The organism is Pelatocladus sp., assembly GCF_059505505.1.
In genome coordinates, this window is sequence record NZ_JCACKS010000155.1 from 1 (window position 1) to 57,671 (window position 57,671).

Below are 57,671 nucleotides of genomic sequence, written 5' to 3' on the forward strand. Positions count from 1 at the left end.
TACGTTGGCGCTTTCGCGTCTTTGTAAAGTTGCTGTCATTGTTCTTATGATTGCTTAATGTTCGTTAATAATTTGGTAGGTCGAAGTACCTACATTCATAAGATTAGAGTAAAGATTGAGATTTGTAAACAATATTTAATTAACTTTTGTTTATTAATGTAAACAGTATATATAAACATTTCTGATTTTAGATTATTTGCAGGTTTTTGGATGTGAGCGATCGCTCATTACATATTTATTTAGTAGAGACGGGAAATTTCACGTCTCTACATGCCATATCAGCCAGGAGGCCATGCCATAGGTCTTCCTCCCAGGATATGCAGATGCAGATGGTAAACAGTTTGACCACCGTCGTCACCAGTATTGATCACGACGCGATAGCCATTTGTTAATCCAGCTTGTTCGGCGACTTTTTGAGCAGTTAACAAAAGATGCCCTAAAAGCGCTTGGTCTCCTGGTTCGGCTTCAGTTAATTTCGGGATGGGTTTTTTAGGAATAACCAGGATATGAACAGGTGCTTGGGGATTAACATCTGTGAAGGCTAACGCTAAATCATCCTCATAGACAATATTGGCTGGGATTTCCCGACGAATGATTTTGCCAAAAATTGTGTCTTGGTTTGTCATGTGTAATTTGTTATTTGTCATTTGCCAATTGTCAATGATAAGACAAAGGACAAAGCACTAGTAACAAAGGAAATTAAAGACTATGCTTGCTAGAGTCTGGAGTGGAGCCATTGTAGGCATAGATGCCGTTAAAGTCGGCGTAGAAGTTGATGTTTCTGGTGGTTTACCAGGAATAGTTGTATTGGGATTACCAGATGCAGCAGTACAAGAAAGTAAGGAAAGGGTAAAGGCTACTCTCAAAAATTCCGGCTTCGCCTTTCCAATGCGAAAAATAGTGATTAATCTCACACCTGCGGATTTACGTAAAGAAGGCCCTTGTTTTGATTTACCGATTAGTGTGGGAATTTTGGCTGCTTCTGAACAAATTAAGACTGAGTTATTAGAGAATTATCTTTTCTTAGGTGAAGTTTCACTTGATGGCAGTTTACGCCCAGTAGTTGGAGTCTTGCCTATTGCTGCTGCTGCCAACAAGATGGGAATTACAGGTTTAGTTATACCTGCGGATAATGCTCAAGAAGCTGCTGTGGTCAAGGGATTGGCTGTTTATGCTTTTCAAAATCTGGCAGATGTAGCTGATTTTTTAACTAATCCAGGGCGTTACCAACCTGTAAAGTTAGATGAAAATGTAGAGACGCGCCATGGCGCGTCTCTACAAGCTGATTTAAAAGATGTCAAAGCTCAGGCTCACGCCCGTCGAGCCTTGGAAATTGCTGCGGCTGGTGGTCACAATTTAATTTTTGTGGGGCCACCAGGAAGTGGTAAAACGATGCTAGCAAGACGCTTATCGGGGATTTTGCCGCCATTGAGTTTTGCAGAAGCTTTGGAGGTGACACGCATTCACTCGGTGGCTGGTTTATTAAAAAATAGAGGTTCTTTAGTACGCGATCGCCCTTTTCGTAGTCCCCACCACTCCGCATCTGGCCCATCTCTCGTCGGTGGCGGTACGTTTCCCCGTCCTGGAGAAATTTCTTTATCACATCTAGGCGTACTTTTCCTAGATGAGTTAACAGAATTTAAACGTGATGTCTTGGAATTCCTGCGTCAGCCTTTGGAAGATGGCTTTGTGACAATTTCGCGAACGAAACAATCTGTAATGTTTCCGGCTCAGTTTACTTTAGTGGCAAGTACCAATCCCTGCCCCTGTGGCTATTACGGTGATACTATTCAACAGTGTACCTGTTCGCCACGCCAAAGAGAACAATACTGGGCAAAGCTTTCTGGCCCGTTGATGGATCGGATTGATTTACAAGTGGCGGTGAATCGTTTGAAGCCAGAGGAAATTACCCAACAACCGACGGGAGAATCTTCAACAATAGTTAGAGAACGAGTACAACAAGCACGCGATCGCGCATCTGCAAGATTTAAAGATGAATCTCATCTACGTTGTAACGCCCAGATGCAAAGTGGCCATTTACCGAAATGGTGCAAACTAGATGATGCTAGCCGTAACTTATTAGAAAGCGCAATCAAAAAATTAGGTTTATCAGCCAGAGCAAGCGATCGCATTCTCAAAGTAGCACGTACAATTGCTGATTTAGCAGGAGATGAGAACTTACAAGCTCATCATGTCGCAGAAGCAATACAGTACCGCACGATAGATAGAATGCAGTAAGTAAATTTAGACATCAGAGTCATCGTAAATCCACATGGGTTCTACACTACACGCCTTTTGAAAGCCGCATTCTTGATAGAAATCCACAGCATCTTGAACCGCAAGCAGAACCTGCTGATGATAACCTACGTAGTGACTCTGGAGTGCTTTTATGATACGTCGTCCTATACCCCTGCGCTGAAAAGCTGGTCGCACCAATAAGTGTGGATAGTATACAACTAACGCTCTATCTGAAATAGCATTGCCCAATCCTACAAGAGTTTCGCTATACCATGCAGAAATCACCGTATGTGAGTTGGCAAGTGCAGTGAGAAGTTGATCAGGTTTTGCAGCTGAAGACCAGCCACACTCTTGATATAGTTCGAGTACCTGGTTGCGAGGAAGGATTGCATGATCACGAAATTCTACTTCTGCATCACCCATGCTTCACCTAGCAAATCAGAAGATCAGCTTTATTGTATTGCAAAGCGATCGCATGATTATGCTTTAATTGACACTCCCTTCGGGAAGCAAGCTACAGCAAGCATCGTAATAATCACCGAACCGCCTTGCTTTTTCAAATAAGGCACAGCATATTTAACTGTTAAAAATGTTCTTGTCAGATTGACGTTGATAGTTTTACTTTGGAAGGAGAGTTAGGGGGGGATCAAAAATTGCCCAAAGTCATAGTCATATTACTTTTAAAACAACCTCTAATCAAGTTTTTTTCAAGCTTTTAACTACTTAACATGAAAGTCCCGGATTTCTCACAACATCTCTCAAACCCTTATAAGAACTAGATTTATAAATTTCACACTGTGCTAAAAATCTTAACCTCTAAAAAAGCTCAAAACGCTCTGTCGGTAAAGATTCTAAGATAGGCGATCGCAACCCTTGTGAGAAATGGACCAAAGTTATAGTATTATTCCTACCTCTACTAGCATGAATAAATTTATTACTTTTGGTAGAAACTGAATTTATTTTCTCTTGATTATGATTTTATTAAAACAATCTCAAAGTAGAATTTATATAGCAATCACTCAGTCATTCGTGAACGAAAAGATCCCCGACTTCTCGGAGAAGTCGGGGATCTGACCTCTCAATTTTCCGATAAATTTCCATATAAAAATATATTTATTTTTCATTTTTAATATCATAAGGAAAAACACACATGAAACGCAAAATACTGACAATCAGTTTACTTGCCTGTACTCTAAGTATGCTTACAGCTACTACTGTCAAAGCTGAAACTAAAAACCAGGCTAATACAACTGGAACTGCTAGTACATATAAAGCCGGACCTTGGCAACCTGTAGCAAGATTTGATAATCCTCAAGGCTTTGTCAAAGTCCAAATATTAAATAAAACAAAAACACCCTTGCAATATAGTTTGTCAACTGGCGATGCATTGAATGCACAAATTCCTGTGGGAGGGATTGCTACGCTGACAACTAATTCTCTTCCTAGTTATGTTTTAATTTATAACCAAAACCAAGCTCCGTTAAAGTATAACGTCACAGCCCAAGGTAATTCAGCGATTGTTACAGTTGAGCAAGCTAGCACAACGACTGGTGCAGGAGATACCACACTTAATTTACAGCAAAGTGGAGGAATTTACGTTTATTAGAGTTAATTGGTGATTAATTGATCACTCAATTAGTATTCATCCAAACTTCAGATATATTATTTGTGTTTATCTTTTGTTTCTCGCCTTCACTGGTGTTTTTAAACAGTACTGTAAAAGCACCTGCTCCCAAACCAACTTGAGGAAACATTCGATAACAAGGTATTGTAGCCAAATGCGACTGATATTCTTTTAAATGACTAACTTCTACTGCTTGAAACTGAGGAAATTTTCTTAATAACCATTCACAAACTTCTTCATTTTCTTCTGGTGAATAAGTACAAGTCATATAAGCAAGATAGCCTTGTGGTGCGACAATCTGAGCAGAGTTAGCAATAATGCGTTTTTGTCGATTCGCGCTTTTATTAATAGCACTAGGATGAAAACATCCTGGTGCTTTTTCACCTTTTGCTAACAAAGATTGTCCAGTACAGGGTGCATCGACTATCACCAAATCACTAGATAAAGGTATGCTTTCTGCAAAAATACTAGAATCTCTATTGACAACTATAGATGAATTAATGTGACAACGCTTTAAATTAGAAATTAACATTCCCAAGCGTTTACCAATTACTTCATTACTAATAAGTAACTTTGGTTGCAACAGTTTCCAAGCAAAAATACTTTTACCACCTGGTGCAGCACACATATCAAAAATAACCTGAATTGGTTGAGTAATTTCTAATAAAATTGAAGCTGCAAATACAGAAGAAAAATCTAAACAGTAGAAATATCCCTGTTCATGTAGTGAATTTTGACCGGGTTTGGTTCCTAAAGATAAACGATCTATAAAAGATGGTTGCCAATTTATAGATGTTTCTACTACAAAAGGTAAAATCTCTGGTTTTTCTTGACACCAGAGTATGCAGGGTAAAAAAGGTTTGGGATTAATTAAAGCTTCGACAAACTTTTCTTGATTTTCTAAGTTTTCAAATAAACGCTTACTAACTTTTAGTAATAAGTTTGACGGTATTTTCATAAAGTTATGCTAGTAAATTTATAGCTGCAAAATTATAGAGAAAATTGTCTGATAGGAACAATTTATGATTAGCAGATAATTTAAAAATAAAAATATATTGAGATGACGATCGCCAGATTATTACTCAACATAGAGGCATTGTCATGGTATTTGATAATTTTCGCCGCAAGTTACGTCAAGAAGCATTATTGTGGTGGGATGAAGGCGTGATCGATGCTTTACAGTACAAACACCTCGCCGAACGCTATCAATTTCATCAGCAGGAAATAGCCCAAAGCGATCGCTTTGTTTTTATCCTGATTGCAGTGGGATGCATTTTGTCTGGTTTAGGTATAATCACCTTCGTTGCAGCCAACTGGCAAATATGGTCAAAAACAATAAAATTCACGTTACTACTGATTTTGTTTTTAGCAATTAATATTACTGGTTTTTCTCTTTGGAAGCAACCAAATCAACTTAGCATAGTAGGGAAGCAACCACGACATAAAAATCAATCACTAGGAAATGGGTTGCTGATGTTAGGCGCTTTGATTTTAGGTGCAAATATTGCGTTGTCAGCACAAATATTTCACATGAGTATTTCCGATTGTGAAATATTTCTCTGTTGGGGGTTTACGGTTTTATTCATGGCTTATAGTCTACGTCTAGCTTCCTTGGGAACACTAGGAATTATTTTAATCCAAATAGGATATTGGACAGGATTATCCGCAGGTGAGTTACAAAATCATTTTATTTGGGCGCATTTAGTAGTAAAACATATGCCCTTACTATCAGCAATAATTTTTATCCCCCTAGCCTACAGATGTAAATCTCAGTGGATTTTTACTTTAGGTGCGATCGCATTAGTTACTTCCTTGCAATTCAATCTTAAATCTTGGGAATTTATCCAATATTCTGATTCTTTAGCTTGGATTCCAGCTATTGCATTTACTTTACCACCAGCACTGTTGTGGAGTTATGATGATTTGCTATTTCCCAGAATCAATATTAGAGATTTTCAACCTATATCTAGGATGCTAGCTCTAATATTTTTCAGCATCCTATTTTATTTTCTCTCTTTTCATTGGTGGTGGAAATTTTCTCCCCAAAAAGCATCTTTGATAAATTCTTATTCCATCTTAGATGTGATATTTCTTTGTAGTTTAGCAGCTTGGCAATGGTATTATTTACTGACGCGAAAAAGTAAGCATCGCCGCACTATAGAACCAAGCACAATTGTATTTGCTGGTTGTATTTGCATCACTGGTTTCATCACCTTTTGGCATCAAAATATTAGTCCCATTCCAAATATCGCTGTTTTTGTCTTCAATTTACTGTTAGCAATTTTTGCCTTGGGAATAATTAGATTAGCACTGACAGCAGGTGAGAAAAGCGCTTTTTGGGGTGGGATAGTTCTATTAGCACTGCAAATTACAAGTAGATTGCTGGAATACAACACAGATTTATTATTGAAATCTTCTGTATTTCTAGGATGCGGTATTGGTGTTATTATTGCTGGAGTTTGGTTTGAACAACAATTTTTTCGAGACACGTAAATAGGTGGAGCATCCCAATTTTTTCAATATTCCGCAAAGGGTTTAAACCCTTTGCTCATAGCACTCAAATAGATTAAGCAGTATGCTTCAGCATACTTTAGGTATGAGCCTGCGATTTCAATTGCAGGCGGTTTTTTTGAACTCTCAAATCCTAAACTGTTCCCTGTTCCCAATCCCCAATCCCCATTCCCTGTTCCTTTTAAATTCATTTAACTTTTTCTAACAAAACACAGCTAACAGAAATATTTCTGAAAAGCCACAAAGCATATCGAAGAGAATCGAACCATCTTAAGGGTTGGTAAATAGGTAAAATCAGTCGAATGAACATTGCAAGTGCATATAGTGTAGGTGGAGTAGTAGTTGATTTGACTAAATAACCTCCTTCAACGATTTCTCCAGTGACAATTTTGAAATCAGGAAAAAGATTGCTCAATTCTTCAATGTTCGGTCGAAACATTGTATCTATAGGATCGCGATGGTAAGGATATTTATAGGGAACTGTAACAAAGATATAGCCACCGTTAGGAATAATAGAACTGATAATTTTACAAATTTCCTCTCGATTTGTGAGATGTTCTAGTAAGTTAGAACACAATACAGATTTAATATTCATTTCTGAAAGTTTTTGTAAAAAAACAGGGTCACATAAATTCCCTACCAAATCAACGCCTACATCATTTTTCATGTCAGTATGAATTACAGAGTACTCCTTTTCTCTGACTGGTTTGAACAACAGTTCATCAATCCAAGGTTGTTCTTGTTCTCTAAATTTCTTGTTTGAACTACCAATATTTAGCATAGGGAATACACTGTTTGGCTCTAGAGAATAAATAATATTTGATAACCATTTAGCTTCTTCTCTGAACATAGTGATTTTATGGACTGTAATTGAGAGCATCCTAACTCGGATTTCTCACAAGTGGGTGGGGAGTGTGGGGAGTGTGAGAAATCCGGGCTAAATATTTAAAAATAACTGTAGGTTGAGTTGAGACTTTGCGTTCCCTTACCGCAGGGTAGAGGGTTCCGAAGGTAGAGTTACCCAACTTTTCAAGATAGTGCTAGTTTGGACTGAGCTAAAAGCTTAAACCTTTTTCAACCCATCGAACTCACGTTAAATATGAGTCAAGAATTAACACAGCAGTGGTTAACTGAAGTCCAAGCGCTGAAACAGCAGATAGCACATTTGCAACAAGAACGGGATGCTGCTTGGGAAAGTTCTGAAAAATGGCGAAAACTCTATAACACTGAAGCAGAACAACGCCGTACAGATGCTCAACTCTCCAAACAGACGATCGCATCATTGCAAGCCCAAATTCAACGCTTACAAGGTATAGAAGCAGTACAACTCAATGATGGTGCAGCTACAGCAGCTATTCAGCAAGCAGTAGCCCCAATTCAATCAATAGAGGAATTAAAAGCTAAATTAGTTGCTGCGATCAAAGAACGCGATCGCATACAACAGGCGTTGAAAAATGAACAAGACGAACACGCCCAAACTCGTAAAAGCCTGACTACCGCTTTAGGTGATGCGATTGATAGCTTAACGCGTCAGCGTGCAGCAACAGGAGAACAATCAGAGAAGGAAAAATAGAATATTTCTGACAGTTCTGCGATTTTTGCATAATATATATACGAAAACTACATATAGAGGTTTTATATTCTTCACCTATGGCAGGAGAATATTAAGCAGTGAATCTTAGCTTTGATGAATATAAAGCTTTGGAAACGTCTATTTTCAACTTTGTTCAACAAGCTACTAGAACTCAAATGCAAAACTCTTTGGCATTACCGATAGAAAACCAAATTCTGTGTTTCTACAAAAACACAACTGGTCAGATTCAAATTATTCGCATCTCAAATATTGCTCACTCTTACTTCGAGCAAGTTGTTTTTCCTGGGGAACAAATGCTGTTTGAAGCTTTTCCCCAAGCAGAGTTAGAAATTCATATGGATAGTACAACAGGTGCAACCTTAACCAATAAAATTCTTTGTTCCAATTTACAAGTTTATGGCTGATTTTACATGCCTTTGTCAGGAGTTATACAAACGGTGCGATCATATAGTGCGCCCAAACATACGAAACACCTGTCAGCACAAGAGTTTATCTAGCGATCGCGGTTCTGGCAGAACTACTAAATTGATGCAATATTAAATCAAATCTGCGTAAATCCTGGGCGCGACAAAAACCAATTTACGGCATTTTGGAGAGCTACCCTCAGAGAAGACTGAGGTAAACCCAATTCTTGCACAGCCTTGGAAGCGTCATAGAACATAGTTTGCGTGGCCATACGCACACCATCTAGGGGAACAGATGGTGTTTTTCCTAAAGAAGCCAGAATTTTTTCATCAAACCAGGCTACACTCAGGGGTATGTAAGCAGGTATAGCTTTTTGCGGGGATTGTAAACCTGTAATCTCAGCAAGTTGATCGAGTAGTTGTTTGAGCGTCAGGTTTTGGTGTCCTAAAATATAGCGATCGCCTGATTTACCTTTTTGTAAAGCGAGCAAATGTCCCTTCGCCACATCTTGCACATCAATAAAATTTAGCCCTGTGTGCATATAAAAAGGCATTTGTCGTCGCAAAAACCGTACAATAATATCTCCTGTGGGCGTTGGCTTGATATCCCAAGCCCCGATTGGGCTACTAGGATTGACTATAACTACATCCTGACCACTTTGAGCTGCTTGCATTGCTTCTTGTTCAGCCCAAAACTTAGACTTTTTGTAGTGACCAACCAGTTTTTCTACAGGACTTTGATAAGTTTCATCTACAACTTTACCACGAGGCCCCGCTCCAATAGCCGCTACGGAACTAGTGTAAACCGTTCTAGCAATATCAGCTTTCTTGGCAGCTGCTAGAACGTTGCGCGTACCCAGAACATTATGATCATAAAGTGCTTCTCGGTCTTTGTGCCAAAGAGAATAGTGAGCAGCAACATGAAAAAGATACTGACAACCCCGCATTTGCTGCCATAATTCTGGGTAATTTAAATCACCCTTAACCAGTTCCACATCGAGATTTTGAAGATTGTCAAGTTGGCTACTAGGACGCACTAACGCCCTGACAGTATATCCTTCTGCTAAAAGTAACCGCACCAAATTTGCACCGACAAAACCAGTACCACCTGTAACAAATACACGCATTAATTTATCTCTCTCTTACGGTAGCGAGGAAACCAATCATCGAGCAAAGCATACACGACCGGTACAACAATTAAACTCAGAATGGTAGAACTCACCAACCCACCAGCGATCGCCACAGCCATAGGCGATCGCAATTCCGAACCTGCTCCCAAACCCAAGGCGATGGGTAGCATACCTAAAATTGTCGATGCAGTGGTCATCATAATTGGGCGCAGGCGCACTGGTCCAGCTTGGAGAATCGCCTCTGTACGGTTTAAGCCGGAGTCTCGTAACTGGTTAATGTAGTCTACAATCAGAATGGCATTTTTGTTAGCTAGACCCAGTAAAAAGACAAAGCCAATCAGTGAGATCATGCCAAAGTCACTTTTAGTGACCACTAGCGCCACCATAGCCCCTACTAATGCTAAAGGTAGAGAAATGCCAATGACCACCGGATCAACCCAACTCCGGAATAGAGCAATCAGTACAACGATAATACACAATGCTGACAACGCCAGAGTAGTGCCAAAACTGCGGAAAACTTCGCCACTGCGCTCAGAGTCACCCGCTAAATCCAAAGTTACACCAGCAGGTATAATAGTTTTGGCCTCAGCTACGAACTGATCAGTAGCATCACCTAAAGATAAATCTTTGCCAAGATTAGCGCTAATATAAGCAACTCGTTGATTATTCAAACGTTCGATGTGGGAAACTTTTTCCTGAGCATTTGTTGTACCTGTAACTGTGACATCAGCAAATCCTGGTAATTTTTGCATCCGTTGTTGGATGGTTTGGGCAGTTTTACTTAGGCTGTTGAGATCGTTACCCTTTAATGCTACTTCTAAAGGTTTTTGAGTACCAGAGTCCACAAATTGGATATCTTCAACGCTAATATTCACACCTTCTAGTTTGGGTAAATCGGAACGAAATTGATCTTGTAATTCTGAAGTTTTGATCGTGTGGTCATTTTTGAGTTTGACGTAAAGCCTACCTTTATTTGGTTCCCCCTCGCGCGTACCAACGACAGTAAATACTGTCTCGACTTCTGGTGATTTTCTCACTACTTCCTCTAGTTTCTTACCTACCTCAAGAGAGTTATTCAAGATGGTTGTGATCGGGGATTGGGAGGGGAGAAGAGATGAGACTGATTCGGAGACAGGAATACGAGGTGAGGTGGAAAGTTCGGAAACAAAATTCCCCGTATCTTCTGCTCCTTGTCCCAGTTCTGAGAAATTCGGTAAGGTTGTGGTATAAACTATATTGAATTCACCTCGATCTAGTTTGGGAATAAACCCTTTGGGAACTAGGGGAATCAAGGCTATACCTGCAACAAAACTCAGCACGGCTAAACCTATGACTATGGCACGATGGTTAAGTGACCAATGCAGCAACTTTCGGTAAGCTTGGGCAAAATTCGCCCATTTTCTTCCTTCGCGATGTCTAGAATCTGAAGGCTTGGGTTTGAGCCAATAACTAGCTAAAACTGGTGATAAAGTCCGAGCAATTAACAAAGAAGCTAGCATGGCTGCGGAAACAGTGATCCCAAAGGGCTTGAAAAATTGCCCAATGACTCCACCCATTAAACCTATAGGTAGAAACACGGCAACTGCTGTAAAAGTTGCTGCTGTCACTGTCAAGCCAATCTCATTCGTAGCTAAAGAAGCAGCTTGTCGGGGATGTTCCCCGTCCTCGATGTGCCGCATAATGTTTTCGACATCAACGATCGCATCATCAACAATACTGCCAATTACCAAAGCTAGAGCCAATAGTGTAATTGTCTCTAGGTTGAAGCCAAACATGGCCATGACAATAAAAGTTGCTAACAAAGATATGGGAATCGCCAATGCAGAAATTAAAGTTGCTCGCCAATTCCACAAAAACGGAAAAATTACGATTATTGCCAAGACTATGGCTTCATATAAAGCGTCTATAGTAGCATCGGTGGCTTTGCGGATATACTTTGCTTGCGTAGCAGCCAGGGTAAGTTTAACATCGCTGAACCTAGAACGTAGCTTTTGCACCTCGTTCTCCACTTGGGAAACCACTTCCAAGGTGTTAGCATTACCACGTTTGATCACCTGCATCGCCAGAGCATCTTTAGCGTTGAATCTGACTAATGTTGCTCCTTGTTGAGTAACATCAGTGGTGTTTGGGTCAGATGTTGCTGAGGAAGATGTCGCAGGAGCGCCCAAAAGCGCTACTTTTAATACTCCTGGTTGTTTGGCGATCGCTGGGATAATTTGCTCGTTAGTCAACTTAGTCAGTTCTGTTAAACTTCGCGATGGACTTTCAATGGCGTAACTAACAGCAGCCGACTCATTCAGTCTAATGGGAATAATATTAAAAGATGAACTCTGTGGTAAAGATGCTTGTTTAAGTTCTGTTTCTACTCTTTCACTAGACTTTTCCAGATCAGTACCAACAGCAAAAGACAAACTTACAACTGTTTGACCAGGATATGTGGAGGAACGAATTTCATCAAGTCCTTCTAAATAATTGAGGCGCTGTTCTATGGGTTGAGTGAGCTTTGCTTCTGTATCCAAAGCAGTCGAGAGCACAGTTGTAGCATTTACCACGACTACGGGAAAGGTAATATCTGGAAACAAAGCATACTTGAGGGAACTAAAAGCTAGTATTCCCGCGATCATCACAGCTAACCAAAAACTCACCGTCAGTCGGGGATGTTGAATCGCTAATTTAGAGATATTGAAGCGCTCACGCAGAGAATGAGAGCGATTAGGCTTTACCATGATGACTGAGATTATTGAGACTATTGCTTGTTTTTGATTTTAGTTGTAATGACATATATTTAGCCTAGCACCACACAAACGAAGCAACTTGACGCAGGATGGCTTCGCTACGGTGTAGGAGTTCAAAAATTACGCCTTTTACGCCAAAATGTAATCCGTGTAATTTCCATAATGCCTGTTACTAAATTTCAATCACCGTCGGAGCTTGAGTGAAAAGTATCAATGAATCAAATATCCATCCAAGCAGTCCTAGTTTGTCAAGGCGCAGAGTACCAAGCTGTGTGCCGAGGTTTCAGACGTGTCAGTGGTTATAAACCCCTGGTGATTCCTGTACCTGTAGGTGTTAAGCCTGGATACACATACTTGCAAAAAAGTCAAGAAATAAAAGAAATTCTGAATAATCCACAATCCAAAGTGTTAGTCATGGGTTTGTGTGGCAGTCTCCAACCCCGCTATCAAGTAGGGGATATTGTACTCTACGCAGATTGTATTCATCAGAAAAACACTGGTGAGATTTTGGTGTCTGAGTGTGATTCAACTTTGACGGCATCTTTACAGCATAAGTTGCAAGAAAAAGCTGGTGTTGTCAAAGCATTAACAAGCGATCGCATGATTTGGTTGAGTAGTGAAAAACGCCATCTCGGTCAAATGTTAGCAGCCGATGTTGTGGACATGGAAGGATATGCTGTTTTGGAATTTTTCAAATCAACTGGACTAGGGGTGGGAATGGTGCGGGTAGTAAGTGACGGATGCGATCGCAATTTACCTAACCTAAATTCAACACTGAATTCTGATGGTTCCCTTCAGCCTTTATCTTTAGCTATAGCTATGCTGAAACAACCCATTGCTGCAACTAGATTGATTCGAGGTGCTTTGCAGGGATTGCAAGTATTAGAGGAAGTAACAACTTGTTTATTTCATAAAACCGAATAATTGTTTCGGGAGTCGCTTGACTTTTAAGACAGTTGTTTGTCCTTGATTCTCAATCAAAACCTTAAACCGACACCACCTTGCAAAGAGAAAGTTGTACCCCCACCCCGCAAAGCGTCAAAGCCAATAATGGCATTACCAAAAAGCACAGTATTGCTATTAGGTACAACATAATCAATACCTGGCTGCAAGGCAAAGCTAATTTTATTACCAACAGGTGAAGGTGTATCACCACCAGCAAAAATTAACCCAGCTCCTAAATAAACGTCAGTTTGCCAATTTAGCGGAAAATCATAAGAAACTGTTGGTACGATCGCTATATTATTAGCCAAAAAAGCTTGAGCACGAAAGGAAACTGGTGTTTCCAAAAGTTTGTAACGGAAGGCTACAACCCCACCAATTTGAGTACCATCTGCAAAACCAACCGCAGGTCCAATACCCACGTAACTACCATAGGCTGCTTGAGCATGTGCTGGTTGGGTAAATTGGCTCAAACTCAAAATTGAACTAGCCACAGCCACAAACACAGATATTAAATACTTAAGACGCTCCATTTACCGACTTTCCTCACACTGATTTTTGTTGGTGTTGTAACAAGTCAAAATTCAAAATAAAGAATCTTTTGACTTTTGACTTGTTTTGTCCTCAATCCTACGGACACCGGGGATGAATACCACCTTGAGTACAAATGTAAGCTAATTGTTTGGGATCTAAATTTCTTACTTGGCTAAAATCCACTCCTTTAACTACAGCAGATTGTGAACCTGTGGACGGAGTTTGGACAAATTGATCGGCTGGATCTTGTTTTGGAGGTAAGAAAATAGCGCCTTGGAAATCAGCTTCTGTGAGATTTGCTCCCCGTAAATCAGCAAGACTCAAATCGGCGTTCCGGAAGTTGACGCCTGTTAGATTAGCAGAACGCAAATTAGCATTGGTTAAGCGAGTTGCACTGAGGTTGGCGTTGCTGAGATCTGCACGTTGCAAATTTGCTCCTGATAAGTCTGCTGCTTGCCAATCAGTTTTGCTCAAGTTGGCAAAGGGTAATTGTGTACCAATAGCAATGACACGACCCAAGCGAGCAGCATATAAATCAGCATCATTAAATACAGCTTCGCTCAAATCTGCACCGGTAAGGCTGGCATTTTCTAAAACTGCACCACTGACATCGGCTCCCATTAACTGAGCGCTACTCAAATTGGCGCCAACTAGACGTGCATGAGATAATTTCGCTCCTTTTAAGTTAGCGCGGCTAAAATCTGTACCTACCATCAAGACACGGCTGAGATTAGCTTCGCTGAGATTGGCTTGTTTAAGTTGAGCGCCATTTAAATTTGCAATCCAATCATCGAAGGTATCCCAGCGTCCATCGTCACCTACTCCCCGGAAGCTACTACCTTTGAGACTAGCAAAGGAAAGATTTGCTCCTTTGAAATTGACTCCTGAGAGATCAGCTTTATCTAGTGCCAAGTTAAATATAGGACGATCTGCGGCACCGTATTGAAATAATTGAATGCGGCTGAGGTCGAGATCGTTAACTTTAGCGCTATTAACTGCAATAATTTTGTTAATTGCCTGCTGATTATTCTGCAAGCGTTTCTGTCGCAATTCCCGTTCGGGAGATGGATTGGTGGTTGATTCTAAATCTTCAGCCAAAGACTGATTCATGCGTTTTAAATCAGGAATGGCTGAGAGACCGATATTTGTCAAAGCCCGCTCTATTGTCTCGATTTGGCTAGGGTCAGTTTCTTTAGCCAAAAGTTCTACAAGGTATTTGGTAGCTTGGGGGTCATTGAGAGTACCCATTGCCAAAATAGCATTACGGCGATCTGCATTGCCCAGGCCAGAGTTAGGACTCAATTGCTTAATCAGAGCAAGAAACTGTTGGCTATTACGCTGTTCGGATAGTCGTTTATTCTGCTGAGTCTGGATGTATACTTGAGTACCTACTAGAGTTGTCAATACACCAGCCATACTCAACAGTGCGATCGCCAGCAGGGTCATACTTGGATTACGTTGCAACCATTGCCAAGGATTAGCAGGTGGTTGCGTCCTGTCTGTGATCACAACTGAAGCGATCGCAGCTTCTTCATCTCCTGTTTCTGTCCACTGAGTCTGCTTTTGCTCCTCTAACTGCGCCGTGAGCGGTTGATTTGCGTCTATGGCGTAAGTACCTGCAATCACGTCATGGAGTGCGCGCCTTTTTCGCAATGGTAAGCCTCTGGCTTCTAAGAGCATCATTAAACCAGACAAAACAGTGAAAACACCTAAGTTGGGAAAAGTTGGGCTGTTGCGCCAAAGCATATAAGCTACAGATAAACTCAGAGTCCACCGCCCAATAACTTCTCGCATTAAAACAGCCCCCACACCAGGAGGCTTACCCTGAGAATTGACAACTCGCACACCAAACCAGCGCTTGGGAAGGTTGCTACCTGTTTTTGCTAGTAGAAGCAATTGCCAAGCAGAAAGTGTCAGGGGCGCTAGTATTGCTACTGTCCACAAAAAATTTGTCGGCCATGCAACATTACGAGTGCCGTAGCTTACAGGCAGAGCTAGGGGACGAGAAACTTCTCTTTCTGTTACAATCAATACAGGATTCAGTGGCACTCGGTTGAGGTCGGTTCTAGTGTTAAGATATGCACCAAGGCTAAAAGGAACCAACCCACTGATCACTACTAGCGTCATTTCCGTTGCCCAAGCAGCTACACGCCTAGTAGCTAAAGGCAGTATTTTTGGTTTACCTGGTTCATTTGACTTACTGGAACTAGATTGATCATTACTTCTCCTCACAATTGGGGTTGCCATCGCAATATTTCCCTTGAACTTTTATATATATGCCGCTTTAGGCGTGTCAAAATATACTATTTGTTGCGTTGTGAACTACTAGACACAATAAATTTGTATCCAAAATAAACTAGTCCTGCCAACAGTGCCAAACTAATTGCAGCAGCAACAAATTTAAACAATGCTTGCACCACAGCCAAGCCTAATAAAACACCGACACTACCAATAACTATTTTTCCTGTTCCAGATAGGGTATTAAACCAATTCGACAATTGCCGTAATTGTGAATTTACACTGGAAAAACTCGGCACAGACGACTGATCAACTTGTTGTGACTTGGTTTTTTTCTCAGAAGACGAATCAATTTCCGCCTCCAGTTTGCTCAGACGTTTTTGTAAGTCTTCTTCAGGTTGAGGATTCATATTTTTTGACCTCAGCTAGTAAACTAATTCAACTAAACCCCAAATATATCTGATCATTAACTGTTGTCTTAGTGATTTTAGCGAATGTTATTGCTCGATCAGAAGGCGATCGCCAATGACAGTAGGCAAAAGTTAAAAAGCTTATACTATTTAACCTTTGTACTTAATCGTTAATTATTTAATTAGGGCTTGCTGTAACGTCATAGTATATCTTTTTCAGCTACTTGGATTTAAGTAATTAATGAAAAATTATACCAATATTCTTTCGGAACAAAAGTGAATTTGCGGTCGTCTATAAATTCAGAATATTATGTATGAATATCGCTCTTGATTAGTCATGAGCAAATAACATCATCAATTATGAACACGTATAAATTATTGAATATTTTGTCATCTGTTCTAGCATTAACAGCAAGTTTGCTACTCAGTAATGCTAAATCTGTAATGGCAGATATGGTGACTATTAATCCTGATTTCCAACCAGATCCAATGGTTCTAAATGGTAAGTCTGGCGGTTCAAAACCCAGTGATTGCGGTAACATTGCTGCTACACCCAATCAAGTTATTGAAGTTACAAAACCAATACCTTACTTAAAACTTGCAGTCACAAGCGACGGTAAACCAACTTTGTTAGTCGAAGGGCCTGGTGGACGTTTTTGTGTTTTACCAGATAATTATTCTGGAGACAAACCAGAAATTTCCGGTTTTTGGCAAGCTGGTAAATACGTTTTGTACGTTGGGGAACTAGTCGATGGAGAACATACATATACCCTTTCAATTTCCCAACAGAAAAATTAGTAATTGTCAATGGTCATTTGTCATTTGTTGTTCTCCCCATCTCCCTTGTCTAGTTTGTCTCTCCTACCGTTCTTCTCAATTTTTAATTTTTAATTGTTTTGTCTCCCCCTCACTTTTTGGGTGTGATATCGCCAAATTTTATTAGCAGTGCGATCGCAATACTTACAGCCAAAATTAACACCATACTCAAAGCTGAACCAAATCCCCAATTTTGGGTAGCGCCAAGGAACTGGTTGTAAACTAGTCGTGCTGCTGTGCTACTGGAAGCACCACCTAGTAATTCTGGGTTGATAAAATCTCCTAAAGCAGTAATGAATACTAAAAAAGAAGCTGCTGCTATACCAGTGAGAGTTTGGGGTACGGTAACTTTCCAAAAAGTTTCTACAGGATTTGCACCCAAGTCAGCTGCTGCTTCTAAAAAACGTTTGTCTAATTTTTCTAGAGATGCGTATAAAATTAACACCATGTAGGGTAATAAACTGTAAGTCATACCAATTAAGACAGCAGGACTGCGGTTAAGCAAATCTACAGTCGGTAAGCCTACACTATTTAATACTGTGTTTAATAAACCTGTGGGACGTAAAATCGCAATCCAAGCGTAAGTACGAAGTAAAGAAGAAGTCCATAAGGGTAAAATAAAACCGATTAAAAGCAAATTTCGCCAGCGCTTTGGTACGATCTGCGCGATCCAATAAGCGACAGGAAAACCCAAGATCAAACATATAACTGTAGTTCCAATTGCAAAAGATAGCGATCGCCTAATCACTCGCAGATACAAAGGATCAAACAGTCGAATATAGTTATCAAAACCACTAGGAATAACTAAATCACCTGGTCGAATTCCAGGTACTAAACTTAATTCTAAAATCAACAACGTTGGCAATACTAGCAGGAGCAATAACCAAATTCCAGAGGGTGCGAGTAATGCAAAAGGTTGCAACCAGTTTAAATTTGGACGCCATTTCGGAACTGGGGTAAGTTCATCACCTGTGGAATCAATTTGAGAAGAAGGAATTTGAGTAGACACGGTTATAAATTTATAAATTTATAAATTATAAATTCTGAATTTACGCACTAGTTAATGCAGTCCAATAGCGATCATATACTTCTTCAAGTTTTCCCAGAGGTGTAATGCGTTCACACTTTTCTAGTATTGACTCTGGAGGAAATATATTAGGATCATTTTTGATTTTTTTTGGTAATAACTCAAAAGCTGCTTGACTCGATGTCGTCACCCAAAGACGTTGGCTAATTCGTGCTGCTACTTCGGGTTGAAAAATAAAATTTATCCAAGCATAAGCTGCATCAATATTGGGAGCTGTAGTTGGAATTACTATTGTATCTGTCCAGAGTGAAGAACCACTTTTGGGAACCACATATTTAAATTTAGGATTTTCTTGAGTAATTTTCACCGCATCTGATGAATAACACATTGATAATAATAAATCTCCCGCCAAGATTTGATTGCGCCAAGCATCTGTATCAAAGGCTGCGATCGCAGGTTTGAGAATTTGCAATTTTTCATAAGCTTGTTTAATTTCACTTTCATTTTTAGAATTATAAGAATACCCCAGCATCTTCAACACACCCCCCATCACTTCCCTAACGTCGTTTAACAAAGTGATTTTTTTGTTGAGTTGCTGTTGATTTTGCCAAAGATAGTCCCAATCTTCAGGTGGATTTTTGAGAATTTCTGAATTATAAATTAAACCTGTTGTTCCCCAATTGAATGCTATGCTGTAGCGATTGTTGGGGTCATAGCTAGGATTTTTAAAGCGGGTAAATAAATTATCTAAGCCAATCAAGCGTTGATGATTTAGTTCGATTAATAAACCCTTATCTGCCATTTTTTGCACCATGTAATCAGAAGGGTAAATTACACTATAAGTTCCGCCACCAGCTGCTTGTAATTTATTGAGCATGACTTCGTTAGAATCATACACATCTGTAAATACTTTGATACCAGTTTCAGAATTGAAAGTTTTAAATAATTCTTGATCTACATATTGTGTCCAAGTATAGATATCCAATTGATCGCGGAAACCTTTATTATTAGAGTTAGCTCGCACCTCAGCGAGTCTCCAACCACAACTAGTTAAACATAAGCTAGAAAGGAATGCTAAATGTTTTAAAAATAGCCGTCTTTTAGTCATTAACTATTGACCAATCACTAAACAATCATTTTCTGTCCACCACGCATAGATGGGGATATCAGGATTTGGTAAGCTGCCAAAGGTGTTAGGTTGCATGACGGTAATACACACACCTTTTTTTAATTCAACGACATAATTAATGTGAGTTCCTAAATACATAATGTTCACTAGTCGCCCTTCAAAGCAGTTAGCTTGGACACTGGGTTGATAAAGTGAAAGCTGAATTTTTTCTGGACGCACACTTACTACTACCGCTTGTAATAATTCAGCAGGTGTATCAACAAAACGAGAAACTGTAATTTTTAATCCTGTTTTTGTTACCACTTCTACAGTGGATGTATTTACTTCTGTAATTTCGCCTGCAAATAAATTTGCATCACCAATAAAATCTGCAACAAATGCTGTGCGGGGATTTTCGTAAATTTCGTTGGGTGTACCAATTTGCTCTATTTTGCCATGATTCATTACGGCAATGCGATCGCTCAAGGATAAGGCTTCTTCTTGATCATGTGTCACCATAATAAAAGTCAAGCCCAGTTGTTTGTGTAAATTCGATAGTTCTACCTGCATTTGTTTACGCAGTTTTAAATCTAACGCTCCTAATGGTTCATCCAATAGCAACACTGCTGGACGGTTGACTAATGCCCGCGCTAATGCTACACGTTGTTGTTGACCACCAGAAAGTTGACTAGGAAAGCGCGATCGCAAACCTTCCATTTTTACTAGTATTAAAACTTCTTTTACTCTTGTTTCGATTTCGGCTTTACGTAATTTTTTTAATCGTAATCCAAAGGCGATGTTATCCCAGACATTCAAGTGGTTAAACAAAGCATAACTTTGAAATACAGTATTAACTGGTCGGCGATAGGGAGGAACATTGGTCATAGACTGACCCTGGATCAAAACTTTACCAGCATCAGCTCTTTCAAATCCTGCTATTAAACGTAACATGGTTGTTTTACCACAACCAGATGGGCCGAGAATACTAAAGAATTCCCCTTGTTTAACATCCAAGTCTATTCCATGCACTGCTGGCTCTTGGTTAAAAAACTTAAAAACATTACGCAGTTCAACATCAAGGGACTCAAAAGCCATTATTTCCTCTTGGTTTGGCGTCACACTATGAGCCATAGTCCTTATTTGATAAAAGTATTGGGGATTAGGGAACGAGGACTAGGGAGCAGGGAGCAGGGAGTAGGGAGACGTGAAGACAAGCGGAGAATAACCGAACCCCAATCCCTTTAGAAAAAGTTTATAAGAGATATACTTTTTAGATTATTTGCCACCAAATCCCTGTCCATAAGCGAGTATTATTATATACATATAATCATAATCTTGGAATTGATTTTTCTCTATATGTCTTTATTACAATCATCTCGCATTGCTATTAAAAAAGATACGCGTACCGTTGGACGCGGCTATCAGTCTATATTTTTAATCATATTTACTTTGTTAACTGCGGCTGGAATTGAAGCTCGTTTGGCGTATCTCCAAATTAAGGAAGGAGCAAAATTTCGTGAAAGAGCCGAAGCAAACCGAATTCGCATGATTGACAAACAGCCAGAAAGAGGTAATATTTTTGACCGCAATGGTAAGTTGCTAGCTACAACTCGCTATCCTCATTCTGTGTATTTATTACCAATGGCTCACACTAAACCTTCTTGGTCTGTTGTTGGCCCACGTCTATCGCAAATTCTCAAAATTCCTCTAGAAGATATTGAACAAAAACTGGAAGAAGCTGGTCCCGGTTCTACAAATCTCGTACGGATTAGCCGTGACCTCAATTATGCGGAAAATACAGCTTTAAAAGAGTACGAAAACGAACTTTCTGAAGTAGAGATTCATACGGAAGCAGTGCGCTATTATCCACACGGGAAAGAGCTAGCTCATGTACTAGGATATACTCGCGAATTAACCTCTGAACAATTGAAGAAAAAGAAGAAGGACGGTTACAGACTCGGAGATGTCATCGGTCAGATGGGGATAGAAAAAGCTTACGAGAAAACACTGCGGGGTGAGTGGGGCGGTCAGCAAGTAGAGGTAGACAGAGCTGGACATCCGCAGAAGGTTTTAGGAGAGAAACAAGCCAAAGCTGGTAATGATTTACACTTGACTATTGATTTAAATGTGCAATTAGCAGCTGATAAAGCTTTAGGCGATCGCAAAGGAGCAATTGTCGCACTCGACCCCAACAATGGCGCCATTTTAGCGATGGTGTCTCACCCCGGTTTCGACCCGAATATATTCTCTAAACAAAAACTCAGCCAAAAGGATTGGGAAAGCCTACAAAATCAAGCCCATCCTCTAGTTAACCGCGCCCTGAGCGCCTTTCCACCTGCCAGTACCTTCAAAATTATTACTACAACGGCAGGACTGGAATCAGGCAAATTTTCTCCTGATACAATTTTACCAACCTACGGTTCTCTGAGTGTTGGTGGTGTAACTTTTGGCGAGTGGAACCACGCTGGCTTTGGATCGTTAGGATTTCCAAGGGCGATCGCTATGAGTAGTGATACCTTTTTCTATCAAGTTGGCAGAAAAGTCGGTGGTCCCACTCTGATAGAATGGACTCGCAAATACGGATTGGGTCAAAAAACTGGCTTTGAGTTCACCTCAGAAGAATCTAGAGGTTTAGTTCCTGATGAAACCTGGAAACAAAAAGTTTGGAAAACTCCGTGGACTGTAGGCGATACCATCAATATGTCAATTGGTCAAGGTGCTTTGCAAGTCACACCTCTACAATCGGCTATTATGTTCTCTGTACCTGCTAATGGCGGTTTCCGCGTTAAGCCGCATTTGCTAAAAGACCATGAACAAGCAAAAAGCTGGGGTTCATCCTTGAACATGAAACCTTCCACTATCGCTGTGCTGCGTGATGGGTTGCGAAAGGTAATTACCGAAGGTACAGGTAAGCTTTTGAACGTACCATCAATAGCGCCTGCATCTGGAAAAAGTGGTACAGCAGAAGCAGGTGTTGGTCGTCCCAATCATACTTGGTTTGGTGCTTATGCGCCCTACAACAAACCGGAAATTGTAGTTGTAGCTTTTGGTGAAAACTCAGGCGATCATGGTGGTACCATTTGTGGCCCGATGGTCTTGCAAGTGCTGGAAGCATACTTCCAGAAAAAGTACCCAGGCAAATATGTTAAATCAGAATCTGTTCCTCAAACTCAAAGTTCGGGAGATTGAGTTATTTGTCATTCGTTTGTAACAATGACCAAGAACTACTCAAGTACAACCTCTGCGTAACATGGCAAGATCCCGAATTAGCGGTAGCCTAGAGCTAATATAGGCACGGATGACTTTCATTTCTTCACTGCTGATTAGTTTTTGGTTTTCCAGTCGCCTTAGCAACTGTTGAATCAGTTCCGCGTCGTTGACTTCCAAAAGAATATTGGTGTGAGTGTCTTCAATCAAAGACCAAAGTTGACGTAATGTTGATGCGTTCACAGCACTTACCCCGTTGCGACAGCTTACAGCAAAACTACAATAGCTGACATTGACAAAAGCCCCGGTTGAGAACCGGGGTATGTTTGTGTCGGTTATCGTGAACAATCTAAAGAAAATATTAAATTCAAAAGCTTAAGAAAATATTAAATATTACAAATTTTAACTAATTTGATGGGAATCTAAATAGCAATTTACTTTTTGTAACAAAACGGGGTCAGCTTATATAAAGACCCTGAATATAAAATCTAACCCTCAAAGTACTTATACTTTGGGGTTTATTTTGTGCGATCGCAATGCGTGCATCATTACTTCAATTGTGCGATCGCGCCATTTCCAAAACTTGTATTACTGCTACCTTTCAACAAACTAAACAAGCTTGTCAACAGCATTGCTAAATTGCTCGTAAGGGGATACTCCTACGATTGTTTGTGCTAACTCACCATCTTTGAAAATTAAAACTGCTGGAATGCTGCGAAGACCGAATTTTTTGAACATCGGCTTGTTATTATCCACGTCTACCTTAACGACTTTGATGCGATCTTTGTATTCCTGTGCAAGTTGATCCATTAACGGACTAACAAGACGACACGGGCCGCACCAAGTAGCAGTAAAGTCAACAACAACAACTTTTTGTTCACCTAAAAGAGCATCAAATTCAGTTTCTTGAATGTAAGCAACTATATCAGTTTTAGTAGACATTTTTTAATTCCTCAGCATCAAACTAAAATATCAGTAATATCAATCAATTTTTTGTGAGCTTGCACAGAATGTAAAAGTTCTAAATATAGCTAATAAAATTGGTATAACAAGGTGGCTATACAAACTATATACTACGAGCGATCGCCCTCTTTGCAACAACTCATTCCCTCAAAATGTAGTCAGTTATCCTCCCACACTACCATGAACTCTTATCCTTATCTTGGTTGAATTGCTTATTTTTAGGCTTGGTTATCACTTTGCTATGCTAGTTCTAAAGTGTTTATTGTCACTCTGATCATACCTTCATGAATTTAAGGTGTGTAGAGACGCGAAATTACCCTGGGGGATCTTGCTACGCGTCTGGTACAAAAAATTGTGGGCTTAACACCAAGCGTATTGCTTTATATCCTCACTCCACAGGACGTATAATGGTCGGCGAAGCTGGTTGCTGTGGCTGAAAGATTGCAGCAAAGGCTTTTTCTAAAGTATCTGCCATCACAATTTTATTTTCGTAAGCAACAATGACTGTTACAAATGTTGGCAAACTATTTTGTTCTGCTTCTAAATATAAGGGTTCAACATATAAAAGAGATTGTTCAATCGGAATTACTAAAAGATTTCCTTGAACTACTTTTGAACCTTCACGATTCCATAGAGTAATCTTTTGAGAAATTATAGGATCTTGGTTGATTAATGCTTCAATTTGTTGAGTTCCGTAGACTAATAATTGTTTAGGAAATTCATATAATAATAATTTCCCGTAGTTCTGACCATCAGAACGCGCTGCTAACCAAGCAATTAAATTTGCACGTTGATTGGGCTTAAAAGGTAACAGTAAAACAAATTCTTCCTTTTGTGCTTGCGGTAATTTCATGATCAGGTAGTATGGTTCTACCGATTGCTGTTCGTTACCATAAATTTCTGTTGGTATTTCCCATAAATCTTCTCGGTTATAAAACACCTGTGGATCAATCATGTGATAAGTTAGCAGGCGTTGTGATTGAATGCTAAAAAAATCTCCTGGGTAACGAATATGACTACGAAGTGCAGCTGGTATAGTTTCCAGAGGTTTGAGCATCCGAGGAAAAATATTTCCCAGAGTTGTGATTACTGGATCTGTGGGATCTGCAACATAGAAATCTACTGTGCCATTGTAAGCATCAACAACAACTTTGACGGAATTACGAATGTAATTAAATGGATTTTGACCAGGATCAGAATAGGGATAGCGATCGCTTGTGGTGTAAGCATCAATTATCCAGTAAAGATTTGTTGATTTACCTGTAACAGTTGTCCCTCCTCCATCCGCAGCAACTAAGTAGGGATCGCTGTCAAAACGCAAAAAAGGCGCGATCGCTTCTACTCTTTGGCGAATATTGCGGCGAAATAATAATTTGGTTTGAGGATTAAAGTTGCGCGTCAGTAGCATTTGCCAATCTTTGAGATATTCAGCAAACAGCAATCGTCGCCACATCGCACCAATAGAAATTCCACCCTGCCCATCGTAGACGTTATAGACATTCTCGTTACCACTGGGATAATCTAATTCTTGGGTTTTTGTCCCAGTCATCACGTAAGTATTAGTAATTTCCCCATAATAAATACGTGGTTGAGTAATGGGAATGCTGGCACGAATTTCTTCTGTGGTGATTTGTAAAGCCCCTTGACTATCTGTGTCTTCAACACCAATATCTTTAACGTAGTAATAGGGTAATCCACCGGGGCCAACAAGATTTACTGGACTCAGTGTAAAACCGTAACCATGAGTATAAATTAAGTGCTGATTTATCCAGGTTTGCGCCTGCTCCGGAACATCACCATAATCTAGTTCTCTTGCTGCGATAATGGTTTGTTGATATTCTGTTGTTTTATTTTGAACGTTTCGCAATAATGTATAGCGGTCAATATCAGCACCAGCAAACTTGTAATATGGTCGGATTTGTTGCAACTGACGATTTGTTTGTAACAAAGGACGGGTATCCCACAAACGGATATTACCAATTGTTTGATCATTAGCTCTTAAATCAGCTGCTGTCAGTTGACCTCGTGGATCAAAAGTTTCTGCATTGATCGCATCTAATTTAAATGCTTTGCGGGTCAATGCAATAGTACGAGCAATATAAGGTCTTTCCTGGGCTAATTCATTAGGCTGGACAACTAAGCGCTGTACAATTGTGGGCAAAATTTCGCCAGAAACCCCTGCTATTACTAAGTACAATACAAGCAAGTAGACTAGTTGGCGTGGAAAGGGAATTGGTCTTAATCTGGTTTTTTTACGTCTGGATAAAACATATATTCGCCACAGTAAGTACATTGCGATCGCTACCGCCAATAAACTCAGCCCAGTATAAATTGGTAACTGTACCTTGACTTCTGTGTAGCTAGCGCCAAAATTAAAGCCACGGTTGGAATACAAAAGTTCGTAGCGCAACAACCAATAATGTAAGCCTATTACCAGCATCAGCAAACTCGTCAAGGCGTTTAAATGAAGTCGCTGCGGTACAGAAAACCCTGGAAACCACCCCTCACTCAAACTATTAGACGAACGCAGATAAATTAATACTACAGAGACAATACCGTATAAAAAAAGTCCTAGTAACCAAAATTTTAATAACTCCCAAATTGGTAGGGAGAATACATAAAAACTAATATCTTGGTTAAAAAGAGGGTCTGGACTGTTAAAACTTGTAGGTTGGAAGTACTTTAAAATCACCACCCAACGTGCTGATAGCAAAAACGCTAATAGGAAGCTAATTAATACGGCGATCGCTTTTAACAAAAGCTGATGGTTAATTAAAATTGCGCTCACCACAACCAACAACAAACCTGTATTGACAACAGGCAGTCGTATTTCTGCGGAGTCAAAAAGTTCTAAAAATAACTTTAATTGCGGTGGTAATTGCCAAGATAAAGTGAAGAGTTTGATATTGACAAACCACAAGTTAAAAGCTATCTGAGTGTAATAAATCAGAATCAATCCTGCTAAAACACTCAGTCCTAAAACTGCTGGGAGGAGTAGGTGTAACTTCAGATTAGAAGACGTGAAGATCGAAAGACGTGGTGACGTTTGAGAAGATGCGGAGGTAAAAAGACGCGGTGACGCGGAGAATCTTTCATTTATACTCCTTGCGTCGTCCCTGTGTCCCCATTTTCCCACTTCCTCCCGTTCCGGCCTTCTTATCTTCCCAGAGCGGTACTTGAGACGATTGGCTATAACTAAATTCCCTAGTAAAAAACTAATTGAGATCAAAAAAGCGATCGCCCACAACCCTACTTGTGTCTGTAAGCGCAACAGAAATTCTTGTAAATATCCAACTTCATCAAACCAAAGAATTTCCGCAACCAGACGTGAGGCTAATTCCAACAATAGCCACAAACCTAACAGCAGCGCAATGACTCGAAAAAGGCGGTTCATATAAGTATTGGGGATTCGGGATCAGGTATCGGGGATTGGGATGAATCAGTTAACAGTTACCAGTTTAATTTGATAACTGATAACTGATAACAGATTAGTTGTCCCTCTTATCTCTCCTCTCCTCAATCCCTGATCCCCGATCCCCGATCTCCATTTTTTAACTAAATTGCTCTCCTACATCCAGGTTAAATAACATTTGCAGTGATTGCATACAACGGTGTCTGGCATCAACATCTTGCTGCGATCGCAGTTGTACCATGGGATCATGTAAAATTTTGTTAACAATACCCCGTGTTAAAGCCTCGATTACTTCTTGGTGTTTTTCACCAAATTCTGAACCCAAACGCGACAAAGCTTTTTCTAGTTCTTGTTCTCGAATGGTTTCAATTTTATTGCGTAGACAACTAATCGTGCTTACTGTTTCGAGCGATCGCCACCAAACATCAAAAGCTTCTACTTCTTCTTCTAAAAGTCCTTCGGCTTCTTGAGCCATCTTACGACGGCTTTCGTGGTTTTGGGCTACTACCGCTTTCAAATCATCGACGTTAAACGCCTTAACGTTTGCTAGTTCGTTAACATCTGCATGAACGTTGCGCGGTACGGAAATATCAATTAACATCAGCGCCCGACTGGCTTCTAACAAAATTTCTAACTTGGCACGATCCAGAATTGGCTCAGTTGCAGACGTACTTGTAAATACTAAATCACTTTCGCAAATGACTGACATCATTTGCGAAAGTGGATGAGTTTGGATATTGTGTTCAGAAAACGTTTTCGCTAATTCTTCTGCTCTACTAACAGAACGATTTAAAATACAAATTTTGACAACACCTTTAGAAACGAGGTGTTGTACCAACAAGCGTGACATTTTGCCAGCACCTAGTATAGCCACTCTACAAGCTGCGAGATTTTCTATCTTCATCTGTGCCAATTCTACAGCCGCAGAACTAATAGAAACAGCACCAGTACCAATACTAGTTTCAGTACGTACCCGTTTACCAGCCGTGATTGCTTGTTTGAATAATCGATTCAAAATAGTTTTTATACCGTTGTATTGCTGTCCTAGCTTATGAGTATTTTTTACCTGGGCAAGAATTTGACCTTCACCAAGTACCAAGCTATCTAAACCAGCAGCAACCCGCATCAAATGCATCACAGCATCTTGATGAAGCAAAACAAATAAGTGTTGGCGTAGAGATGTCACAGCTATTTTGCTGTGTTCTGAGAGAAATTGTGTGACTTCTCGAACACCCTGTTCGCTTTCTTCGGTGACAATATAAATTTCTAAACGGTTACAAGTGCTGAGAATGGTAACTTCATCAATATGGGGATAGCTAAGTAGGTGTGCGATCGCACTTTCGGTTTGTGGTTCTGGAATACTCAGCTTTTCCCGGACTTCAACTGGGGCTGTTTTATGGCTTAACCCCACTACTGCTATATTCATTTGCTAAATCGTATTTACTAATTGGGGATTGGGGATTGGGGATTGAGGATTGGGGACTAGGGATCGGGAATTCTCCTGACGGAGACGCACTCGCGTTCGGGGATTGGGGACAAGGGAGACAAGGAGGACATATCAATTCAAAATTCAAAATGACTTGTTACCCAATGCTCAATGACCGATTCCTGATCCCCGATTCCTGATCCCCGATCCTCTATCCCTCGAAATTAGTGCAACTGTAATGTCTTGGGTTCTTCAAACATATGGATGGTGTCCACAAAGCGAGCTGTTTTCGATTGATTGGAAATTACCAAGCTTTGAGTTCTTGCGCCTCCGTGGAAGAAGCGGACGCCTTGCATGAGATTACCAGAGGTAATACCACAAGCTGCGAACAAGACGGTTTCACCGGATGCCAGTTCATGAGCATCATAGACTTTATCAGGGTCGTTAATGTTCATAGACTTCAACCGTTCGATGTTAGCTTCTTTGCTTTCGCCAATTAAACCAGTCTTGACTACTGCCGGATCATAGATTAATTGACCTTGGAAGTGTCCACCCAAGGCACGCATAGCCGCAGCAGAAATCACACCTTCAGGAGCCGCACCAATGCCCATCAGAGCATGAATATTGGTTCCAGCAAAACCACACGATATGGCTGCACCCACATCACCATCAGAAATGAGTTGGACTCTGGCTCCTGCTTCTCGGATTTCTTTGATCAGGTCGTTGTGGCGTTCACGCTTCATCACCACTACAACAAGTTCTTCAATGGATCTATCTAGACATTCAGATAGAATTTTCAAATTTTCAGTGGCAGACTTGTTGATGTCTACTTTGCCCTTAGCAGCTGGGGGAGCAGCTAGCTTCTTCATGTAGAAGTCAGGAGCCGCAAACAAACCACCTTTTTGGGAAATTGCCAATACTGCCATTGAGCCTGGTTGACCATAAGCCACAAGGTTAGTACCTTCACAAGGGTCAACAGCGATGTCAATTTCAATTAATTCATCTGGGTTACAAAAATCCTTAGCATCTGGACGGCTACAGATACCGACTTCTTCTCCAATGTAAAGCATGGGAGCATCATCACGTTCGCCTTCCCCAATGACAATGCGACCGCGCATATAAATTTTATTCATCCGCTCCCGCATGGCTTCTACAGCCACTTCGTCTGCGGTGTTTTTTTCGCCTTTACCCATCCAACGAGCAGAAGCGATCGCGGCTTGCTCAACTACCTCAATAATCTCCAACCCAAGAGTATTTTCCACAGAGTCTGCCCTCTCGATAGCTTGATTTTGCGACTTTTCATCAGGTGATTTCAGTTTTACAGTCTACCAAAGGGCGGATACCCGTGGAAAATACTCTCTGACACAGCCTTTGTTAACTTTTGTTATATATGTATAAAAAGTAGTATTGTTGTCTCTAGATAACACTTAAAGATTGCGGCTTTTCTAATTCAGACAAAGGGTATTGAATTTGACTGATTAACTTTCAGTAGACCGAAAAATTATGCGATTTTTAATCTTAAGTAGCTTAGAATACATAAACTTGTAAGATTTTCTAATGAATTTTACTGTAGAATATATAAAAATTGATGGAGCGATCGCCCCATCAATTTGTTCAAACTCTGTTTTCCTTACGCAACACCAACCAACTTGGCGCTCAAATCCCACATGCGCTCGCCCTTAGCATCATCACGGGCTTGGGGAGAAACTCTTTGTACAAAGGACTTACCATCTTTCTTCTGGCGATTTCCCCAACTCCAGTAGGCTCCAGACTGGGCATATTCAGGATCAGCAACAACTGCTGCAACCCGTTCACCAGACAATTCCTGAGAGACGTATCCCCCAGTGATGTGCTTCTGGAACAAGGGGAAGAGTTTTTGAAACAGGGGATAATGGTTACGGAATAGAGGTGTTTCTGCAACACACCCTGGATACAGAGAACTGAAGATAATGCCAGTTGAATCGTGATAGCGTCGATGTAGTTCTCGCATCGTCAGCACATTGCAGACTTTGCTGTCTTTGTAGGCTTTCACTGGTTCAAATTTCTTACCGTCAATCATTGTGATCGGCTCTTTGAATCCTTGTTCAAAGCCTTTGAGTTCACCCAAGTCTGGACGTGGGGGAATCTTTCCGCCTAATTCGTCTGGGTTGTGCGTCACAGTTCCTAAAATCACTAGCCGTTTGTCCGTAGCAGGTGAATTTTTCAGATCCTCTAACATGAGGTTACACAAGAGGAAATGACCAAGGTGATTTGTCGCAACACTCAATTCATAGCCTTCTGGACTTCGCAATGGCTGCTTTAACAAAGGCATATAAATTGCGGCGTTACACACCAAAGCCTCCAAGGACTTACCACTGGCTCTAAAGTCCTTGACAAACTGTCGCACACTCTCTAAAGAGGCCAAGTCGATATGCATGATTGTATAGCTGTCCTGTGGAATTCCCACACTTTGAGCAGCTTTTTCTGCCTTCGCTAAATCGCGACAAGCCATAACCACGTGCCATCCTCTTTTAGCAAGGGCTTTTGCAGAATACAAACCCACGCCAGAGGAAGCACCTGTAATTACGACCGTTGACTTCCGATTGTGTTCCATTCTTTTGAGACTACATTAACCACCGTAGATTTCCCCCATGATCTCACACTAGTGATCCAGCAGTTCTAATTTTGTTACTAAACTTCGGGTAGGAATTACTAAACAATCGGAAATTTTTGCCCCACAATAATTTCACCTACATAAGCAAATTAGGGCAATAGCAAGGACTGGTTTAACCTTGATTTATGCAATCTATAAGAAATAGTTAGCGATGCATTTGTGTATAGTAGTATCTCAAGGTATTAGCTTATAACATAAGCTTTTTACGTGTAAAGACAGATCATGGTTTTTTTTGTGATTCTAACTCTAGAAATAAGGACTATCTGACTAAAGATGGTTAGGTCGGCTTGTTGAGTCTGTTAATCTGTAGACATGATAGAAAAACGCACTGGACAGAACGTCAAACCGCTCAAGTTCTTTATATGTAGTTACCATCAAAAGCGATGCTAAAACTACCGACAGTGCATATATGACACAGGCATAGACGGCTATAGAGTGTTGCTAGCTAACTCTATTTTGTCGCAAATAACGAGAGATAAAATCTCTATACAAGCAGTCGGTATTTGCTAACGTCTAGGGTCTATAAGGCTGCAAGTTTATTACTTCCAAAACTCTATCTTCAACTATATTTCATTTCACAACTGTTAAGGAGTCAAATCATGAGTCTTCTTGCTTGGATTGTCTTAGGTTTATTGGCTGGTGCGATCGCAAAAGCAATTTATCCTGGTTATCAAAGTGGTGGCATTCTAGCAACAATGCTGTTGGGTATCGTAGGTGCGATCATCGGGGGATCTTTACTGAATTTGTTGCAAACGGGAACTTTGGCAATTACGGCTACAAGTTTTAGTATTCCTGGTTTGTTTGTAGCGGTGATTGGTGCAATTATTGCGATCTTCTTGTACTATCAATTTAGTCGCAGGGCATACTAAAGCTTAGGTGTCAAGGGTAATGGGAAAGAATCAGGGTAAGGGTAAAATTTTTCCCTTACTTTTTTTTTGAGCTTCACTACATAAATCCGCAAGCCTGTGGGCGATCGCTCTACAATAGACCCTTGCAAAAATATTTTTACCCCACCCTGACCCTAAGCGTAAACGGGGAGGGAACTAAATCTTCCCCCCGTTCACGGGGGGATTGAAGGGGGGTTCATTCGACTTTTGCAAGAGGTCTAATTATCAAAAAAATCACCACTCAAAGCTATAACTTGAGTGGTGATTGTTAATAAATATATATTGTTTGTTAATTGGTCACAATCAACCAACAACCAACAACAATCAACATTACTTAGACTCTGTGAAATCAGCGTCAATCACATCGTCACCGCTACTACCAGTAGAGGAAGCATCGCCATCTGTAGTACCAGCAGCATCAGTAGGCGCACCGCCACCACCTTGTTGATAGATGTTGCTACCAACAGCAAACAACGCTTGTTGCAATTCTGGCATTAGTTTCTTGATTTGCTCATCGTCATCTTTGGTAAGTGCATCGCGCAGGTCTTTCACCAAAGTTTCAACTTTGGTCTTGTCAGCTTCTGGGACTTTATCGCCCAACTCTTGCAATTGTTTTTCAGCTTGATATGCTAAGGAATCGGCTTGGTTCTTGCGATCAATTTTCTCACGACGTTCTTTGTCAGTAGAAGCGTTTTGTTCTGCTTCGCGTACCATCCGTTCAACGTCGGATTTATCTAGAGTCGAAGCACCAGTAATACTAATGGACTGTTCCTTACCTGTACCCTTGTCTTTAGCGGTTACGTTCAAAATACCGTTGGCGTCAATATCGAACACCACTTCGATTTGAGGTACACCACGGGGAGCAGGGGGAATACCATCAAGGCGGAAGGTTCCCAAGCTTTTATTATCGCTTGACATTTCCCGTTCGCCTTGAAGGACGTGAATTTCAACGTTGGTTTGACCGTCCACAGCGGTGGAGAACACTTCTGATTTTTTGGTAGGAATAGTGGTGTTGCGAGGAATAATCTTGGTCATGACACCGCCCAAGGTTTCCACACCTAGAGACAATGGTGTTACATCTAACAACAAGATACCTGTAACATCACCAGCAAGTACACCAGCTTGAATTGCAGCACCAACTGCTACCACTTCATCAGGGTTAACGCTTTGGTTTGGATCTTTACCCAAAATTCGCTTGACTACGTCTTGGACGGCGGGGATACGAGTAGAACCACCCACTAACACAACTTCATCAATATCGTTTTTGCTGACCTTCGCATCGCGCAGGGCGTTTTCTACAGGGATACGACAACGGTCAATTAAGTCAGAACAAAGTTCTTCAAACTTGGCCCGTGTCAGAGTCATATCCAAGTGTTTCGGACCGTCTTGAGTAGCAGTGATAAATGGTAGGTTAATTTCAGCTTGGGTAACGCTAGAAAGTTCGATCTTGGCTTTTTCAGCTGCTTCTGTCAGACGTTGTAAGGCTTGTCTGTCTTTACGTAAATCAATACCTTCGTCTTTTCTGAATGCTTCTGCTAAGTAGTCAACAATTTTCTTATCAAAGTCGTCACCACCAAGGTGGGTATCACCAGAAGTAGCGAGTACTTCAAATACGCCGTCGCCTACTTCCAAGATGGATACGTCGAATGTACCACCACCAAGGTCAAATACAAGAATAGTTTCGTTGCTCTTTTTATCAAAACCGTATGCTAGAGAAGCGGCGGTAGGTTCGTTGATAATCCGTAATACTTCAATACCTGCTATCTTACCAGCGTCTTTGGTCGCTTGGCGCTGGGAGTCGTTGAAGTAAGCAGGAACAGTAATAACAGCTTGAGTTACAGTTTCACCAATATATTTGCTGGCGTCTTCTACCAGCTTACGCAGAACTTTAGCAGAAATTTCTTCTGGTGCAAACGCTTTTCCAGCTTGGGGACAATCCAGTTTAACGTTTCCACCGCTTTGGACAATTTTATAGGAAACTTCTGTTGCTTCGTTTGTAACTTCTTCGTAGCGGCGACCGATAAATCGTTTTACAGAATAAAAGGTATTTTCGGGGTTCATCACCGCTTGGCGCTTGGCGATTTGCCCAACCAAGGTATCGCCATTTTTGGCAAACGCCACAACTGACGGTGTTGTCCGAAAACCTTCAGCGTTCGCGATTACTGTAGGTTTACCACCTTCCATTACTGCTACGCAGGAGTTTGTCGTACCTAAGTCAATTCCAACTACTTTTGCCATTGTAGGTGCTGGCTCCGTATTACTACAAATGAATGAATGGGATATAAAGGACTAATTTTTGAACTAGCTGGTTTGTTGAAAGCAGCCAGTTCAGCATCAATACCTTTGGTTTGTACTTGGGCAAAACCCAATATTATGCTGATATATATACTGAGCCTGTGTAGCCAGTCCATGAAGGGTGGTTTTCCGAACCTTAACAAGGGCGGTTATGCTTCATGTTTCCAGTTGGCTCATATATTTATTGCTTTCACTTTGTCTAATGTATGAGAATTAATACTTCCTGAGATTCGGGTGAACCGTAATCTGATGGTCGTGTTTGCCGTCAAAATCGTTTAATAGGAATAGTACTGACGCAAATCTACACGCTGTAGGGGTAACTGTTGCGCTTGCTTGAATCTGTGACTAGGAACTTGGGTTAGTAATAGAGCCTAACTAGCTGGGAAGAAAAGGCGGTTCGTTTTCCAGGCGTCACCGCCTTTTCTATGGTTTTATAGTACTAGGATTTTATTAGTTTCTTCAAGATAGTACTATTAATTTAATATGGATAATATGTGTATGTAATTTAAGAAATAATGCCTATACAAAATCGAGTCAAAAGCTTCTTAGTAGGTAGAAATTTATCTGCGTACCAGTTCATCAAAGATACTGGTATAGCTCCTGCTACTGGTTATAAGTTGGCTAAAAAATCTAGCTATTTGCCTTCTATCCGTGTATTAGAAGTTATTTGTGATACGTATAAAGTACAACTCAATGAAATATTAGAATGGGTGGAAGAAAAAGAAATCAGTTAACAGTTATCAATTTTTACTGTTGACTGATTTAAGTTAATTCTCAGATTAGATTCAGCTTCAGCATTTATCGTGGGAATCGCGTGAGGAAATCTCTATCGAAGTTAGACGGTTTGCCTAATTGTTAAGTTTAGAAAACTTAATAAAATATAAGAAGATGAAAAGAAGATTTCTTTTAGAAACAGGTGCTGCGATCGCAGGGACGCTGTGGTTGTCAAATTATTTAACCAGGAGGGAGGAAGTTATGGCGACTTCTAACAGTGAAAAATTTGAAGTTAATAAAACTGAAGAAGAATGGAGTAAAGCTTTAACACCTGAACAGTTTCGTGTTCTACGTAAGCACGGTACAGAACGGGCTGGGACAAGTCCACTAGATAAAAATTATGCTGATGGTACTTACGTCTGTGCTGCTTGTGGACAACCATTGTTTACATCAGAAACTAAGTTCAATAGCGGTACTGGCTGGCCGAGTTTTTACCAACCAATTGAAGGCGCAATTCGCACAACGGTAGATAGGTCATTTTTCATGACCAGGGTAGAGGTGCATTGTAGCCGTTGCGGTGGACATTTAGGTCATGTATTTGAAGATGGCCCTGCACCGACTGGACAGCGTTATTGTATGAATGGTGTGGCGATGGAGTTTGACCCAGAAGCAGAAGCATAAAATCACCGACTTCTTGTGCGGATGCTAAGTAATCACGCAAAATTAATCTCTGTCATTGCGAACGCTTCGCTCGCAATGACGTTGTGTAATTAATTACAGCGCTTTGCATCTAAATGGAGTATACCCTCTGCCCCTAGTCCCCAAAGGGGGCCCCGAGTTCCCCAACCCTAGGCGCAACGGAGTGCGATCGCTGGGTAAATTTGAAAAATGAGGGACTAAACAACCATTTTATAAGCTGTGTGGCTTCTAGATTTGCTTTAGAGACTTCTACGCTCGGACAATAGCAACAGAACGTCCATTCTTTGTAGTTGTCACTTGACTACTCAAACGCTCCTCTATGGGTAGAGCTTTCGCTCGTAAATCGAAAATCACCAACCAGCCAAAATTTAACCCTAACCTTGCTAAATAGGAATCTAATTGTTCAATTCCTGATTCTGTTGGGTCTCCTCTTTTATCTCGCCAAGCTTTTAATTCGATTCCCAGTGTTACATCTCCATATCTCAAACATAAATCCATGCGATCGCGTCCAATCGCATATTCGCGCTCTAGGGTTCCACCTCCGTTAACTACCCGATGCAAAAATGCCATTAGTACTAGGTGCGGTGCTATCTCATGGTAAGCTGCACTGCCAAGTAATGGTTCCCCATGTTGTCGCCAGAATACTAAAAATGCTTGCAATAAGGCATCCGTATCTAACTTTCCTGATGGAGTTAGCCAAGTCGGTGCAATTTGAGGTAAGGAAGCCATTGGTGTTACTGTTAACACTCTGGGTAATACCTCGCGGTAAATTGGATTGGCGATCGCTAATCCTCCTAGTGGGTCTATTTTACACAAGCCCAGGTCTATCACAAATTGGATATCATCATTGGGTACATTCCCTAGTTCTAATCCTGCTAATATTGGTTCAATGATTGCTTTGACACGCTTGTCCCGCAGTCGTTCTGCTAAACTGTCTAGATGAGTATCTTGCCTTTTAATCAGAATTTCTTTGGCTTGGTGAATATGCTCTGCTGTAATGGCTACACTTGTATCTGTCACCATCTCTTCGACAATTTCTTTAGCCAAAGCATTTACCAACCAAGGCTGTCCCTGAGTTAAATCGAATGCTGTTTCTATTGCTGAAGTAGTAAATATTTGTCCTGTGTCTAGTGTATGTTGTTGGTATAGTTGCTTTACTTCGGTGGCATTAAAATCTCTCAAGATCAGGGAGCGTACTTTAATGTTAAACGGACTTGCTGTGTTTAATCTGTCACTACCTCCAGAAGCAATCTTATAATCCCGTACATCTCGTAACCCTATTAATCCTACGGATAAGGGAAAATTGTTCGGACGAGCACGATAACCATCACGTAATTGTCGTAAAACTGAAATTAGTGCTTCATCCTGTAGCGAGTCTATTTCATCTATAAATAGCACTAATGGTCGTGGCGATGATTGTGACCAAGCTCTCAAAGTCGCTTGAATCCTTTGTCCTGCTTCCGCATTTGGCCAAGTCGGTGGTTGTAGTTGTTGGGGTAAGCTATCAATTGCTGCATCATGCCAGGCTCCAAGAATTGCTAGTTCCGCCGCTCCTGGGTCATGGCTAAATGGTGCGCCTACTTCCGCAGATACCATAACTGCTGTGTAGTGTCCACTTTCTGTCAGTTGTTGTGCCAACGCTAGCATTGCAGTGGTTTTACCTGTTTGGCGCGGTGCATGAATTACGAAGTAATTACGTTGTTCTATCAAGCGTGACAAATTCGGCAACCTAACTGTTGGCGGTAGCATGTAGTGAATGTCGCCTTGACAAGGACCTGCGGTATTAAACCAACGAGACATAACGATAATAAGCGCGACTTGGCTCCATCAAGTTTAGCTCGAACTAGGTCATACCAATTTAATATGAAGACGCATACAAAGACCCCACCCGCGCTCATCGAGAATCAGTTTTTTGAGTTGAGTCAGCTTGCCAATCTCAGGCGGTAAAGTCGTCAGATTTCTACCAGAGAGATCGAGTTCACTCACACCCTCTGTTGCTGCTTGTTCAATTACCTGTAGAAGTTCTTCCTCACTCATCAGCAATTACTGAAGTTCAGTAAGTCGGCAAGAAAAGTCAATTGTAGCGTGTGTGATTGCTAAGAGTACGGCACAATGAGCAATTTAAGGTGCTTCAGCCTACGGCATAATACACAACGCTGATATTAACATTGTGAAGAGCATTTGTGATTAAAGAAGGCTATTTGTGAGTTGAAATTGAGTTGTGGTTACAAACGTTGGTTCATCCATAGAGAACATCAAAGCGTTCGTTCAATCCGTTTTGACGTTGCTTATTAATCTTCTTTCATCCATAGAGAACATCAAAACGTTTGTTCAATCCGTTTCAACGTTGCTTATTAACCTTCTTTCATCCATAGAGAACATCAAAGCGTTTGTTCAATCCGTTTTGACAATCATGGTGAACTACCCCACCCTGCCTTCGGCTGAGGGTGTGGCTTCTGTACTCATAGGCGAGTGCCGCAGTTAAACAACCGTCGCCTCTACAACTGCACCCTGCATTTTCTCAAACGCATCAACTAGGGTTTGTAATTGCTGATCTGCTTTGAACACTCCTAAACCGCGTATTGTGACTTTCCCTGAAGAATAAACAAAGCGAGATTTGAGACTTTCTGTTAAGTTCTCTGCTAATAGGTTCCAAGCAGGTTCTTCCATTGGTGTTTCTAAAACTATGTGTTGTTTTGCTTCTGGTTTAATTCGGCTAAATCCTAATTTTTTCGCTAATTGTTTCAATTCCATTACTCGCAATAGTTGATTTGCAGGTTTGGGAATTGTACCGTAGCGATCGCTCCACTCGGCAGCAATTTGTGTTAATTCTTCTTGGGATTTAGCAGCAGCTACCGCACGGTAAGCGCTCATCTTTTGATCAATATCGGGAATATAATCAGCAGGAATAAAGGCCGTGAGGTTGAGATCGATTTGAGTATCTTCAACTTGGGGTATTTCTTGTCCCCGGATTTCTCGAATCGCTTCTTCTAACATTTCCATGTATAAATCGAAGCCGATCACTTCCATTTGTCCAGATTGTTCTGCACCCAACAAGTTACCAACACCGCGAATTTCCATATCCCGCATGGCTAATTGATACCCGGAACCCAACTGTGTAAATTCTTGGATGGCTCGTAATCGTTGGCGGGCAGGATCTGATAATGTGCGTTGTTTCGGGTAAAATAACCAAGCGTGAGCCTGAATTCCGGCACGCCCTACCCGTCCCCGCAATTGATACAACTGTGCTAAACCAAAACGATGGGCATCTTCAATTAAAATGGTGTTAACGCGGGGAATATCTAAACCAGATTCAATAATTGTGGTACAAACCAAAATATCTGCTTCCCCATTGCCAAAGGAAAGCATGATCGATTCTAATTCGCTGGGTTCCATTTGTCCGTGAGCGATCGCAATTCTCCCCCCCGGTATCATTTCTCGCAACCCATCTGTTGTTTCTTCGATACCTTCAATCCGAGGTACGACATAAAACACCTGTCCACCTCTGTCGAGTTCTTGACGAATTGCACTACGGACTGTTTCGGAGTTTATAGGTGCGAGGTGAGTTTTAATTGGACGCCGGGATGGTGGCGGTGTCGCAATCAAACTCATCTCCCGGATACCCGATAAAGACATATATAAGGTGCGGGGAATGGGTGTGGCTGAGAGAGTCAACACATCAACCAGAGTTTTTAAGCTTTTAATTTTTTCTTTTTGATTCACCCCAAACCGTTGTTCTTCATCCACCACCAACATACCCAAGTCTTTGAAGTGTACATCTTTACCTAATAATTGGTGCGTACCTACAACTACGTCTAATTCACCGCTTGCTAGGCGTTTTTGAATATCGCGGCGTTCTTGGGGACTACGAAAGCGGTTAAGTAAACCAATGTTTATTGGGTAAGGGGCAAAGCGTTCTTTGAGAGTGTGATAGTGTTGCTGCGTTAGAATAGTAGTAGGCGCAAGGAGTGCAACTTGTTTTCCGGCGGTGACTGCTTTAAAAATAGCGCGGATAGCCACCTCAGTTTTACCGAAACCAACATCGCCACATACTAAACGATCCATCGGGCGATCGCTTTCCATGTCTCGTTTCACATCTTGTACAGCTTTTAGCTGATCGGTTGTGGGTTGGTAGGGGAACGAGTCTTCTAGTTCCTGCTGCCAAGGCATATCTACTGGATAGGAAAAACCTTTTTGTTGCGATCGCGCTGCATATAATTTTAGTAGATCTACCGCCAATTTCTTGATGGCTTTGCGGACTTTGTTCTTGGTGTTTTCCCAAGCCTTACCAGTCATTTTATTGAGTTCTGGTGGCTTGTCGCTGGTGGTGCGAAGACGTGACAAAGCATTAACTTGATCGGCTGCTACCCGCAGCAAACCATCTGCATATTGGACTACCAAATAATCACGGGTTTCGTTGTTAAGTGTGAGACTTTCCAACTTGAGGAATTTACCGACGCCGTGGTTTCTGTGAACTACATAATCACCGGGGCGTAATTTGTTGGGGTCTACTTGTTTAGAAGCAGCTTTGCGACGTTTGCGGACATAACCGAAAGTTGCGAGAGTATGCTGTCCGTAAAATTCTCGGTCAGTGACAATTACAGTCCGAAAAGTTGGCAGAATAAAACCTTCCAATTCTGCCAAACCGGAATATTTGAGAGCAATAGGTACGTGATTAATTTGTAACTTATCAATTGCTAGGTAATCACGGGGATTAGGGATAAACTGAGCCGGACAATCGTGTTCTTGCAACAGCGAGACAGAACGGCTGGGTTGTGCCGAAATTAACCAAACCGAGAAATTGCGATCGCGTTCTTGTCTGAGTGTTTCAGCAATTTTGGCATAGGCGTGTGGTGTCGTTGCTAGTCCACGACTAGCAAGATTTATACCTTGATTTTCTTCAGCAATTTCTGATAAATATACTTTTTTAAAAGCTTGGGAAGCAGCTAAACAGTCATCAAACCAACAATGAATTTTCGGTAAGGCAATTAAAGCCGCTTCAAAAGCTCGATTACCTTCGGACTCATCTGCTCCCTGGCTACCTAAAAGTAGCCATTGTTCCTCAGCATTTTCCACCCAGCGATCGCTATGAGCATGACATTGTTCTGGCTCGTCAATAGCTACAAGAGTATTTGCTGGTAAATAATCTAACAATGAAGCTGGTTGTGTAAAAGCCAAACCTAAAAACCGACGGCTACCTTCAAAAGATGTCCCCGCCTCAAATTGTTCTTTTTCGACTGCGGAAAGATAAGTTTTGATATTTTCTAGCCTTTCCCCACTCAAAGCAGCCATCACCACAGGCGCAAAGCTAGTCGGAGTCAGAATTAACTGGTTAATTTTATCTAAAGCCGAACGTTGAGTTGTGGGGTCAAATTCTCGGATTTGCTCAATGTCATCACCGAACCACTCCAAGCGGACTGGCAATTCCGAAGACACAGGGAACACGTCAACAATATCACCACGCCGACTCCACTGTCCCTCTGTTTCTACCAAAGCAACCCGTTCGTACCCCAAACTAGCTAGTTTTTCACTAAAACTATTTAAATCCAACTCCATCCCTTGTTTGAGGGTGAGACAGAAAGGAGCAAATGCTTCTGGTGGTGGTAAGTGGGGTTGTAAAGCGGCGTGAGTGGCGATGATCGCGAACTTGGGAGATGGAGAGAGGACAGACAAGGGGGAATTTTTTTTCTTGTCTTCCTCCTCTCCCTTGTCTGTCCCTTTCCCTTGACCCTTGACCAAATCTGCCAAGACTTGCATTTGTCCCCAAGTCATTTCGGTTTCGGGGTCAAAAGGTTCGTAGGGGGATGCTTCGGATGTCGGGTAAAAATGTATGGTTTGCCATCCCATCGCCTCCAGTTGTGCTGTCCAGCGTCCGGCTTCCTCCAGAGTGGCACAGATCACAAACAAATTTTGTTCTTGAGTTTGAGCTAAAGCCGAAGCTACCAAGCCTTTTGGTAGGCGAGGAAGCCCATTTAAATGTAAATCTTTTTGCCGATTTAGCTTGGAGATAAATTCTGTGGTGAGCGGCGATCGCCCCAAAGCGCGCACAATGGAAGAAAATGCCATAACTTTTTAAACAAGTGGGAGTCGTTCTGACCAGCAATGCACAATGATAGCGTTTACTTTAACTATTTTAGAAATGTCAACGAGAATAGAGCCTTACTCAAAACATTAAGGATCACGGATCAGGGATTAGGAAATAAAAATATGTTAGTCCCTAGTACAATTACAACTGGACAATAGCTAATATACGGAAACGGAAACAATCTTTTTTTATGACTAATCACCTATGAATAATAACTAATGACTCATTTGTCTATCAAATGCTTCGAGAGGTACATAAGTAATACATCCTTTTCTTTTGGTCGGCTTTAAACCATCCATAGTAAAGGATCTTTTTTGCCCTATACCCTTACACCCTTACATCCCTAGTTTTTGTAAGTGTTAAATACCACGTACTGATTTAAATTAAATTTAAGTGTGGTTGCCGATAGCATCGGCAATTTTAAATAATGTCACCAACTGCGGAAATTCTACTTGTTTTATTACTAATCTTTGCCAACGCCCTATTTGTCATGTCAGAGTTGGCGATTGTCTCAGCTCGAAAAGTGCGCCTCCAACAGATGGCCGAACGGGGAGATCACAAGGCTCGCATTGCTTTGGAACTCGCATCCTCTCCCAATCAATTCTTGGCTACTGTCCAGGTAGGGATCACTCTGCTAGCAATTTTATCGGGTGCTTTTGGTGAATCAGTCATATCCAAAAGACTAGTTCCTATTTTTAGTTCTATCCCTTTTTTAGCACCCTATAAAGATGCAGCCGCTTCTGTCATAGCGGTTTTAATTATCACCTATTTAACATTGATTATTGGTGAGTTGGTTCCCAAGCGAGTTGCCTTAAATCATCCAGAACCAATTGCCTCCGTAGTTGCTATTCCCATGAAGTTACTAGCAACAATTGGCTCACCAATCGTTCATTTACTCAGCATTTCTACAGATGCAGTGTTGCGAATATTAGGCATTAAACCGTCTACCGAACCACAAGTCACAGAAGAAGAAATTAGAGTCTTAATCGAGCAAGGTACAGAAGAGGGAACCTTTGAGGAAGCCGAACAAGATATGGTAGAGCGAGTATTTCGCTTAGGCGATCGCCCTGTCAGTTCGTTTATGACCCCCCGTCCTGATATTATCTGGTTAGATTTAGATGATTCTGCCACCGAAAATCGTCAAAAGGTGATTGAAAATGGTTATTCTCGGTATCCGGTTTGTCAGGGAGGATTAGATAATGTTCTCGGTATCATTGCTGTGACTGATTTATTAGCTCGCAGTTTGTGTGGAGAACAGCTAGATTTAACAGTCGGATTGCGAAAGGCTGAATTTGTGCCAGAAAGCACCCGTGGCTTGAAGGTTTTGGAATTATTTAAACAAACTGCTACTCATATGGCGTTGGTAGTAGATGAATATGGTGTAATTCAAGGATTAGTCACTCTTAACGACGTGATGATTGAAATCGTTGGTGATGTTCCTACAGCCGATGAACTAGAAAATCCCCAAGCTGTGCAACGGGAAGATGGTTCTTGGTTATTAGATGGAATGTTATCTGTAGAAGAATTTTTTGAAATGTTCGATCTTGAGGAATATCTCAAAATCCATCAAGGCAATTATCAAACATTGGGTGGTTTTGTGATTACCCATCTCGGCCGAATTCCCTCAGCAGCAGATCACTTTGAATGGCAAGGAATGCGTTTTGAAGTTATGGATATGGACGGGAACCGTGTTGATAAAGTCTTGGTAATCCCAAAACAGATGCAAGCAGCTGATCGGGAAGGAGATTAGGCTTCTGGGGACAAGGAAGACAAGGGGGACAACTAATCAGTTAACAGTTAACAGTTACCAGTTTAATTTGATAACTGATAACTGATTCATGCCCAATCCCCGTTCCCATTTTCACGCTGTTTTAAAAAATCTAATGATCTCACGAACATGATCGAGAAATTGTCCGTCGGTAGAAAGTTGAGCGATCGCAGCTCTTGCTTCTCTTGCTAAACGTTCGTGTTCTGTTTGATTTGTGGCACGCAATTCTTCTAAGTTGACAGAAATACGAGCTAATTCTTTGCGCGTTTCTTCTGAGTAACGCTGCTGATTTGCTACTATAGAGTAAGAATTTTCCGGGTCTAGTTGTTCCTCTACACGCTTCATCCTTTCTTCTATCCCGTCAAAGCGGTTACGGAGTTCGACTATATCTTGGCGGGGATATTTCCATTCATTACCAATCGAAGTTAAGCGTGTATATAAGTATTCATAAGCACTGATTGCTGGACGTAAAGCTGTTAAAAGTAAAGCCGCACCAGAACCGAAGTATCCAACAGCACTAATACCTTTAATAGCAAGAATATAAAGACCAATAGCTGAAATTAAGTGTAAAGCAATGGCAATTAAGAGCGATCGCTTTGCTAAACTCTTCACATAACTAACTTGTTTTTCATCAACAGGGATTTCTTTTTCTGTGGATTGTTCTGCTTCTGCTAATACTTCTTTAGCTTTGAAATAGACATTCCAAGGTACTGTCACAATCACTAATAACCACCAAAAACTTGCACCCCCAATCACCCAATCTAAAAAGTTGCCAGAAGGTAAATGAAACCATTGGAATATACTAAAAATTAGCAATACGGAAACTACAATTCCAATACTGGAACTGAGAAAAAAGTTGAAATACATTATGCTTTAGCTCCCATGAAGGTTTTTCCATCATGGCTTTGGATTAACACAAAAGCATAAAAGCTTGTGATGGTTTTCAGAGTTACACACAATCTTAGGGATTGGGGAATTGTTGGTATTACCAATTACCAATTACTAATTACTAATTACAGAATTTTATTAATTTGTTCCAAATAAAATTAAGTTACTTTCTGGCTAATATATTGAATTTTTGAATAAAACTAGGGTAATCCGTAGATATTTGCAGAATTACCCTGATTTTAATTGCCAATGAGATAAAAATACTGACACATTTTGGCGTACCCCTCCGTTGCTTGATCGATTGCTTAAGCCTAGCTGCCTTTATGCATTAGTTGTAGGCTTTAAAAATAGCCATGCTACAAAAAATGTAGCTGCTGTAAATAATTGCGTCAGATCTAATGCAGATAGATATCCATCTGCAAAGGAAGCGATACTTCTATCTGTAATACCAAACAACCAAGATGAAATGCCAAACAGCCAAATTCCATTCTTAAGATTGCCAACAAATCCCTTGGATTCAGAAGATTGCTGGTTATTCATGCTTTAATGTCTCCGTTAGTTAAAAAAATGAGCAAAGAATCTGCCTTTTTAGGAAAATTCACTAGTAGCGAACTAAGCTACTAGTCGAATAAATATGCGATTTACATGTACCGATTGTTCCTGCCTACTATTAATTTCTGTATAACTATATTAATAAATATTTTTAGGTCTTGACATAACTGTCCAAAGCTACATTGTGATAAAACCCTGTCAAAAGCAAAAAGTTAAGATGTAAAAGGATTTTCGTCAACACTGATTGAGACAATACATTCCCTCATATAGCACTTCTCACTCGATTGCAATACAGTCGGAACCTCCCCTAAGCGCAAGCGCTTAGCAGGGTGGTTTCATACGAAAAAAGAAAAATATGGAAGTCTGTATTTCTCGTTTTGAAGCATAGATTTTTACCCCTCTCCAAACCTCTCCCCTTAATAAGGCTGCGGTGTACACAGAAGTCTTATAAAGTTGCCTAGTAGCGTTTTGATCCCCCCTAACCCCCCTTAAAAAAGGGGGAACTAGAATCAAAGTCCCCCTTTTTTCTAGCGTAGCGGCGCGCCAGCGCGGGGATTTAGGGGGATCAGAGGATTTATGTGTACACCGCAGCCTTAATAAGGGGAGAGGCTTTAAAAGAAGATTTTAATTTTTCTCTGCTTGTATGAAACCACCCTCCCCTAAGCGCAAGCGCTTAGGGGATTAAGGGGTGGGGTACGTATTGGACACAACCGAGAACTGCTATAGATAAAAATCTTTTCCCCCTTGTCCTCCTTGTCCCCCATCTCTCCCACCACCAAGCCCCGAAAAATAAAACTTTATACTTGAATAAGAAAGAGTAGTTTTCAATAAGGAGGGGAGAGCAATGGCTCCCAATCCCGCCATCATGCAGGCTGTAGAACGGTTGGGTTATCGTGTCACAGTGGGCGATGTGGCAACCCAGGCAGGATTAAATGTTGAAATCGCAAGTGCTGGACTACTAGCACTTGCATCTGAAGCGAATGGACATATGCAAGTTGCGGAATCAGGCGACATTGTTTACCTTTTTCCGCGCAATTTTCGAGATATCTTACGCAACAAATACTTGCGGCTACAGTTACAGGAGTGGTGGAAAAAAGTTTGGAGTGTCCTATTTTATCTAATTCGGATTTCTTTTGGCGTTTTACTGATAGCTTCTATTGCCTTAATTTATATCACTATCCTTGTTATTATTATGTCTGCTAACTCAGATCGTGATAGTGGCGATCGCGGTGGTAATTTTGGCGTAGGCTTTTTCTATTTTCCTGACTTGTTTTGGTATTTCAGTCCCAACTACAATAACTATAACCAAGAACGACGACGGGAACGAAGACAAAGCGATCTGAACTTTTTGGAAGCAATATTTTCGTTTTTGTTTGGTGATGGAAACCCCAACGCGAATTTAGAAAAACGTCGCTGGAAGGGAATTGCGGCGATAATTCGCAATCATAAAAACGCAGTGGTAGCTGAACAAATAGCTCCCTACCTTGATGATATTGGTGAGACATATCAACAAGAGTATGAAGATTATATGCTGCCAGTCTTGACTCGCTTTAATGGTCGCCCAGAAGTAAGTCCAGAAGGACAAATTGTGTACTATTTCCCAGATTTACAAGTTAGTGCCACGAAAAAACGCGATCGCTCAATTTCATCCTACCTTGAAGAGTTACCCTGGCGTTTTAGTGCAGCTTCATCAGGACAAATTCTTCTCAGTGCTGGGTTGGGTGTAGTCAATATTGTTGGTGCTTTAATTCTCGGAAGTTTGTTAAGAGATGGTACAGCAGCAGCTGTCTTAGGCGGACTAGTAGCATTTGCTCAAGGAATTTACTGGCTGCTGTTAGCTTATGGTATCGGCTTTTTGGCAATACCTTTGGTGCGTTATTTCTGGATTCAATGGCGTAATCGTAAAATAACTGAACGCAACCGCACTAGACAAGCACGAGCCAGAGTATTAGCAAGTGCAGATACTCAATTACAACAAAAAATTGACTATGCAGGACAGTTTGCAGCAGAAAAAATTATCGGCCAAGAAGATTTAGTGTACTCCACCGAAACCGACTTGCTAGAACAAGAAGTTGAGCATAGCAAGCAAATTGACGCAGAATGGCAAAAGCGCCTTGAGGAAGGAAGTTAGTAGTTATCAGTTATCAGTTATCAGTTATCAAATTCCACTAGTTACTGTTCACTGATTTTTAATCAGTCCATTGTGAAAAGGGGTTATTGACTAAATTACTGTTGAAATATTTGGGATCTTCTGAAACTTCTTCACCAATCCAAGACGGTAATTCTATTTGTTGTGTTTCTTCGCTGAGTTCGACTTCTGCTAAGATTAGCCCTTTGTTACTACCTTCAAACTCGTCTATTTCCCAAATTAAACCACCATACTCAATTTTGTATCTAATTTTCTCAATGATGGGGCGATCGCACAACTTATCTAGCATTTCCTGAGCATCTTCAATAGGAATTGGGTACTCAAACTCAGATCTGGAATATTTAACACTGGGGCCTTTTATCGTTAAATAACCTTGCTTGCCTACTATACGAACACGTACAGTAGCTTCTTTTTGTGTAGCTATGTATCCCTGACGATATACACTACCCTCAGCTATTTTTCTCCAATTCTCTCCTTTCACTAAAAATTTACGCTCTATTTCTTTCGCCATTCTTACTCCTAAATTTCGCTGATATTGGGTTAAATACTAGAGCAATCCTATATTATTTGTGAGAATCGCAGAGCTTAGATCCCCGACAACTCCTGCGAAGTCGGGGATCTAGTCTGGAGCGAATGATTTAGGAATGCTATATATATTTCATATTTGTTTACATATTGGATTATTTTCTGGAATTATATTTAGCTATCTGGTATTCATAATTGAAGCTTAAGTTTTTTTGAAAATTGTTTAGGTATTACGTTAAAAGTGCATAAATTAATTTAGTTGCACTCAATCATAATTTAAGTAATTTTTGAGAAAAGTTGAAGTGTTCCCAAACATTGACATTAGCAAGAAAAAAGTGTGCTACAAAACCCTACTTTGTAAAGGAGAAATTGTATGTCGAAGAATACGGAGGATGTATTTGTAGATGTTCTAGAAAACAAACCCAAATCAGTAGTTGAAAAATATCTACAAAATCCCTTTTCTATTGCATGGTCAAAATTGGCTACATTAACACAACCTGTCCGTAGCCGCACAGCAGAAGTACAAGAAGATGAGCAATCCGAAGAAGATAGACTAGATTTCATCCAAGATCGATGTTTATACCGTCCCTTCACAGACCGCATCGATCCATCGCTTTACTACGCCATCTTCTTTCCTCACCAAAACTTATAATCGACTTTGACTTGGCACCAAAATCATCGAAAAATAAGGAACTTGGGTGGGATCTACTTCATCGAGAGAGATAATTTTTTGATTTACCATCGTTCCTCTTTCAATGTAACGCGCCCGTGATCCCATTCCTAAGTGATGCAACACATCACGGACTTTCGCAAAATGTCGCCGCAGTTTAATTATTGCTGCTGCATCAGCATTTAACAATTGTGTTTTCAAGATTTCGGCTGTTAGGGTGGCTGGTAAGACACTAAAAACATCATTGCGATAACTCAGGGGAACTGTCAATGCAGAAGCACACCCCATTGGCGAGGAAACTCCTGGTACAACTTCTGTTTCAAACTGTTCAGAGAGTCGTGTAAATACATACATGAAAGAGCCGTAAAATAACGGGTCGCCTTCACACAAAACCGCCACATCCCGTCCAGCTGCTAGATGTTCGGCAATGGGGATAACAACTTGGTCGTAAGTTGGTTGTGCTTCGTAGGGGTCAAGGGCGCGAGGGAGATGATACTCCACCTCAATTTGATTCCCAGGGAGATGTTCAGCTACAATACCCCTAGCAACACTTTCTTTATCTTCTGCTGATTGATAGGCAACCACTGGACAAGATCTTAATAGGCGCAATGCCTTAAGAGTCAATAGTTCTGGATCTCCAGGGCCAACACCGACACCATAAAGACGACCTTTCATTATTCTTTCTCCGTTGCTAAGGCATTAACTGCGGCGGCTGCGATCGCACTTCCTCCTCGACGTCCGTTTAATGTCATAAATGGCACACCACGGCTATCGGCTGCCAGTGCTATCTTGGACTCTGCGGCCCCTACAAATCCAACCGGAAAACCCAGAATCAACGCGGGTTTGGGTGCGCCTTCATCCAGCATTTCCAGTAGTCGAAATAAAACAGTAGGTGCATTACCAATCGCGACTACAGATCCTTTTAGGTGCGATCGCCACAATTCTAAAGCCGCAGCAGAACGAGTATTTTCCAGTTTTTGGGCAAGTTCTGGTACATCGGGATGATTCAGAGTACAAATCACCGCATTATCTGCTGGTAGGCGCTTACGGGTAATTCCTTCAGCTACCATGCGACAATCACACAAAATCGGTGCGCCTGCTGCTATTGCTGTACGCCCAGATCTGACAGCAGTAGACGAAGCGACTAAATCATCTATAATATCAGTCATCCCGCAAGCGTGAATTAGACGCACTGCAACCTTAGCCACATCAGGCGTCAGCACAGATAAATTTGCTTCAGCACGAATTATGGCAAAGGATTTGCGATATATTTCATTCCCATCTCGAATATAGTCAATGGTCATTCGATTTTAGATTTTGGATTTTAGATTTTAGATTGTCTTGTCCCACATGTCCCCCTTGGGGAGCATCCCCTCCTCAACCATCTCTTGCAACTCTGCAATAGTGTATCGGTTGGCGAATTCTCCTAGTGATTCGTGGCGAGTTAGACGTTTTGCGATGTAAACTTGGAGAGTTTTTTCTATCAATGAGGGTAATTCTGCAAAAGCCACACGCTGATAAAGTTCTCGCCCGAATTTGCTGTCATTGTCACTATCTCCAACATATACGTGATATTTTTCTTCACTGACACCCAACAGAGTGATATCGCTGTTGTTGTGTTGAGCGCAAGATTTTGGACATCCTGTAAAGTGAATATTGACAGGTTGATTTATAGTGATGCGTTGATCCAAATACTCAGCTAACTTTAAGGCATGATTTTTGGTATCTGTCGTTGAGGATGCACATCCTGTACTACCAGCACACGCAACAAAAGCGCTGTGTATTTTGGTTGGCGACCAATGCAAATGTAAGTTTTCTATTTTGCTCTTGAATTCGTGAATATACTGATCAGGAAGATCTGTTAATAGAAGATTTTGCCAGGGTGTGAGCCTTAGTGTACCACTGCCGTAACCTTGGGCGATATCTGCTAAACCGTGCATTTGCCATGTTTCTAATTTACCGAGTGGTAGTACAACACCAATGTAGGAAAGTTCTTGTTGTCTTTGGGGATGAACACCAAGGTGGAGATGACGAGTTAGATATGGTTCTGTGAATGGAGAGGTGGGGATATTGGGAAGTTTTTGCAAGGAGTAAGGAAGATGACTTTCTACTTCTTGGAAAAATCTTTCTCTACCCAAGTTGTGTAGAACTTCAAATAAACGAAGTTTACGGGATTTGCGATAGGGTGTGATGTTTTGTTGCTCTAATGCAGAATACTGCAAATAGACTTTGGCGATCGCACCTACTACGTCTACACATGCTTGGGGTTGCAGTAATATGCCTGTATTTAGAAATGATTCACCTAAATTCAGTTTCAGGTGAAAGTATATCTGTGTACTGATTTCAACAGCACTGAAGATAATATCGTTGGGGCGATCGCACACCTTTAGCGTACCTCCACCGTCAACTGTAATGCTAAATTTTGGTGAGAGGGGCGCAAGTTCAGCATGGGTGGTGATGTAATGATCTAATGCGCGAATGAGCGATCGCGTATCAATCAATTCTTCTGAATCAATACCTGCTGTTGGGCTACCCATAATATTACGCAGATGATCAACACCCACAATTGGCGAAGCTAAACCAATTTCTCGCAGTTGATGTAAAACTTCAGGATTTATTTCTGTGTGAACTTCGCGAATTTGGAAGTTAGCACGATTAGTAATATTGACATAACCTGCGGCAAATTTATCAGCTAAATCAGCGACAAATCGAAATTGTCCAGTAGTGACTATCCCTCCAGGGATACGGATACGTGATAGGGTACCATCTCGCGCGGACGTACTGTAAAAAATACCAGGACAAGGGACAGAAATTGACGATAAATACACCTCTAAGGCTCCTTCCCTGTGCGACGCAGGGAGCAGAGAAACAATGCGTCTTGACGACACTCTTAGAAGTTGGCGTTCTGACTAACCGAATTGGTTGTTGGTTAGTAGTTTTTTTACTAACTACTGTACGGCCGTTCGCCCGTACTCTAGGAGAAGTCGCGCAGAGCGCGTCTACACCCCTACTCACAATTCCCAATCAGATTACAGCTGCGGCACAGTACCGGGATCTCACCGGACTTTCCCAACTCTAAGTTTGAGTAGTCTAGCATGAGTTTGTGCCTCATGGGAGCATCCCAATTTTTTGAATATACCGCGCTTGGGTTTTAACCTTAGCTTAATAGCACAAGTCGTCTTCATAGGACTCAAATAAATCAAGTAGTCTGCTTTAAGCAGATTTGAGCAGGTTTTTTGAACATTTGGGATGCTCCCGTGCCTCATAAAGATAAAATCAAAACTGAGGTTAATATTCTTTAATTCCTTCAATTGTTTTGAGAAAATTTCATCAAGCTTTCTTGATATATTTAGCATTAAGCTCAGTAAAAATACTGTGTTTTTTTAGTGTTAGTACGTATACAAATAAAGAGAGATATACAGTAAGAGCGTTAGCCTGAAAACCAAGGAGGTGCATAGAACTAAGGTTTTACACTTAGTTTTTATTACCTCCTTATTCTTTCTTTTTATGTAAAAAATAATCTAACATATATTTTGCTTACATGATCATAAACATGCTGTACTTAGCAAATTTTCTGTAGGGACGCACAAAGTGTGCGTCCCTTAACTTTATTTCACCCGTCCCCGGAAGCGGATCAAACCATAGGAATCAGTGGGTGTACCGGGAGCGATCGCATTAGCTAAATCTCCTAAGTTTACAACTATTGCACCGTTGGTATTGGCACCACCACAGTCAACAGTGGGATAAACAGTTTTTGGATCTTCGCCTGGAGGAAAGTATTGAGCAATATCTCCATCTTTGATATTGCTAAGAGATTCGGTATTAGCGTTATACTGCCAGAGAATTCCCCGATCAGTGTTTTGTAAGCCAGTGCTGTTTTTGGTGGGGAAACTGTTAAAGGCGGTGGGAATAAAGCTGACATTATTGGGAACGCGATCGCACATCAAAACTTTGGGTGCAGTTGCATCACCTGCGGAGAGGAAGTAAATAGTGTATTCTATTTCATCATTAGGACGAACCGCACCACCGTTGATGAGACCTTGTAAGTAATTACTCGACCAATTAGGGTTGTTATCATCGGTATCGCGAGGTGCTGGTACATAGTTAGGAGAATTGCTATTATTTACACCGTCGATGAGGTTAGTAAAAGATGACCCATTAATGGCAGTAATGCGTTTGACTAACAATATGTTGGGATTGCTAGCAACAGGTGAGTCAAAGCCAAAGTTTTGATTATTAACAGAACTACCGGAAACAGTTACAGCTAAGTCATTGGGTGTACCCAAGGTATAACCAGCAGGAATATCTGTATCTGTGGTATCTACCTGGATTTTGTAATTACCGTTAACAACACCAGTGAAGGTGTAAGTACCATTCGCATCGGTGGTGGTAGTTTTGATGGGGTTATTATTGCTATCTAGTAATTTGACAGTAATATTTGCTGGTAATTTCGGTTCAGTTGCGTCTAAATCATTGCCACCGTCAGTATCTTCGTAGAGAGTACCGGATATATTGTAAGTGGGTGGGTCGAAGCCGAAGTCTTTATTTGTGACTGGACTACCGGAAACAGTTACAGCTAAGTCATTGGGTGTACCCAAGGTATAACCAGCAGGAATATCTGTATCTGTGGTATCTACCTGGATTTTGTAATTACCGTTAACAACACCAGTGAAGGTGTAAGTACCATCGTTCTGTGTCAGGGTTGTTTTGATAACGCTGTTGTTGCTATCAAGTAGTTTTAGAGTAATATTTGCTGGTAATTTCGGTTCAGTTGCACCTAAATTATTATCGCTGTTGCTATCTTCGTAGAGCGTACCGGAGATAGTGGTACTTACTAAAAGTGTAGAATTAGCAGCATTAGCGTTGTCACCAACGAAAGTCTTCAAAGCTCCAGCTGCAATACTATTTATATAAGTACCTGCACTACTAGCTGTGACATTCACAGAAACGGTGCAACCACCAGCTGGAATTTTGAACCCATTATTTAGGCTGATAGAACTACTTCCTGCTGTTGCAGTGACTGTATTTCCAGAAATACTTGTACAGGTACCACTTAACCCATTAGGGTTGCTAACTGTTAACCCAGATTGAAAGTTATCGGTTAATGTTTGTATTAGATAAATAGGAACCGAGTTACTATTACCCAGAGTCAACGTCAGAGTACTAGTCGCAGGTATACCTGTTACAGTGCTTGGGCTAAATGTCTTAGCAATAGTAGGCAAATCCGGTGCTGGAGAACCACAAGCAGCCAAGTCGTTTGTTCCGACAGCATTAGTTAGTAGAGTTCCTGCTTTGGTAGCGAAGTCCAATTCATAAGTTCCGTTATTAGTACTGATATAGAATTTACCTGTAGATGGGTCAATCGCCAGACCATTAACCGCAGCACCACTAACTCCTGTAATAACATTGTTTCCATTGACTGGTGTTGCTATAGCTGTAGTACCAGTAATAGCAATTGAATAAAGCTGAGAAGTGTAGCTGCCGGCATTGCTACTAGTGTCACCAACCGCATAAAGAACGCCGTCAGTGCCGATCGCAATATCTCCGTTAGTAGTTCTGCTGGTACTATCATTATTTCCGGGAATACCACTAATATTTATCGTGGAGCCTACCTGGCTACCTGTAGCGGGATTGACTTCAATTAATGTTTTGTTTGAGTAATAAACATATAATTTGCCACTGGGATCAAACGTAGCACCAATAATAGTTGTTGTGGTACCAGGAAGAGTTCCTGTTAGAGTGGTTTGACTGCCTGTATTTGGATTGTAAACAACTGTTTTGCCTGTAACCCGATTCACAAAAAATAGATTACCAGTTGATGGTTGGGTGGCGATCGCATTAATGTTGCCACCACCATCATAAGTGGCGATGTTTACATAACTTTTTGTGATTGAGTTGTAGTAACCAATTACACTTTGACTGCTTGTAGGCACACCAGACCTGCTAGAATATACACCTGCACAGGCACTAGCCCAACTGCGTTCAGGATTAAAAGTAACACCAATTCCAACGCTAGCGCTAATAGTTAGCAAGGAAGTAGATAAGGGAATTATACTTGGAAGGCTTTTCCAAGCAGGTTTATTGATCGCTCTTAAATACTTAAATAAAAATTTCATTGCTCAACTTCGGAATAATGTATTAGCAAAATGTAGAGACGCGATATATCGCGTCTCTACATCCATAAATTTGCGGGGTTATTCTTGTCTTCATCCCATTTAATGGGATTATTAATCATGTATTCCCGAATCCGGTCTAAAGAACCATCAGCACGAATAATATGGTCGTAGAATCGTGATTGCCAAGCGAAATGGTCATGATCATTTTCCCGACACCACCGGGTGACAGCAGATTTGTATGATCGTGCGATCGCACCTAACGAACCTGGTTTAGGGGATATGTCAGACATGAATTGAGGTTCGATGATATCGCATGGCACATCATATTGTGTAGAGACGTTGCAGTGCAACGTCTCTACATTATTGTGGGGACGGTCGATAACAACAATGCCGTGTACGTGATTGGGCATAATGACGTAGGCATCAATGTAGGTATCATCAAAATGATTGGGAATGTCTGTCCAGAATCTTTGGGCAATTTCCCCAATTACTGATAAATGCACCTGATCTGAAACCACGTTACCGAAATAATGGTTAAGATTTTTGGTACAAATGGTAATGAAATACGAACCGTTGGCGGCATAGTTGCGATTTGGCAAACGGGTCGATTCGATTCTGTATTTACCCTGTAATTTTGGTTGCGTCATGGTTCCAATTCCAAATCCGTTACCCCGATGTGTGGTAGAGACGTAGCAATGCTACGTCTCTACATTTGATGGGAAATTTCATATCTCGGTTTTTTGCACCCCCGTTGTCGCCTTCTTCAATTTCTCCACCAAGGTCTTAGTAGATTCTTGTTGCTGGCGTGGTGGAATTTTTTGCAATCCAAAACCATCAAATAATTCGTTCAACTTCATTGTCAAACCCAGATACAGCCCACCTGCGGAACGAGTTCCGGAAAAATCACGGTCATCAACTTTACCAAAGGAATAACCAGCAGACAGGCGTAAATTCGGTGTGAGATAATAACCTGCTTCGACGACAAAACCTGTTTCTGTGTAATCACTTTGACTAATCAACCGCGCTTCACCGACTAAATCCATGCTGTATCCCAAGCGATAGGTTGACCGTAATTGTGCTAAGTTAACTGTGCTAGTTCCAACTAAATCTTCTGCTAAATATGAAGTACTATTACGTAGGGCATACTTACCATAAAATTCCCATTGCCAATTCGGGGCGTAGATAGCTTCCACAGCAAAGGTATGGTCTTCGGAACCTGTACCACTTCCCAACAAAACAGTGTCAGGAATCACGGCGGGATTTTTGCGATATTCATACCGCAGCAAGGCGTTAAATTTATCGTTTTTGGAGTCACGATAGGCTAAACCAACTTTCAGGCTGGCTGTATCCCCCAATCCTGTTAGTTTTTGATTGGAAGAATTTGCCTGTTGATAACGTACTAAGGCGGTAAGCTCAGGTGATATTTTACCTGTCGCACCTGCGGTAATTACGGCATTGGAACCACTAGAAGAACTGCGATACTCGAAACGGGCGCTGGCTTGAAATTTCGGGTTATCGGTATATTCCAAACCGATACTATAGCTATCACCACTACCAACCCCTAATGAGTAACCACTTTGACCAACAGCAAAGGGTTGGGGAAATTGTTGTCCGGTTGCAGTACGTCCGAAGAAGTTGCCAAATATGTGTTCGTAAGCAAGATTGAGTTTTAAGCCAGGGGCGATCGTCCAACGGTTATTTAATCCAATCGCTCCTTGAGTAGTTAGTTCATTGGCTCCACCGAAAATTGTGTAACGACCACTGATAGTGGTATCTGTACCAAGTTTATGTTGACCGTTGACACTCAAGCTGGTGATGGAGTTATTGTCATATTGACCGCGAGTGAAAAACTGTTGCGCCAAGTTGACGTTCACACCAGGTAAAACAGCCCAATTCAAGCCAAAACCTGTTCGATCTGGATAAACAGCATCAGTTTCTGAAGATAAAGTCAGTTCATTGAGTGCTTGGAAAGTGAGAGTTTTGGTAATTGGGATTTGGAGTTGCGATCGCAATTGGTCGGAATTTGTAGAGACGTTGCATTGCAACGTCTCTACACACAAACGGTCTTCTCTGTCGCGATGTATCCAGTCCACATCTAAGGTAGCTTTACCAAAACGCTGTTGAATACCCGCAGAAATTGTTGTCAAAGAATTATCAACTTTGCTCCCAGGAACAGCTTCTGTGCGCGGTGCAAATAACTCCTCAAAAGTATCTAGCGGTTGGGGTGCAGTCCCAAAATTATCTTCGTGGTCGTATTGGAACCGTAAATTAGTCGTAGGCGAAATTTTTCCTGTCAATTGCGCCCCGTAGCGAGTTTGACCAGGAACAAAGCTAGTTGTAGCGTCGTTAGCAAAACCTGCATCTGTGGAACGGTAGTAAGTGCGTCCTCGTAAACCAGGGAAAATATCTCCCTCAGCTTCAATCCGGTACGCTGAACCACTTACCTTTGTTGAGATATCAGAACTATTTGTAGAACGCGCGTATTCTGCGATTAATTTACCTCTTGAACCCAAAGCAATCTGTGCATCTGCACCGTAGAGTTCAAAGTCACGCATTCCCTGATCTTGTTGGAAGTAAGTTGTTCCGATCCAACTTTCTTGATTGAGGGTGCGGTCAAAATTGTATTGCAAGCGACCAGCGTAAATATTACTATCGGAACCACTTCCTTTGTATTGATAAGTAACGACAATACGCCGGACTAAAACCTGTCCATTCTCATCTAGGTCAGTACGTTGAATTGGTTCTCGAAATAAGATAGTACCGCGATCATAGTCAATTTCGTAATCAGAACCGCGATTGAGTTGTTTACGTTCCAGTACAGTACCAGGACGGTTCAGTTCTTCCGACTCGATCGCGATATTTTCACTACCTGGAACTAATAATCTGCGCGAGAGGAAGTAGTAACCACTCGTACCATCAGGAGCAATGGTATCACGTTGAAAGGCTTCAACGTTGTTAGCATATAAACCAGTGAATTGTAAATTTCCCAGGCTATAGTTAGCTTTGAAGCCATGCAATTGACGTGTGACTGAAGTAAATTGCTGAGATGAGCGGGCAAATTCCTGAGTGGTGTAGTCACCCCACATGAAATAATCGGGGTCAGCACCAGGTATTTTGGGCGATCGCTCTAACCGTGCATAGACGCTATCAGTAGAAGGAGTAATTACTTCTGTTTTAGAACTGTCACCGTAGACAGGATAGTTTTGGTCGTTGAATTGGAAACTACGAAACACTCTGTTGTCACAGTTGCAATCTTCATTCAGATTACGAAAACTGTTGTAAGCACCAGTAAATAACCATTCTCCAATCGCCCCAGTCGCAAATACTGACGAACGCACATTTAATTGAGTG

General features: G+C 41.1%; 47 protein-coding genes and 1 pseudogene (1 of these 48 running past the window's edge). 15 read left to right on the forward strand and 33 right to left on the reverse strand.

What is annotated here, in order from left to right; all coding sequences use genetic code 11:
* Positions 1-278: 278 nt before the first annotated feature.
* On the reverse strand, positions 279-626 hold the full coding sequence (locus AC5JMK_RS12800) for a histidine triad nucleotide-binding protein (protein ID WP_495910278.1): 348 nt from the start codon (positions 624-626) through the stop codon (positions 279-281).
* 82 nt (positions 627-708) lie between these two features.
* Between AC5JMK_RS12800 and AC5JMK_RS12805 the strand changes: the two genes are divergently transcribed.
* Complete coding sequence (locus AC5JMK_RS12805; protein WP_096673437.1) at positions 709-2,238, forward strand: YifB family Mg chelatase-like AAA ATPase; 1,530 nt, start codon at positions 709-711, stop codon at positions 2,236-2,238.
* Between the two features lie 6 nt (positions 2,239-2,244).
* On the opposite strand, the gene AC5JMK_RS12810 is transcribed toward AC5JMK_RS12805, so the two are convergent.
* The gene (locus tag AC5JMK_RS12810) at positions 2,245-2,661 is read right to left on the reverse strand and encodes a GNAT family N-acetyltransferase (RefSeq protein WP_096673435.1); all 417 of its coding nucleotides are present in this window, start codon (positions 2,659-2,661) and stop codon (positions 2,245-2,247) included.
* Positions 2,662-2,765: 104 nt separating this feature from the next.
* Positions 2,766-2,861 (reverse strand): annotated as a pseudogene (locus AC5JMK_RS12815) (3-oxoacyl-[acyl-carrier-protein] reductase); the annotation flags it as partial.
* A 527-nt stretch (positions 2,862-3,388) separates the two neighbouring features.
* On the opposite strand from AC5JMK_RS12815, the gene AC5JMK_RS12820 reads away from it, so the two are divergent.
* Positions 3,389-3,844, forward strand: coding sequence for a hypothetical protein (locus AC5JMK_RS12820; RefSeq protein ID WP_096673433.1), 456 nt, complete (start codon positions 3,389-3,391; stop codon positions 3,842-3,844).
* Positions 3,845-3,869: 25 nt separating this feature from the next.
* Here AC5JMK_RS12820 and AC5JMK_RS12825 read toward each other — a convergent pair whose 3' ends face one another.
* On the reverse strand, positions 3,870-4,820 hold the full coding sequence (locus AC5JMK_RS12825; protein ID WP_096673431.1) for an RsmB/NOP family class I SAM-dependent RNA methyltransferase: 951 nt from the start codon (positions 4,818-4,820) through the stop codon (positions 3,870-3,872).
* Between the two features lie 143 nt (positions 4,821-4,963).
* Between AC5JMK_RS12825 and AC5JMK_RS12830 the strand changes: the two genes are divergently transcribed.
* On the forward strand, positions 4,964-6,355 hold the full coding sequence (locus AC5JMK_RS12830) for a DUF2157 domain-containing protein (protein ID WP_495910259.1): 1,392 nt from the start codon (positions 4,964-4,966) through the stop codon (positions 6,353-6,355).
* A gap of 205 nt (positions 6,356-6,560) precedes the next feature.
* On the opposite strand, the gene AC5JMK_RS12835 is transcribed toward AC5JMK_RS12830, so the two are convergent.
* Positions 6,561-7,223, reverse strand: a complete 663-nt coding sequence (locus tag AC5JMK_RS12835; protein WP_495910260.1) for a methyltransferase type 11 — start codon at positions 7,221-7,223, stop codon at positions 6,561-6,563.
* A gap of 249 nt (positions 7,224-7,472) precedes the next feature.
* Between AC5JMK_RS12835 and AC5JMK_RS12840 the strand changes: the two genes are divergently transcribed.
* Positions 7,473-7,946: a hypothetical protein gene (locus tag AC5JMK_RS12840; RefSeq protein WP_096673426.1), complete on the forward strand. Its 474-nt coding sequence runs from the start codon at positions 7,473-7,475 to the stop codon at positions 7,944-7,946.
* Between the two features lie 98 nt (positions 7,947-8,044).
* Positions 8,045-8,371: a DUF1830 domain-containing protein gene (locus tag AC5JMK_RS12845; protein WP_495910261.1), complete on the forward strand. Its 327-nt coding sequence runs from the start codon at positions 8,045-8,047 to the stop codon at positions 8,369-8,371.
* Positions 8,372-8,508: 137 nt separating this feature from the next.
* Here the strand turns inward: AC5JMK_RS12845 and hpnA are convergent, their stop codons facing one another.
* Positions 8,509-9,498: a hopanoid-associated sugar epimerase gene (gene hpnA, locus AC5JMK_RS12850; RefSeq protein WP_495910262.1), complete on the reverse strand. Its 990-nt coding sequence runs from the start codon at positions 9,496-9,498 to the stop codon at positions 8,509-8,511.
* Complete coding sequence (locus AC5JMK_RS12855; protein WP_495910263.1) at positions 9,498-12,227, reverse strand: efflux RND transporter permease subunit; 2,730 nt, start codon at positions 12,225-12,227, stop codon at positions 9,498-9,500. Before AC5JMK_RS12855 ends, hpnA begins: the two co-directional genes overlap by 1 nt.
* Positions 12,228-12,449: 222 nt before the next feature.
* On the opposite strand from AC5JMK_RS12855, the gene AC5JMK_RS12860 reads away from it, so the two are divergent.
* The gene (locus tag AC5JMK_RS12860; protein ID WP_495910264.1) at positions 12,450-13,160 is read left to right on the forward strand and encodes a 5'-methylthioadenosine/S-adenosylhomocysteine nucleosidase family protein; all 711 of its coding nucleotides are present in this window, start codon (positions 12,450-12,452) and stop codon (positions 13,158-13,160) included.
* A gap of 53 nt (positions 13,161-13,213) precedes the next feature.
* Here the strand turns inward: AC5JMK_RS12860 and AC5JMK_RS12865 are convergent, their stop codons facing one another.
* From AC5JMK_RS12865 to AC5JMK_RS12875, 3 genes are all read right to left on the reverse strand, one after another.
* Positions 13,214-13,711 (reverse strand): hypothetical protein, encoded by a 498-nt coding sequence (locus tag AC5JMK_RS12865; protein ID WP_096673415.1) that lies wholly within the window; start codon positions 13,709-13,711, stop codon positions 13,214-13,216.
* A 97-nt stretch (positions 13,712-13,808) separates the two neighbouring features.
* Entirely contained in the window at positions 13,809-15,959 is a 2,151-nt protein-coding gene (locus tag AC5JMK_RS12870) for a pentapeptide repeat-containing protein (protein WP_096673413.1), read from the reverse strand.
* Between the two features lie 56 nt (positions 15,960-16,015).
* Positions 16,016-16,360, reverse strand: a complete 345-nt coding sequence (locus AC5JMK_RS12875; RefSeq protein ID WP_096673411.1) for a hypothetical protein — start codon at positions 16,358-16,360, stop codon at positions 16,016-16,018.
* Between the two features lie 360 nt (positions 16,361-16,720).
* On the opposite strand from AC5JMK_RS12875, the gene AC5JMK_RS12880 reads away from it, so the two are divergent.
* Positions 16,721-17,158 (forward strand): hypothetical protein, encoded by a 438-nt coding sequence (locus AC5JMK_RS12880; protein WP_096673409.1) that lies wholly within the window; start codon positions 16,721-16,723, stop codon positions 17,156-17,158.
* Between the two features lie 109 nt (positions 17,159-17,267).
* Here the strand turns inward: AC5JMK_RS12880 and AC5JMK_RS12885 are convergent, their stop codons facing one another.
* Genes AC5JMK_RS12885 through AC5JMK_RS12895 form a run of 3 tightly spaced genes read right to left on the reverse strand, consistent with a single transcriptional unit; the run spans position 17,268 to position 20,442 of the window.
* Positions 17,268-18,185 carry an ABC transporter permease gene (locus tag AC5JMK_RS12885; RefSeq protein ID WP_495910265.1) on the reverse strand — a complete coding sequence of 306 codons (918 nt, stop codon included), beginning with the start codon at positions 18,183-18,185 and terminating at the stop codon, positions 17,268-17,270.
* Between the two features lie 40 nt (positions 18,186-18,225).
* On the reverse strand, positions 18,226-19,311 hold the full coding sequence (locus tag AC5JMK_RS12890; RefSeq protein ID WP_096673405.1) for a polyamine ABC transporter substrate-binding protein: 1,086 nt from the start codon (positions 19,309-19,311) through the stop codon (positions 18,226-18,228).
* Positions 19,312-19,314: 3 nt separating this feature from the next.
* On the reverse strand, positions 19,315-20,442 hold the full coding sequence (locus AC5JMK_RS12895) for an ABC transporter ATP-binding protein (RefSeq protein ID WP_495910266.1): 1,128 nt from the start codon (positions 20,440-20,442) through the stop codon (positions 19,315-19,317).
* Between the two features lie 225 nt (positions 20,443-20,667).
* Between AC5JMK_RS12895 and mrdA the strand changes: the two genes are divergently transcribed.
* The gene (mrdA, locus tag AC5JMK_RS12900) at positions 20,668-22,500 is read left to right on the forward strand and encodes a penicillin-binding protein 2 (RefSeq protein ID WP_096673401.1); all 1,833 of its coding nucleotides are present in this window, start codon (positions 20,668-20,670) and stop codon (positions 22,498-22,500) included.
* Positions 22,501-22,539: 39 nt separating this feature from the next.
* Here the strand turns inward: mrdA and AC5JMK_RS12905 are convergent, their stop codons facing one another.
* From AC5JMK_RS12905 to AC5JMK_RS12930, 6 genes are all read right to left on the reverse strand, one after another.
* Positions 22,540-22,761, reverse strand: coding sequence for a hypothetical protein (locus tag AC5JMK_RS12905; RefSeq protein ID WP_096673399.1), 222 nt, complete (start codon positions 22,759-22,761; stop codon positions 22,540-22,542).
* A 366-nt stretch (positions 22,762-23,127) separates the two neighbouring features.
* Positions 23,128-23,460, reverse strand: coding sequence for a thioredoxin (trxA, locus tag AC5JMK_RS12910; protein WP_495910267.1), 333 nt, complete (start codon positions 23,458-23,460; stop codon positions 23,128-23,130).
* A 409-nt stretch (positions 23,461-23,869) separates the two neighbouring features.
* Positions 23,870-26,875 carry a UPF0182 family protein gene (locus AC5JMK_RS12915; protein WP_495910268.1) on the reverse strand — a complete coding sequence of 1,002 codons (3,006 nt, stop codon included), beginning with the start codon at positions 26,873-26,875 and terminating at the stop codon, positions 23,870-23,872.
* A 157-nt stretch (positions 26,876-27,032) separates the two neighbouring features.
* Positions 27,033-28,319, reverse strand: a complete 1,287-nt coding sequence (locus AC5JMK_RS12920; protein ID WP_495910269.1) for a glutamyl-tRNA reductase — start codon at positions 28,317-28,319, stop codon at positions 27,033-27,035.
* A 224-nt stretch (positions 28,320-28,543) separates the two neighbouring features.
* Positions 28,544-29,581, reverse strand: a complete 1,038-nt coding sequence (gene glpX / locus AC5JMK_RS12925) for a class II fructose-bisphosphatase (RefSeq protein ID WP_096673391.1) — start codon at positions 29,579-29,581, stop codon at positions 28,544-28,546.
* 368 nt (positions 29,582-29,949) lie between these two features.
* Positions 29,950-30,912: a protochlorophyllide reductase gene (locus AC5JMK_RS12930; protein WP_096673389.1), complete on the reverse strand. Its 963-nt coding sequence runs from the start codon at positions 30,910-30,912 to the stop codon at positions 29,950-29,952.
* A gap of 659 nt (positions 30,913-31,571) precedes the next feature.
* On the opposite strand from AC5JMK_RS12930, the gene AC5JMK_RS12935 reads away from it, so the two are divergent.
* Entirely contained in the window at positions 31,572-31,841 is a 270-nt protein-coding gene (locus tag AC5JMK_RS12935; protein WP_096673387.1) for a GlsB/YeaQ/YmgE family stress response membrane protein, read from the forward strand.
* Positions 31,842-32,189: 348 nt separating this feature from the next.
* Here AC5JMK_RS12935 and dnaK read toward each other — a convergent pair whose 3' ends face one another.
* Both dnaK and AC5JMK_RS12945 read right to left on the reverse strand, forming a co-directional pair.
* Entirely contained in the window at positions 32,190-34,097 is a 1,908-nt protein-coding gene (gene dnaK / locus AC5JMK_RS12940; protein ID WP_495910270.1) for a molecular chaperone DnaK, read from the reverse strand.
* Complete coding sequence (locus AC5JMK_RS12945; RefSeq protein ID WP_096673383.1) at positions 34,085-34,270, reverse strand: hypothetical protein; 186 nt, start codon at positions 34,268-34,270, stop codon at positions 34,085-34,087. Before AC5JMK_RS12945 ends, dnaK begins: the two co-directional genes overlap by 13 nt.
* Positions 34,271-34,669: 399 nt before the next feature.
* On the opposite strand from AC5JMK_RS12945, the gene AC5JMK_RS12950 reads away from it, so the two are divergent.
* Positions 34,670-34,888, forward strand: coding sequence for a helix-turn-helix domain-containing protein (locus AC5JMK_RS12950; RefSeq protein ID WP_096673381.1), 219 nt, complete (start codon positions 34,670-34,672; stop codon positions 34,886-34,888).
* A gap of 154 nt (positions 34,889-35,042) precedes the next feature.
* A complete protein-coding gene (gene msrB / locus AC5JMK_RS12955; protein WP_495910271.1) occupies positions 35,043-35,549 on the forward strand; it encodes a peptide-methionine (R)-S-oxide reductase MsrB in 507 nt (168 codons plus the stop codon).
* A 267-nt stretch (positions 35,550-35,816) separates the two neighbouring features.
* Here msrB and AC5JMK_RS12960 read toward each other — a convergent pair whose 3' ends face one another.
* From AC5JMK_RS12960 to mfd, 3 genes are all read right to left on the reverse strand, one after another.
* Positions 35,817-37,367: an ATP-binding protein gene (locus tag AC5JMK_RS12960; protein WP_096673377.1), complete on the reverse strand. Its 1,551-nt coding sequence runs from the start codon at positions 37,365-37,367 to the stop codon at positions 35,817-35,819.
* 48 nt (positions 37,368-37,415) lie between these two features.
* Positions 37,416-37,604, reverse strand: a complete 189-nt coding sequence (locus tag AC5JMK_RS12965) for a hypothetical protein (protein WP_096673375.1) — start codon at positions 37,602-37,604, stop codon at positions 37,416-37,418.
* Positions 37,605-38,048: 444 nt separating this feature from the next.
* Positions 38,049-41,633, reverse strand: coding sequence for a transcription-repair coupling factor (gene mfd, locus AC5JMK_RS12970; RefSeq protein ID WP_096673373.1), 3,585 nt, complete (start codon positions 41,631-41,633; stop codon positions 38,049-38,051).
* 446 nt (positions 41,634-42,079) lie between these two features.
* On the opposite strand from mfd, the gene AC5JMK_RS12975 reads away from it, so the two are divergent.
* Positions 42,080-43,402: a hemolysin family protein gene (locus AC5JMK_RS12975; RefSeq protein WP_096673371.1), complete on the forward strand. Its 1,323-nt coding sequence runs from the start codon at positions 42,080-42,082 to the stop codon at positions 43,400-43,402.
* 111 nt (positions 43,403-43,513) lie between these two features.
* Here the strand turns inward: AC5JMK_RS12975 and AC5JMK_RS12980 are convergent, their stop codons facing one another.
* Together AC5JMK_RS12980 and AC5JMK_RS12985 are read right to left on the reverse strand one after the other, a co-directional pair.
* The gene (locus AC5JMK_RS12980) at positions 43,514-44,287 is read right to left on the reverse strand and encodes a hypothetical protein (protein WP_096673369.1); all 774 of its coding nucleotides are present in this window, start codon (positions 44,285-44,287) and stop codon (positions 43,514-43,516) included.
* 342 nt (positions 44,288-44,629) lie between these two features.
* The gene (locus tag AC5JMK_RS12985) at positions 44,630-44,848 is read right to left on the reverse strand and encodes a hypothetical protein (protein WP_096673367.1); all 219 of its coding nucleotides are present in this window, start codon (positions 44,846-44,848) and stop codon (positions 44,630-44,632) included.
* Positions 44,849-45,704: 856 nt separating this feature from the next.
* Between AC5JMK_RS12985 and AC5JMK_RS12990 the strand changes: the two genes are divergently transcribed.
* Positions 45,705-46,991 (forward strand): hypothetical protein, encoded by a 1,287-nt coding sequence (locus AC5JMK_RS12990; RefSeq protein WP_096673365.1) that lies wholly within the window; start codon positions 45,705-45,707, stop codon positions 46,989-46,991.
* A gap of 58 nt (positions 46,992-47,049) precedes the next feature.
* On the opposite strand, the gene AC5JMK_RS12995 is transcribed toward AC5JMK_RS12990, so the two are convergent.
* The gene (locus AC5JMK_RS12995) at positions 47,050-47,520 is read right to left on the reverse strand and encodes a CYTH domain-containing protein (protein WP_096673363.1); all 471 of its coding nucleotides are present in this window, start codon (positions 47,518-47,520) and stop codon (positions 47,050-47,052) included.
* Positions 47,521-47,907: 387 nt separating this feature from the next.
* Here AC5JMK_RS12995 and AC5JMK_RS13000 point away from each other — a divergent pair, with 387 nt between their 5' ends.
* Complete coding sequence (locus AC5JMK_RS13000; protein ID WP_096673361.1) at positions 47,908-48,186, forward strand: hypothetical protein; 279 nt, start codon at positions 47,908-47,910, stop codon at positions 48,184-48,186.
* Here the strand turns inward: AC5JMK_RS13000 and AC5JMK_RS13005 are convergent.
* Genes AC5JMK_RS13005 through cobG form a run of 3 tightly spaced genes read right to left on the reverse strand, consistent with a single transcriptional unit; the run spans position 48,181 to position 51,032 of the window.
* Positions 48,181-48,879, reverse strand: coding sequence for a precorrin-2 C(20)-methyltransferase (locus AC5JMK_RS13005; RefSeq protein WP_096673359.1), 699 nt, complete (start codon positions 48,877-48,879; stop codon positions 48,181-48,183). The two genes, AC5JMK_RS13000 and AC5JMK_RS13005, sit on opposite strands and share 6 nt — an antisense overlap.
* Entirely contained in the window at positions 48,879-49,508 is a 630-nt protein-coding gene (locus AC5JMK_RS13010; RefSeq protein ID WP_495910272.1) for a precorrin-8X methylmutase, read from the reverse strand. Before AC5JMK_RS13010 ends, AC5JMK_RS13005 begins: the two co-directional genes overlap by 1 nt.
* A gap of 27 nt (positions 49,509-49,535) precedes the next feature.
* Positions 49,536-51,032 carry a precorrin-3B synthase gene (gene cobG / locus AC5JMK_RS13015; protein WP_495910273.1) on the reverse strand — a complete coding sequence of 499 codons (1,497 nt, stop codon included), beginning with the start codon at positions 51,030-51,032 and terminating at the stop codon, positions 49,536-49,538.
* Here cobG and AC5JMK_RS13020 point away from each other — a divergent pair.
* Positions 51,017-51,283: a hypothetical protein gene (locus tag AC5JMK_RS13020; RefSeq protein WP_495910274.1), complete on the forward strand. Its 267-nt coding sequence runs from the start codon at positions 51,017-51,019 to the stop codon at positions 51,281-51,283. The two genes, cobG and AC5JMK_RS13020, sit on opposite strands and share 16 nt — an antisense overlap.
* A gap of 529 nt (positions 51,284-51,812) precedes the next feature.
* On the opposite strand, the gene AC5JMK_RS13025 is transcribed toward AC5JMK_RS13020, so the two are convergent.
* The 3 genes from AC5JMK_RS13025 to AC5JMK_RS13035 all read right to left on the reverse strand — a co-directional run.
* Positions 51,813-54,320 carry a DUF7933 domain-containing protein gene (locus AC5JMK_RS13025; RefSeq protein WP_495910275.1) on the reverse strand — a complete coding sequence of 836 codons (2,508 nt, stop codon included), beginning with the start codon at positions 54,318-54,320 and terminating at the stop codon, positions 51,813-51,815.
* 56 nt (positions 54,321-54,376) lie between these two features.
* Positions 54,377-54,967 carry a transposase gene (locus AC5JMK_RS13030; RefSeq protein WP_495910276.1) on the reverse strand — a complete coding sequence of 197 codons (591 nt, stop codon included), beginning with the start codon at positions 54,965-54,967 and terminating at the stop codon, positions 54,377-54,379.
* 78 nt (positions 54,968-55,045) lie between these two features.
* On the reverse strand, positions 55,046-57,671 hold the 3' portion of the coding sequence (locus AC5JMK_RS13035) for a TonB-dependent receptor (RefSeq protein WP_495910277.1). The gene runs 410 nt beyond the window's last position; the window shows 2,626 of its 3,036 coding nt (coding positions 411-3,036); the start codon falls outside the window, past its right edge; it ends in the stop codon at positions 55,046-55,048.

Coding starts and splice junctions, on each gene's coding strand:
- AC5JMK_RS12800 (WP_495910278.1), bottom strand. CDS start 626: ATGACAAACCAAGACACAATTTTTGGCAAAATCATTCGTCGGGAAATC.
- AC5JMK_RS12805 (WP_096673437.1), top strand. CDS start 709: ATGCTTGCTAGAGTCTGGAGTGGAGCCATTGTAGGCATAGATGCCGTT.
- AC5JMK_RS12810 (WP_096673435.1), bottom strand. CDS start 2,661: ATGGGTGATGCAGAAGTAGAATTTCGTGATCATGCAATCCTTCCTCGC.
- AC5JMK_RS12820 (WP_096673433.1), top strand. CDS start 3,389: ATGAAACGCAAAATACTGACAATCAGTTTACTTGCCTGTACTCTAAGT.
- AC5JMK_RS12825 (WP_096673431.1), bottom strand. CDS start 4,820: ATGAAAATACCGTCAAACTTATTACTAAAAGTTAGTAAGCGTTTATTT.
- AC5JMK_RS12830 (WP_495910259.1), top strand. CDS start 4,964: ATGGTATTTGATAATTTTCGCCGCAAGTTACGTCAAGAAGCATTATTG.
- AC5JMK_RS12835 (WP_495910260.1), bottom strand. CDS start 7,223: ATGTTCAGAGAAGAAGCTAAATGGTTATCAAATATTATTTATTCTCTA.
- AC5JMK_RS12840 (WP_096673426.1), top strand. CDS start 7,473: ATGAGTCAAGAATTAACACAGCAGTGGTTAACTGAAGTCCAAGCGCTG.
- hpnA (WP_495910262.1), bottom strand. CDS start 9,498: ATGCGTGTATTTGTTACAGGTGGTACTGGTTTTGTCGGTGCAAATTTG.
- AC5JMK_RS12855 (WP_495910263.1), bottom strand. CDS start 12,227: ATGGTAAAGCCTAATCGCTCTCATTCTCTGCGTGAGCGCTTCAATATC.
- AC5JMK_RS12860 (WP_495910264.1), top strand. CDS start 12,450: ATGAATCAAATATCCATCCAAGCAGTCCTAGTTTGTCAAGGCGCAGAG.
- AC5JMK_RS12865 (WP_096673415.1), bottom strand. CDS start 13,711: ATGGAGCGTCTTAAGTATTTAATATCTGTGTTTGTGGCTGTGGCTAGT.
- AC5JMK_RS12870 (WP_096673413.1), bottom strand. CDS start 15,959: ATGGCAACCCCAATTGTGAGGAGAAGTAATGATCAATCTAGTTCCAGT.
- AC5JMK_RS12875 (WP_096673411.1), bottom strand. CDS start 16,360: ATGAATCCTCAACCTGAAGAAGACTTACAAAAACGTCTGAGCAAACTG.
- AC5JMK_RS12880 (WP_096673409.1), top strand. CDS start 16,721: ATGAACACGTATAAATTATTGAATATTTTGTCATCTGTTCTAGCATTA.
- AC5JMK_RS12890 (WP_096673405.1), bottom strand. CDS start 19,311: ATGACTAAAAGACGGCTATTTTTAAAACATTTAGCATTCCTTTCTAGC.
- AC5JMK_RS12895 (WP_495910266.1), bottom strand. CDS start 20,442: ATGGCTCATAGTGTGACGCCAAACCAAGAGGAAATAATGGCTTTTGAG.
- mrdA (WP_096673401.1), top strand. CDS start 20,668: ATGTCTTTATTACAATCATCTCGCATTGCTATTAAAAAAGATACGCGT.
- trxA (WP_495910267.1), bottom strand. CDS start 23,460: ATGTCTACTAAAACTGATATAGTTGCTTACATTCAAGAAACTGAATTT.
- AC5JMK_RS12915 (WP_495910268.1), bottom strand. CDS start 26,875: ATGAACCGCCTTTTTCGAGTCATTGCGCTGCTGTTAGGTTTGTGGCTA.
- AC5JMK_RS12920 (WP_495910269.1), bottom strand. CDS start 28,319: ATGAATATAGCAGTAGTGGGGTTAAGCCATAAAACAGCCCCAGTTGAA.
- AC5JMK_RS12930 (WP_096673389.1), bottom strand. CDS start 30,912: ATGGAACACAATCGGAAGTCAACGGTCGTAATTACAGGTGCTTCCTCT.
- AC5JMK_RS12935 (WP_096673387.1), top strand. CDS start 31,572: ATGAGTCTTCTTGCTTGGATTGTCTTAGGTTTATTGGCTGGTGCGATC.
- dnaK (WP_495910270.1), bottom strand. CDS start 34,097: ATGGCAAAAGTAGTTGGAATTGACTTAGGTACGACAAACTCCTGCGTA.
- AC5JMK_RS12945 (WP_096673383.1), bottom strand. CDS start 34,270: ATGGACTGGCTACACAGGCTCAGTATATATATCAGCATAATATTGGGT.
- AC5JMK_RS12950 (WP_096673381.1), top strand. CDS start 34,670: ATGCCTATACAAAATCGAGTCAAAAGCTTCTTAGTAGGTAGAAATTTA.
- msrB (WP_495910271.1), top strand. CDS start 35,043: ATGAAAAGAAGATTTCTTTTAGAAACAGGTGCTGCGATCGCAGGGACG.
- AC5JMK_RS12960 (WP_096673377.1), bottom strand. CDS start 37,367: ATGTCTCGTTGGTTTAATACCGCAGGTCCTTGTCAAGGCGACATTCAC.
- AC5JMK_RS12965 (WP_096673375.1), bottom strand. CDS start 37,604: ATGAGTGAGGAAGAACTTCTACAGGTAATTGAACAAGCAGCAACAGAG.
- mfd (WP_096673373.1), bottom strand. CDS start 41,633: ATGGCATTTTCTTCCATTGTGCGCGCTTTGGGGCGATCGCCGCTCACC.
- AC5JMK_RS12975 (WP_096673371.1), top strand. CDS start 42,080: ATGTCACCAACTGCGGAAATTCTACTTGTTTTATTACTAATCTTTGCC.
- AC5JMK_RS12980 (WP_096673369.1), bottom strand. CDS start 44,287: ATGTATTTCAACTTTTTTCTCAGTTCCAGTATTGGAATTGTAGTTTCC.
- AC5JMK_RS12985 (WP_096673367.1), bottom strand. CDS start 44,848: ATGAATAACCAGCAATCTTCTGAATCCAAGGGATTTGTTGGCAATCTT.
- AC5JMK_RS12990 (WP_096673365.1), top strand. CDS start 45,705: ATGGCTCCCAATCCCGCCATCATGCAGGCTGTAGAACGGTTGGGTTAT.
- AC5JMK_RS12995 (WP_096673363.1), bottom strand. CDS start 47,520: ATGGCGAAAGAAATAGAGCGTAAATTTTTAGTGAAAGGAGAGAATTGG.
- AC5JMK_RS13000 (WP_096673361.1), top strand. CDS start 47,908: ATGTCGAAGAATACGGAGGATGTATTTGTAGATGTTCTAGAAAACAAA.
- AC5JMK_RS13005 (WP_096673359.1), bottom strand. CDS start 48,879: ATGAAAGGTCGTCTTTATGGTGTCGGTGTTGGCCCTGGAGATCCAGAA.
- AC5JMK_RS13010 (WP_495910272.1), bottom strand. CDS start 49,508: ATGACCATTGACTATATTCGAGATGGGAATGAAATATATCGCAAATCC.
- AC5JMK_RS13025 (WP_495910275.1), bottom strand. CDS start 54,320: ATGAAATTTTTATTTAAGTATTTAAGAGCGATCAATAAACCTGCTTGG.
- AC5JMK_RS13030 (WP_495910276.1), bottom strand. CDS start 54,967: ATGACGCAACCAAAATTACAGGGTAAATACAGAATCGAATCGACCCGT.